Origin of the sequence: Mycolicibacterium agri (assembly GCF_002553505.1) — a bacterium.
GTDB lineage: Bacteria > Actinomycetota > Actinomycetes > Mycobacteriales > Mycobacteriaceae > Mycobacterium > Mycobacterium agri.
On sequence record NZ_PDCP01000018.1, the window covers coordinates 1 to 57671 of the forward strand.

Sequence of the window (57671 nt, forward strand, 5' to 3'; positions counted from 1 at the left end):
CATAATCCAGGGATAAGCCTTCAGATACACAACAACCTCCAACAAGGTGGCTGTTGCAATCACCCCCAGAAATCGCCTGGGCTTTTGCGGGCATTAGCGTCTGCTCGCGCAGGGAAAGGTGGCGCGGGAAAGGTGCCAAGGCGCGCAGAGAAGGTGTCCACAAACCAGGAGGTCATGCGTTGAGGACGGCGGCGGGCCGGTCCTCGGGGACGCTGATGACGGAATCTCTCGGGCGTAACCACTGCGGCAACCAGGCCGGCGGGCGGTCGGGGGCGCGGTCGAACAGCCCGCCCGACGGGTCGTCGAGCCTGCCTCTGTTGCGCACCAGGTCGAGCTCCGGCCGGTAGATCTGGCGAATCACCAACGCGCACAAAGTGATGACCGCGATATCGCGCAGCAGCACGGTTGTCGTGAACCACTGCTCGGGCAGGCCCTTGTTCTCCTCGCCGTACAAGAACAGCATCCGCGGAATCCACACCAGCGCATCGATTGTCATCCACGCCAACAGGATTCGTCGGTGCGGCAGCGCCAGCACCGCCAGCGGCACCAGCCACAGCGAGAACTGCGGGCTCCACACCTTGTTCGTCAACAGGAACAGCGCGACGACCAGAAACGCCACCTGCGCGAGCCGGGGCCGTCGCGGCGCCGTCAGCACAATGTAAGCCACTCCCGCACAACACAATACGAACAGCACCATCACGACGGTGTTCAGGATGGTTGGCGGCTCCCAAAGGCCGAGATTGGTGTCGAAACCCCGCCAGCCGGTATACGACTTCACCACGTTGTACAACGAGTCCATGTCGTCGCCGCGACGGGCGTTGAGCCGGAAGAACTCCGACCACCCGCGCGGGAACATCACCATGATCGGCAGGTTCACCACCAGCCACGCCACGAACGCCGCCAGGGCCGTCTTGCCGACCTCGCGCAGCCGTCCCGCGCGCAATCCGAGCAGCGCCAGCGGGATCAACAGCAGGATCGGATACAGCTTGGCCGCCACACCCAAGCCGATCAGCGCACCCGCTAGCACCGGTTTTCGCCGCGCCCACGCCAGAATCGCGCCGGTGGCCAAAGCCGTTGCCAGCGCGTCGAAATTGGTGAAGATCTGAAAGATCAGGATCGGCGAACCGGCCACCAGTGCGGCATCCCAGATGCGCCGGCCTGCGAGTTGCGACGTCGCCCACACGGTGGCCAACCACGCCAACGCCAGACCGAAGGCGGAGATGTTGAAGAACATCACGACTTCCGCGATCGACGGGATCGGCACCAGCTTGCTCAACGCCGAGTAGCTCTTCGCCAACGACATCGACAAGTACTGGTAGAGGCCGGTGATGACCGGATACTCCATGTACCGCACGGCGGGATTGCCGTCGAACTGCTTCTGCGGCCTGCCTTGGCTGTCGGTCTCGATCCAGCTCGACTTGTACGGGAACTTGCCGAGGTTCAAAAGCTCAGCGGTGTAGAGCGGAACGGTGTCGGAGTAGCAGAGCTCGTAGTAGGCCCGCTGGTTCTGCCAGTTGGCGACCTTCTGGTCCGCGGTGCCCGTCCCAGTGGTCACCAGACACGCGGCCTTGGATGAGTAGCCCAACGCGAGAAACACCACCGCGATCAAAAACATCGCGCGCAGCGGTGTGAAGAAGCGCGCGCGGCCGATCAACGCGTGCCTGCCGACGGGCCCGCCGATCACCTGCGACAGCGCGGCGCCCAAAGTGTCGGTGCGGCTGGGCAGGTCGCGGTCGTCGGCGCTGCGCAGATCCGCCGCCAACGGCTGCGGCGACACCACGGAGCGGCTCGCCTCGCGCGCCGCTCCGTGGGTGTGTTCGGTGTCGCCGCTATCGGTCACGGGGGTGGCGGTGGGAACGGCGGTTGCGGACCGGGTGCCGGAGCCGGCAGGCCCGGTGCCACGGGCTGCCCCGGCAGGCCGGGTTGTTCAGCAGGTACCTGTTGTTCCGGCCCGGCCGGCGACCCGAACGGTCCGGGCGATGCCGGCTGACCAGGCGGCCCGACGGGCACCGTCGTCGGCGGCCCGAACGGAATGGTGATACCGGGTGCGACCTCGATCGTCGGCTGGATCACCGTCTCCGACGGCGTGGTGGTCGTCGGGGGAGGCGGCGGCGCAGGCGGACCCGCATACCCGCCGATCTCGGCCGGCTTCGGGAACGATTCCTTCTCCGTGCCCTCAAGCGCGCCGTCCATCGTCTGCTTCCAGATGTCCGACGGCAGGCCCGACCCATAGATCGGCGACCCCCACTTGTTCTCCAGCGGCTTGGTGCCGTCGACGGTGCCGACCCAGACCGCCGTCGACAACGACGGGGTGAAGCCCACCATCCAGGCGTCGCGGTTGTCGCCGGTGTCGCCGAGCTGATTGGTGCCGGTCTTGGCCGCCGACGGACGTCCGCCCGCCAGCGCGTGGCCGTTCGAGTACGCGGCGATCGGCTGCATCGCGGCGGTGACATTGTCGGCGACGGCCTTGTCGATGCGCTGCTCGCCGGAGTTGTCCTCGTTGGCCGCGTCGAACAGCACCTGGCCGTCGGCGTTGACCACCTTCTGCACGAAGTGCGGCCTGCGGTAGACACCCGATGCGGCAAGCGTCGCGTACGCAGAGGCCATGTCGATCACCCGAGATTGATACTGGCCCAACACGATTCCGTTGTTCGGCGGACCGCCCTTACCGTCTTCAGACAGGGTGTGCTCGACACCGGGGAAGCTCTCGGCGATGCCGGCCTTGTGAGCCGCCTCGGCGACATCGGACGGCCCGTTCTTCAGCTTCAGCATCAGCCGGTAGTAGCTGGTGTTCAGTGACCGCTTCAACGCCTCGGCGATGTTGCACGTGCCGCAGCTGTTGCCCTCGACGTTGGTGATCTTGATGCCGTTGACTTCCAGCGGGGAGCTGTCGACCTGATAGCCCAGCCCGATGCCCTGCTCGAGCGCGGCCACCAACGCGAAGACCTTGAACGCCGAGCCCGTCGGCAACCCGGCCTGGGCGAAGTCGAAGCCCTGCGCGTCGCTGCCGCCGTAGTAGGCCTTCACGCCGCCGGTTTTCGGGTCGATCGACACCACCGCCGCGCGCATGTCGGGATCCTGGCCGTCGAGCGCCTCGTTGACGGCCTCCTCCGCGGCGGCTTGGGCCTTCGGGTCGATCGTCGTGGTCACCTGCAGGCCCTCGGTGTTCAGCGTCTGCTCGCTGATGTCGAACAGGTCGAGCAGTTCCTTCTGCACCTGACGTTCGATCAGCCCGTTCGGGCCCGTCGTCTGGTTCTGGTTTCTGGCCAGATCCGGCGGCACGGTCTGCGGGAACTGTTGCTTGGCGCGGTCTTCCGGCGACAACGCGCCGATCTCGACCATGCCGTCGAGCACCCAGTTCCACCGCGCCAACGCGCCGTCGGGGTTGACCGCGGGGTCCAACGCGGAGGGCTGCTGGATCAGCGCGGCCAGCAGCGCGCCGTCGGCAACGGTGAGATCCTCGACCGGCTTGTCGAAGTACGCCCTGGACGCGGCGGCCACGCCATAGGTGCCGCGCCCGAAGTAGATGATGTTCAGATACGACTGCAGTACTTGGTCTTTGGACCACTCGCCGGACATCTTCGTCGAGATGACCAGCTCCTTGGCCTTGCGGATCAGGCCACCCACACCGGACCGTTGCGAACCCACTAACGCGTTCTTGACGTACTGCTGGGTGATGGTCGAGCCGCCCTGCACGTCACCGCCGAAGATGTTGTTCTTGGCCGCGCGGGCGAACCCGGTGAACGAGAAGCCGGGGTTGGAATAGAAGTCGCGGTCTTCGGCGGCCATCACCGCGTCACGCACGTGCACCGGGATCTGGTCGATGTTGACGTCGACGCGGTTGCCTTCCGGCGGAACGATTTTCGCCAGTTCGCTGCCGTCGCTGGCCAGGATCGTCGACACCTGGTTGGTGCGGATATCGCCCGGTTTGGGCACGTCGACGATCATGTAGGCCATGCCGAAGGTGATCATCGGCAGCATGATCAGCACCGCCAGCGTCACGTAGAGCCCGCGGCGCACCCACTTCCAGTTGATCTGCTCCATCGCGGGCAGCCGGCGCGGCGGTTGGCCACCGCCACCGCCGCCACCGCCCGTGCGGCGCGGCGGCTTGGGCGGTCCCGGTGGTGATGGCGGCTTGGCCGTCGGCCTGCCGTCCAGCGCCGCCTTGACCGCCTCGATCGGGTCGCGCAGTGGCTCGGTGTCGTCGCGGACTGGCGGGATGACGGCCGTGCGGCGGTCGTCGAAGTGCGCGGGCCGACGGGACTGGGCAGGCCGGTTGGTCTGCCGAGGCGGGGGCGGAGGCGGGCCCGAACCATCAGCTCTCTGTCCTGGACGGACATCGTTGGCTGACCGGTTCTGGCGCCCTTCGCTATTCACTGGCCGTCCGCGCGCCGTTGCGCGCGGCCCGGGTCGTACGTGATCCGCGGGACGGGCCTGACGGCCGGACCGCGCCGAGCACGTACGACTTCACCAAGTGATTCCAGCTGCAGGTGCGGCATACCTCCACCACGTGTACGGAGAACTCGTCGTAACGGGACGCCAACATCACCAGCTCTTCGGCAGTCCGCGCTGAACCGGATACCGCGCCGAGGTGATCGCCAAACACCCACGACACCAAAGTCAGCTGTTCCTTGCGGCAGATCGGGCACATCACCGAACTCGGCTTGCCATGGAACTTCGCGGCGCGCAGCAGGTAGGGATTGGCGTCGCAGACCTCCGAGACGCCGGTGCGTCCCGAATACACCTCGGCCAGCAGGGACCGCCGCCGAAGCGCGTAATCCACCACCTGTCGCTGCAGTCGCACGTTGACCAGAGTACGTCGGCTACACGACCGCGGAGGCGTGACCGTGTCGGCGGGGCCGCCGTGGCGCGGTCTCGATGCAGCCTCGGCGGGGTCTCGATGCAGCCTCGGTGGTCCAGGACGGGCGCGTTGACATCGGTCGATGCGGGGTCGCTCATAGAATCACCGACATGGCTGACTCCCGGGCGGCCATCCACATCAACGGCGAGCGCGTCGCGATGACGGTGCTCTTGGAGCGCTGGGAGAGGCCAGGGGCGACGGGCTCCGACGCGGACTGGATCGCCGCCTTCGCCGAGCTCACCGCGGGAAACTTCAGCGGCCGACGTGCGGTCAGCCTGCGCCGCGACGAGCTGGTCGGCTTCCGTGATCGACTCGCCGACGTGCTCGCGTCGCTGTCCGGTGAGGCGACACTCGAGCACATCGAGGGCGCGCTCGGGGTGCGGGTCTTGTTGAACCAGGGCCGCGGCCAGCTGTCGCTGTATCTGCGCGAGGAACTCGGCCCCTGCCTTTCGGTCGACGACACGTGGACCGATCAGTCGTATCTGGCCGACACGCTGCGGGAGTTGGACGCGGCCTTGACCGAATTCGGCCCACGCGGCGCGTAGCAATCACGCACCACCGCATGCCCGCCCGCCTACGATCTCGTCGTGGCCACGCGGCAGGGACCCGGCACCCGGGCGAGAGATGCCGACCGCACCGCCGTCTGCCAGCTACTCGACAGCGCCTTTGCCGAGGGTCAGTTGTCGGTGGAAGAACATCGGCAACGGGTGAGCGCCGCCGTCAACGCGACAACGTTGCAGGAACTGCATGCGCTGGTCGAGGACCTGCAAACGGCCGGGCCGCAGCTCCGCGCGGCACCGCGTCAGCGGTTCAGCCCGCGCGTTGTCCCGCGCTGATCGGTGTGCTGGTGGTCTGCGTCGTCGTCGGCTGGCTGGCGGCACGCAACGACGACGATGACTCCGCGACCCCGTCGCCCGCGGCGGCTGAACCGTCGCACGCCATGGCCGCCGCCCCCACGGCGACGACCCCGATGCCCGAGGACCCCGCGCCGGTCGTGCTGGCCGCGCCGCCCGACCTGCGGTCCACCGACGGAATGGCGCGGGTGGTCGACGAGATCCGCACGAGGTTCGGCGACACGATGGGCTACGAGCTGGCCATCACGGCCGATCGAGCGATGCTCGCCCGGCCCGATCCCACCGACGAGCAATCCAAGCTGATCTACACCTACGAGCGGGGCTGGGGCGACCCGTCCACCCGATCACGCTCGGACACCGACGATCTCGTCGACATCGCCGCATTCGACGTGGCCGCCGCGGCCGCCGCGGTGCAGGCCGCGCCCGAGACGCTGCGAATCACGCCCGCCGATGTCGACGAGATCTACTTCGACGTCGACCACATCACCGAGGCGCCAGGGCCGGGCGCGCTCGAACTTCTGATTCGGGTCGGCACGACGGCCGGCACCGACGGCTGGCTCTACCTCGACAGCGCGGGCTCCGTTAAGCGCGTCGAATTTCCCAGCTGACAACTACGATCTTCGCGTGGCGACCCGGCAGACACCGAGCACCAGAGCCAAAGACAGCGACCGGGCCGACACCTGCCAGGTACTCGACAGCGCGTACGCCGAAGGCCAGCTGTCGATGGAGGAGCACCGGCAGCGGGTCAGCGCCGCCACCAGGGCCGCCACGCTGGGCGAGTTGCAGTCGCTGGTCGCCGATCTGCAAACCGCCAACGCACCGGTGAAGCTGCCCGACCTCAAGAGGCAGCGCCCGACGCTGCCGGCCGGCACCGGCGGCTGGGGCCTTCGCATCGCGACCGGCGTGGTGCTGGTGCTGTTCGGCATCGGTATCGGCTGGGGTCTTTACGGCAACACGAGTTCGCCCTTCAGCTTTCAGACCGATCCGGGTGCGAAGGCGGACAACATCCCCGCGAAGGTGCTGACGCCGCCGCGGCAACTGCAGTCGCTGGGCGGGCTCAACGGGCTCTTCGAGCAGATGCGCAACAAGTTCGGTGACACCACCGGATTCGAGATCACCATCAGGCCGGGCCGCGCGACGCTGTACCGCCCGGACCCCAACGATCCGCGGCGCAAGTTGATGTACGAGTACCGCTGCGGGTGGGGTGACCCGTACTCGTCCACCACCGTCGACAGCGAGGATCGCGTCGTCGATCTGGCGAAGTTCAACTTCGAGGAGACGGTCGCGGTGCTGCGCGGGGCGCCCGAAACGCTGAAAATGCAGCGCAGGGACATCTCCGACACCTGGGTCAGCATTGAGCCGTCGCGGGACCCGGCGACGCCGGAGGCGGTCAACGTCCGCATCTACCTCAGCAGCGACTTCGGCAGCGGCTCCATCGACCTGGCGCCCGACGGCGCGGTCAAGCAGATCAGCGAACCGAGCTAGCCCGTCGTCGTCCCCGCCACACGGTCTGTCGCAGGGGCTCGCAGCGGCTTGCGCGAGCGGCCGACGTAGCGCCTAATATATCGGCGCGATACTATTGTTCGAGGTGTCGAAACTTCGTAGCGACTGGCAAAGGAGGTGGTTCGATGCTGGAGCTTGCAGTGCTGGGTCTTCTGCTCGAGTCGCCCATGCACGGCTACGAGCTGCGGAAACGGTTGACGGGTCTGCTCGGTGCGTTTCGGGCGTTCTCCTACGGCTCGCTGTATCCCGCATTGCGGCGGATGCAGGCCGATGGGTTGATCGTCGAGGACGCAGCGCCGGACGGAACCCCCAAGGTGCGCCGCGCGCGTCGGGTCTACCAGCTCACCGAAAAGGGCAAGCAGCGCTTCGCCGAGTTGGTGGCCGACACCGGTCCGCAGAACTACACCGACGACGGATTCGGCGTTCATCTCGCCTTCTTCAACCGCACTCCGGCCGAGGCCAGGATGCGGATTCTGGAGGGCCGCCGTCGTCAGGTCGAGGAACGCCGGGAAGGTCTGCGCGAAGCGGTGGCGCGGGCCAGCAGCTCACTTGACCGCTATACCCGCCAGTTGCATCAGCTCGGGTTGGAGTCCAGCGAGCGAGAAGTGAAGTGGCTCAACGATTTGATTGCGGCCGAGCGCGTAGCTCAGGGTCGTGCCGAGCAGTCGTAGATCTTCTGTTTTTGCAATGACAGTTTCGAAGAGGGAGAACGTTGCCATGACTGAGACCACCGAGGTGCGAGTCGCGATTGTCGGTGTCGGCAACTGCGCATCGTCGCTCGTTCAGGGTGTGCAGTACTACCAAAACGCCGATGAGACCGCCACGGTGCCAGGCTTGATGCACGTCCGTCTCGGGCCCTACCACGTGCGCGACGTCAAGTTCGTCGCCGCCTTCGACGTCGACGCCAAGAAGGTGGGCTTCGATCTGTCAGAAGCGATCTTCGCCTCGGAGAACAACACCATCAAGATCGCCGACGTTCCCCCGACGGATGTTGTCGTTCAGCGCGGCCCGACCCTCGACGGCATCGGCAAGTACTACGCCGACACCATCGAGGTGTCCGACGCCGAACCCGTCGACGTGGTGAAGGTGTTGCGCGACAACAACGTTGACGTACTGGTGTCCTACCTGCCGGTGGGCTCGGAGGAGGCCGACAAGTTCTACGCGCAGTGCGCCATCGACGCCGGCGTGGCGTTCGTCAACGCGCTGCCGGTGTTCATCGCCTCGGATCCGGTGTGGGCCAAGAAATTCGAAGACGCCGGCGTGCCGATCGTCGGCGACGACATCAAGAGCCAGATCGGCGCCACCATCACCCACCGCGTGATGGCCAAGCTGTTCGAGGACCGCGGTGTGCAACTCGACCGCACGATGCAGCTGAACGTCGGCGGCAACATGGACTTCCTCAACATGCTCGAGCGTGAGCGGCTGGAGTCGAAGAAGATCTCCAAGACCCAGGCCGTCACGAGCAACCTGCAGCGCGAGTTCAAGACCAAGGACGTGCACATCGGCCCGTCCGATCACGTCGGCTGGCTCGACGACCGCAAGTGGGCCTACGTGCGGCTGGAGGGCCGCGCCTTCGGCGACGTGCCGTTGAACCTGGAGTACAAGCTCGAGGTGTGGGACTCGCCGAACTCCGCCGGCGTCATCATCGACGCGGTCCGCGCGGCCAAGATCGCCAAGGATCGCGGCATCGGCGGCCCGGTGGTGGCCGCGTCGGCCTACCTGATGAAGAGCCCGCCGCAGCAGCTGCCCGACGACATCGCGCGGGCGCAGCTCGAGAGCTTCATCGAGGGCTGACCCCCCTCTCGTCTGTGCATCTGGCGACGGTTTCCGATGGGATTCCGTCGCCAGATTCACAAATGGCGTCAAAATCCAGTCAAAACCCGGTCAAAATCCGTAGCCGAGCTGGGCCGCGACAGAGCTGGCGAACGCCGCGTCCAGCTGGGCGAGCAAACCGGCGTCGGCGCACCGCAGCCGGCCCGCCGCGGCGAACGCCGAGGCACGATGGCTGCCCATGTACAGGCTGCCGAGCACCGACAGATCCAAGTGCACGTCGGCGTCGTCGGTTGCGGGGACGCAGCGCGTCCGCCCGTCGCGCACTTCCAGCGCATACCTGCCGTCGCCGATGTCCAGCACCGCCGACACGTCCGCGGCGTAGGTGCGGGCCTGCAGCGCGGTGGGCACATCGAGCAGCCGCAGCCACAGCCCGTCGTCGACGCTGCGGGTGCGCACCAGCCGCGGGTCGGTCAGCAGATACGGCAGCGGGTCGTCCGGCGCCGTCCACGCGGTGACGGTGGTGATGAGGTCCATGCCGAGCAGCACCCGCCACAGCGCGATGTGCGCGTCGGCCGTCAGCGCCACCAGCTTGGTGACTTCGACGTTCTTCTCCTCGCCGTCGCCGCGCGTCCGGTACATCGCGTAGCCGTCGGGATGCAGCAGGCAGAAGTACGGGTTGCCGCCATGCCGTGCCGTCTCGCGGTCGGCGAGCACCTCGTCCCACAACTGCGGCGGGCTGTACAACCCGCCGGCGTGCTGGCGCCGCCACCGTTCGTAGATGTCTTCCAGGCGGTCGCGGCACTCGACGGGCCGGACGATGCGAACGCCGCCGGTGTCCGGGACGTCGGCGTGGAATTCGGCTTTGCGGCCCTCGACGGTTCGCTTGTGCACGACGGTCGCAGGCCCGTAGCCGAACCTGCCGTAGATGCCGCCTTCACTGGCTTCCAATCCGGCGATCGGATAACCGGCCATGCGCGAGTGCAACTCGGCGAGCATCGCGCGCAGGATGCCGCGGCGGCGGTGCGTCGGGGCCACCGCAACCTCCGTCACCCCCGCCATCGGAAGCCGCGCCCCGCCCGGCACCGTCAGTGTCAGGTCGAGATAGGCCGCCTGGCCGACGAGGTCGGAACCGTCGCACGCCACGACCATGCCGCCGTCGGGCATCATCGACCGCCACACCTCGGCCGTCTCCTCGGCCTGCCAACGCCCGAAGCACGTCGCCTCCAGCAGGGCCATCGCGGGCCGGTCGGCGTCTTCGGCGGTGCGGATCGTCAAGCCGGTCGGCGCATACGACGTGACAGCCATACAGCCGACGCTGGCACAACGGTGATCGGATCGCACCCGAATTTCCGCGGTGACTAGGGTCGGGCCATGGCCGAGATCTCTGACGACGACCTTCCGAATCTCGACGAGTTCGCGCTGCTGCCGGAGAACGCCGAGCAGATCGGCCACAGCGGCCCGCTGCCCGCGGTGGCGCGCATCCAATCCGGTGACATCAGCGCACTCAAGTGGGGTGACGGACGGCCGGAAGTCGTGTTCCTGCACGGCGGTGGGCAGAACGCCCACACCTGGGACACCGTCATCCTCGGCCTTGGCGTACCGGCGCTGGCGATCGATCTGCCGGGGCATGGCCGGTCGGCGTGGCGTGAGGACGGCGATTACGGTCCGCGGCGCAACGCCGAGACGCTGCGGCCGCTGCTGCGCCAGTGGGCGCCGAACCCGCGGCTTGTGGTGGGCATGTCGCTGGGTGGGTTGACGGCGCTGCGCATCGCCGCCGCGGAGCCTGCGCTCGTTCCGGAGTTGGTGCTCGTCGACGTCACACCGTCGGCCCCCGAGCGCCACGAGCAGATGACCAAGGCTCAGCTCGGGGCGGTGGCCCTGGTGCAGGGTGAGCGCAACTTCGGAAGCTTCGCCGCGATGCTCGACGTGACGATCGAGGCGGCACCGCATCGCGACCGGAAGTCCTTGCGGCGGGGCGTCTTTCACAACTCGAAGCGTCTGGACGACGGCACCTGGACGTGGCGCTACGACTCGTTCCGCAAGCGCGACGGGTTCGACAACCTGTGGGACGATGTTCCCGCGATCACGATGCCGACGACGCTGGTGCGCGGCGCGAAGTCGTTCTTCGTCAACGACGAGGACGCCGAGGCGTTCGCCAAGGGCGCCCCGGGTTTTCAGCGCACGCACGTCGTCGCCGACGCGGGCCACTCTGTGCAGGGCGATCAGCCCGCGGCGCTCGTCGAGATCCTGCGCGGCGTGTTAAACATCTCGCCCCGCCTTGATTGACCGCCCGCCGATGTGGGCATGACGGCTTGGTGGCTTCTTCTAACCGACCCATTCGCATCGGCGTGCAACTGCAGCCGCAACACTCACCTCAGTACAGCCATATCCGCGACGCGGTTCGGCGCTGTGAGGACATCGGAGTCGACATCGCCTTCAACTGGGACCACTTCTTCCCGCTATACGGCGATCCCGACGGTCCTCATTACGAATGCTGGACGATGCTCGGCGCGTGGGCCGAGCAGACGTCGCGAATCGAAATCGGCGCTCTTGTCACGTGCAACTCGTACCGGAATCCCGACCTGCTCGCCGACATGGCGCGCACCGTCGACCACATCAGCGAAGGACGGCTGATCCTCGGCATCGGGTCGGGCTGGAAGCAGAAGGACTACGACGAGTACGGCTACGAGTTCGGCACCGCGGGCAGCAGGCTCGACGACCTGGCGAGCGCGATGCCGCGCATCAAGTCGCGGTTGGCCAAGCTCAACCCGGCGCCGACCCGCGACATCCCCGTGCTGATCGGCGGCGGCGGCGAAAAGAAGACGCTGCGCCTGGTCGCCGAGTACGCCGACATCTGGCACTCGTTCAGCGACGTCGCCGAGTACGCCCGCAAAGCCGAAGTGCTGGCACGCCATTGCGGCGACGTCGGCCGCGACCCGGCGGTGATCGATCGCAGCGCCGGTGTGGCGGGCAAGGACCGCGACTCCCTGCTGGCCGCGGCCGAGCAACTCGTCGACGCCGGAGTCTCGCTGTTGACCGTCGGCGTCAACGGGCCCGACTACGACCTGAGCGAGGCAGAAGCGTTGTGCCGCTGGCGCGATCAGCGCGGCTGAGCCCTTGCTGGAATAGGGCAGCCTAGGCTGCCGGAATTCACCGGCGCCGTTGTCTGCCGTTCACCAGAGGCACAGCCGGCACAAAAAGAATTCCCATTCGGTTCAATCTGCGCCCCGCGGTCAATGCGCGTGATTAACTGTCGCCGCTATGCCAAAGAGGTATGGGGTCAAGGAAAAGGATCAGGTTGTCGCCCACATCATCAACCTGGTCCTGACTGGCAAGCTGCGCTCCGGCGACCGGGTCGACCGTAACGAGATCGCCCACCAGCTCGGGCTCAGCCGCGTGCCGATCCAAGAGGCCGTGGTGCAACTCGAGCACGACGGCATTCTCTCCACGCGTTACCACCGCGGCGCGTTCGTCGAGCGCTTCGACGAGTCCGTGGTGCTGGAACACCACGAGCTGCACGGCATCCTGCTGGGAATCGCGTCCGCGCGGGCCGCGATGGATTCGCGCCCGCACGTGCTGGCCCAACTCGATTCGCTGACCGACTTCATGCGCGCCAACCGCGACTCGCGCGCATTCCAGGACGCGGCCTGGCAGTACCGGTCGACGATCAACGACGAGTACGCCGGTCCGCGACTGCACGCCGAGATCCGTGCGTCGCAGAGCTTCATACCGCGCGCGTTCTGGGTGGCGTACATGAACAGCCACGACGAGCTGCTCCCCTTCTACGAGGCCGAGACCGCGGCGATCCACATGCGCGACCCCGACGGCGCCCGCGAGGCGTGTACCGGACGCGCGGCCGCGATGGGCCGGATCATGGTCGCGGAGTTGGTGCGCCGCGGTGTGTTGAGCCCGTCGGCGCTGGTCCGCGAGCCCTCGATTGCGTTCTGAATGAGTTGAACCGAGCGCCCATGCCCGGGCTGCGGCTAATTTGGCTGGAATGACCCCCTCCACGGGCAGACTAGGTAAAGCACTCGTTCTCGCGCTGGTCGGCTTGCTGGTGTTCAGCCTGCCGTCGGCCGTGCCGGCCGCCGCCGACGTCGACCAGTGCGCGCCGCCGGGCATGGAAAGCGCCAGCGCGGTCCCGACGAACCTCGCGTCGGCCGCGCAGGGTCCCGGAGAGGACAAGTACACGACGCCCTCCGTGCAGCCGCTCGACAGCATCGACGTCAACACTTTGGGCCTCGGCACGCCGGGGGTGCTCACCGTCGGCACCCTGTCGGATGCGCCGCCCAGCATCTGCATCAACTCGGCGGGCGAGTTCACCGGGTTCGACAACGAGTTGCTGCGGGCGATCGCCGAAAAGCTGGGTCTGCGAATCAATTTCGTCGGCACCGAATTCTCGGGTCTGCTGGCGCAGGTGGCGTCGCGCCGGTTCGACGTCGGCTCGTCGTCGATCACCACCACCGAGGCCCGGCGCCGCACCGTCGGGTTCACCAACGGCTACGACTTCGGATACTTCTCGCTGGTCGTGCCGACCGGATCGGACATCACCGGATTCGACAAGCTCGCCGCGGGCCAACGCATCGGCGTCGTGCAGGGCACCGTGCAGGAGGCCTACGTCGTCGACACCCTGCAGCTCGACCCGGTCAAGTTCCCCGACTACAACACCGTCTACGCCAGCCTGAAGAGCAGGCAGATCGACGCATGGGTGGCGCCGTCGCAGCAGGCGCAGGGCACCGTGCAGCCCGGCGATCCCGCCGAGATCATCGAAAACACCTTCAGCTTGGACAATTTCGTCGCCTACGCGGTCGCCAAGGAGAACAAGCCGCTGATCGACGCGCTGAACTCCGGCCTGGACGCGGTGATCGCCGACGGCACCTGGGCGCGGTTGTACGCCGAATGGGTGCCTCGCGAGCTGCCACCCGGCTGGAAGCCGGGCTCGAAGGCGGCGCCGCTGCCGCAGCTGCCCGACTTCGCCGCGATCGCAGCGGCCAACCAGGAGGCAGATGCGGGATCGCCTGGAGCGCAACCGAAGTCGGTGCTGTCACAGCTGCGGGACGCCTTCCTCAACTGGGACCTGTACAAGCAGGCGTTCCCCGACCTGTTCAAGACCGGCCTGCCCAACACACTGATTCTGACCATCAGCGCCAGCGTGATCGGGCTGCTGTTGGGCATGGCGCTTGCGGTGATGGGGATATCAGGGTCGCGCTGGCTGCGCTGGCCTGCGCGCGTTTACACCGACATCTTCCGCGGGCTGCCGGAAGTGGTGATCATCCTGCTGATCGGGCTCGGCGTCGGCCCGGTGGTGGGCGGGCTGACGGGCAACAACCCGTATCCGCTCGGCATCGCGGCGCTGGGGCTGATGGCCGCCGCCTACGTCGGCGAGATCTTCCGCTCCGGCATCCAGAGCGTGGAGGCGGGCCAGCTGGAGGCGTCGCGTGCGCTGGGGTTCAGCTATCCGGCCTCGATGCGGCTGGTGGTGGTGCCGCAAGGGGTGCGACGGGTATTGCCTGCGTTGATGAACCAGTTCATCTCGTTGTTGAAGGCCAGCTCGCTGGTGTACTTCCTGGGGCTGGTGGCCAACCAGCGCGAGCTCTTCCAGGTCGGCCGCGATCTCAACGCCCAGACCGGCAACCTGTCGCCGCTGGTCGCCGCGGGCCTGCTCTATCTGATGCTCACCATCCCGCTGACCCACCTGGTCAACTACATCGACAACCGGCTGCGCCGCGGCAGGCCCGCTTCGGCGGAGGATCCGCTCGACCCGGTGCACCCCGCCGCATCCCAGGAGATGATCTGATGGCGACGCAGATTGAGCCGGTTTCGTTGACGGGCACGGACCTTCACCTGTCCTTCGGGCCCAACGCGGTGCTGCGCGGGGTCGACATCGACGTTCCCGCGGGCACCACCGCCGCGGTGATCGGGCCGTCGGGGTCGGGCAAGTCGACACTGCTGCGGACGCTGAACCGCCTCTACGAGCCCGACAAGGGTGACATCCTGCTCGACGGCCGCTCGGTGCTCGGCGACAATCCCGACCGGCTGCGACAACGAATCGGCATGGTGTTCCAGCACTTCAACCTGTTCCCGCACCGCACCGTGCTGGACAACGTGACGCTGGCGCCGCGCAAGCTCAAGAAGCTCAGCGCGGAGCAGGGCCGCGAGCTCGGCCTCGAGCAACTCGAGCGGGTCGGGCTGCGGCACAAGGCCGATGTCCGGCCGGGCACGCTGTCGGGCGGTCAGCAGCAGCGCGTCGCTATCGCCCGTGCGCTGGCCATGGCGCCACAGGTGATGTTCTTCGACGAGGCCACCTCGGCGCTGGACCCCGAACTGGTGAAAGGCATCCTGGAGCTGATCGCCGACCTCGCCACCGAGGGCATGACGATGGTCGTCGTCACCCACGAGATGGGCTTCGCCAGATCCACCGCAGACGCCGTCGTCTTCATGGATCACGGTCAGGTGGTCGAGTCCGGGCCGCCCGAGCGAATTTTTGACGCCGCGGAAACCGAGCGATTACAGCGATTTCTTTCGCAGGTTCTCTGACCGCAAAGATTGCGTGATTGGATACCGTCAGCCTCAGACAGGTTAGACTAGCGAACTATGGTGGAGACGGAAGCGCAGGTCGAGGAGCTCGCCGCCGAGCTGCAGCGGGTCCTGTCCAAGCTGTTCTCCGTCTTGCGGCGCGGCGACGTCAAGGGCAACGCCGCGGGCGGCGAGTTGACGCTGGCCCAGCTGTCCATCCTGCTGACGCTGCTGGAGAAGGGCCCCATCCGGATGACGGACCTGGCCGCCCACGAACGTGTGCGCACGCCGACCACCACCGTTGCGATCCGCCGGCTGGAGAAACTCGGGCTGGTGAAGCGCTCGCGTGACCCGTCGGACCTGCGAGCCGTGCTGGTCGAAGTCACTCCGCGCGGCCTCATTCAGCATCGCGAAGCGCTGGCCGCGCGCCGGGCGGCGCTGGCAGGAATGCTGAGCAAGCTGTCCGAAGACGACATCGAGACGCTGACGAAGGCGCTCGGCCCGATGGAGCGGCTGGCCGACCAGGAAGTCGGCCAGGACGAGGGCTAGCCGGTTAGCCCAGCCAGTCCAGTACGGCCGCCGCGGTCCACGACTGCTGCATGCTGCCGAGCGGCTCCCCGGTGAACGGCTCGTAGTACTCGGCGAACGTGCCGTCGCTGGCCTGCCGCAGGCCTTCTCGTCGCAGCATCGCCGAGCGCTCCGCCCAGCCGCGGCGGGCGAACGCCCAGGAGAACAGCCACGTCATCACGGGCCACACCGGTCCGCGCCAATACTCGCGCGGCCGGAAGTCCCGCGACACCGGTGACGTCGACGGGATCAGCGCGAACTTCAGGTCCGGATGTCCGCAGAACCGCGGCCCCTCCAACCGCTGCAGCAGCGCGCGCTCCTTGTTGTGGGGCAGGCCGCCGCACAGCAGCGGGGCGAACTGCGCGACGGTTTCGGTCGCGATCGGCTTGTCGGCGCGCAGATCGTAATCCCTTGCCGCGCCGGTCCTTTCGTCGGTTGTTTCGATGACGCCTGCGCGGAACCGGTCCGCCCACGCGTACAGGTCCCTGACGTCGGTGTGCGGCCGCTTGTAGTCCTCGCCGATCTCGGCCAGCACCGTGCACGCCACCGACAGGATGGCCGAGGCGAACACGTCCTCGACGGCGAAGCTCATCACCTTCGGCAGCAGCTCGTCGTCGTAGCGCGCCGACTTCATCTCCTCGACCAGCCACAGGTAGCGGTCGTACTCCAGGTCCGACGGCCGCTGGCTGGGGTCGGTGATGATGGTGTTGTCCTCGCGATGGTATTCGGGCACGTTGCCGGGAATCACGTTGGCGTAGGCGCTATCCCAGCGCGGCGAGTTGTCCATGCCGGACTCCCAGCCGTGATAGAGCGTGACGCGGCCGTGCTCCTTCGGGTCGCGCGCCTCAGCCAGCCAGCGGTGCCAGCGCACCAGGTCGTCCCAGCGGCGGTCGAGAAACGCCTCGGCGACCGCGCGGGTCGAGCGGCCGCGATACCGGGCGCGGTCGAGGATGCGCTGCACCGCGATCGCGTGCACCGGCGGCTGCGTGATGCCCGAGGTGTGCCGGTTGCGCTGGGCGTTGGCGGCCAGCGCCGAGCACGCCCACCGGGCCGGGCCGGGGAAATAGCCGTCGACGCCGTTGGCGAAGACGATGTGCGGGATCATCCCGTTGGACCACTGCGCCGACAGCAGCGTGTCGAGTTCGACGACGGCACGCTCCACGCTCAACGGGGCCAGGCCGATGGCCACGAATGCGGCGTCCCAGCTCCACATATGCGGATATAGCAGCGGGGCCGCGGTCGTCATAACGCCCAGGTCATTGCCGCGAAGCAGGTACGCAGCGCGCGCGGCGAGCTGCGTCGGAGCGAAGCTGGGATCCGGGGCCATCGCCTCAATGATCTCAGTCGGTAGGGTGACCGGCATGCCGACCGCCTTCATCACCGGACCTGCGGGTGGGCTCGGCTCGGCGATCGCCGATGCGCTTGCACCCACTCACACGCTGTTTCTCGGCGGCCGACCGTCGGCCCGACTCGACGAGCTGGCCGCCCGCCTGGGGGCGACGACGTGGCCGCTGGATCTGGCCGACACCGACTCGATTCCCACCGTGGTGGAGCCGATCGACGAGCTCGACGTGCTCATCCACAATGCGGGCGCCTCTTTCCCCGGCCGCGTCGCGGAATCCACCGTCGACGAGTGGCGCACCACGATGGAAGTCAATGTCATTGGCGCAGTGGCGCTTACGCTGGCGCTGCTGCCGGCGCTGCGCGCCGCCCGCGGGCACGTGGTGTTCATCAACTCCGGCGCGGGGCTTCGAGCGTCGCCGGGTCTGGCGTCGTACACGGCGAGCAAGTTCGCGCTGCGCGGCTTCGCCGACTCGCTGCGCGACGACGAACCGGCGCTGCGGGTCACGTCGATTCACCCCGGCCGCATCGCGACGCCGATGCAGGAGGAACTGGTCGCCTACGAGGGCGGCCAATACGACCCGTCGCGGCTCCTGAGCCCCGAGACCGTCGCCAAGTTTGTCGCCGGCGCCGTCAACGCGCCGCCCGACGCCCACGTCCGCGAAATCATCATCCGCCCCCGCCGCTGATTTGCGATTTCGGCGCGCAAACGTGCGCTCAGCGCCGTTTAGCGCGCCAAAATCACGGCCCGACGCGAAATTCACCGCCCAGACCGACGCGCTGGCCGATATCGGCAGCCTCGAGGCGTACACCGAATGGATGAAGAACCTGTTGACGCCGCTGCCCGACGGGACCGCCGAGGTGCGGTCGTTCGCCGTCGACGAAGACCGCCACAACGTCGCGGTGCACGGCGTCTTCCGCGGCACCCACACCGGTGAAGGCGGACCCGTGCCGCCGACGGGTAGATCCGCGGCCGCCGACTACGTCTACGTGATGGACTTCGACGGCGACAAAATCGCGCACATGACGACGATCTGGAACGACACCTTCACCCTGTGCCAGCTCGGCTGGACGTGATTTCGGCGCGCAAACGTGCGCGTAGCGCCGTTTAGCGCGCCGAAATCGCTAAACGACCAGGTTCACCAGGCGACCGGCGACGACGATCACCTTCTTCGGCTTGGCGCCGTTGATGAAGGCCTGCACCTTCTCGTCGGCCAGCGCGGCGGCCTCCAGCATGTCGGCGTCGGCGTCGACGGGAACGGTGATGTGACCGCGCACCTTGCCGTTGACCTGCACCGGGTACTCGACGGTGTCGACGGTCAGGTACTTCTCGTCGGCGACGGGGAACGGGCCGTGCGCCAGCGACTTGTCGTGGCCCAACCGCTTCCACAGCTCCTCGGCCAGATGCGGCGCCAGCGGCGCGACCATCAGCACCAGCGGCTCGACCGCGGCGCGCGGCACTCCCCCGCCGTAATGCTTCGTCAGGTGGTTGGTGTATTCGATCAGCTTGGCCGCGGCGGTGTTATTGCGAAGCGACGCATAGTCTTCCGACACCCCCGCGATGGTGCGGTGCAGTGCGCGCAGCGTCTCCTCGTCCGGCTCGTCGTCGCTGACCCGCAGCCCGCCGGTCTGCTCGTCGACGACAAGCCGCCACACCCGCTGCAGGAACCGGTACGCGCCGACGACGTCCTTCGTGGCCCACGGCCGCGACGCCTCCAGCGGGCCCATCGACATCTCGTAGACCCGCAAGGTGTCCGCGCCGTAGTTGTCGCAGATCTCGTCCGGCGACACCGAGTTCTTCAGGCTCTTGCCGATCTTGCCGAACTCCTGCTTGACCTCGATCTCGCCGTCGGGACCCGGCCAGTAGAACCTGCCGTCGCGCTCAATGACTTCCGCGGCGGGCACATACGAGCCGCGCGGATCGGTGTAGGCGTGCGCCTGGATGTAGCCCTGATTCACCAACCGCCGGTACGGCTCCCGCGACGACACATGCCCCAGGTCGTAGAGCACCTTGTGCCAGAACCGCGAGTAGAGCAGGTGCAGCACCGCATGCTCGACGCCGCCGACGTAGAGGTCGACGCCGCCCGGATCGTCCGGGCCGTGAATCTCTGGCCGCGGCCCCATCCAGTAGGCCTCGTTCTCCTTGTCGCACATCGCTTCCGAGTTGTGCGGATCGGTGTAGCGCAGCTCGTACCACGAGCTGCCTGCCCACTGCGGCATGACGTTGGTGTCGCGGGTGTAGGTCTTCAACCCGTCGCCGAGATCGAGTTGCACCTTCACCCAGTCGGTCGCCTTGTTCAGCGGCGGCGACGGCTCGCTGTCGGCGTCGTCAGGATCGAACAGCACCGGCGAGTAGTCCGGCATGTCCGGAAGTTCAACCGGCAGTTCCGATTCGGGTAGCGGATGCGGACGGCCGTCCTCGTCGTAGACGATGGGGAACGGCTCTCCCCAGTACCGCTGCCTGGCGAACAGCCAGTCCCGCAGCTTGTATTCGACGCGCGCCTGCCCGACGCCGTCGGCCTCCAGTCGCGCAGTGATGGCCTCCTTGGCCGACTCCACGCTCAGGCCGTTGAGGTAGTCGGAGTTCACCAGTTCCCCGTCGCCTGTGAACGCGGACTGTGAGATGTCGCCTCCGGCAATCACTTCGACGATCGGCAGGCCGAAGGCGTGCGCGAACTCCCAGTCGCGTTGGTCGTGCGCGGGCACCGCCATGATGGCGCCGGTGCCGTAACCGGACAGCACGTAGTCGGCGATGAACACCGGAACCTTCTGCCCGTTGGCCGGATTGGTGGCGTAGGAGCCCAGGAACACCCCGGTCTTGCTCTTCGCCTCCTGCCGTTCCAGGTCGGACTTGGCCGCGATCGAGCGCCGGTAGGCGGTGACCGCCTCGGCGGGCGTGTCCGCGCCGAACGTCCAGCGCGGGTCGACGCCTTCCGGCCACTGCGCCGCGGTGAGCTTCTTTACGAGCGGATGCTCCGGCGCGAGCACCATGTACGTCGCACCGAACAGCGTGTCCGGGCGGGTGGTGAACACCTCGATGTCACCGGCGTCGGTGCCGAACAGCACACTGGCGCCGGTGGACCGGCCGATCCAGTTGCGCTGCATGGTCTTGACCTTCTCCGGCCAGTCCAGCACGTCGAGGTCCTCGAGCAACCGGTCGGAGTATGCCGTGATGCGCATCATCCACTGCCGCAGCCTCTTTCGGAACACCGGGAAGTTGCCGCGGTCGCTGCGCCCGTCGGAGGTGACCTCTTCGTTGGCCAGCACGGTGCCCAACCCGGGACACCAGTTGACCATCGAGTCGGCCTGATACACCAAGCGGTAGGAGTCGATGACGTCAGCGCGCTCGCCGGCCGACATCTCCGACCACTGCCTGCCGTCGTCGAGTTGACGCTTGCCGGAGTCGAATTCGGCGATCAACTCGTCGATGTGGCGGGCCTTGTTCTGATCCTTGTCGAACCAGGCGTTGTAGATCTGCAGGAAGATCCACTGCGTCCACTTGTAGAAGTCGACGTCGGTGGTGGAGAAGCTGCGTCGGGCGTCGTGGCCAAGCCCCAACCGGCCCAGCTGGCGACGGAAGTTGACGATGTTGGCCTCGGTGCGGATCCGCGGGTGCGTGCCGGTCTGGATCGCGTACTGCTCGGCGGGCAGGCCGAATGCGTCAAAGCCCAACGCGTGCAACACGTTGCGGCCCAACATTCGGAAGTAGCGGGCGTAGACGTCGGTCGCGATGTAGCCCAGCGGGTGCCCGACATGCAGCCCCTCACCCGACGGGTAGGGGAACATGTCCTGGACGAACATCTTGTCGGCAGGCACAGGCGTGCCGTCCGGCGGCGCCAGCGAACCCACCGGGTTGGGCACGTTGAAGGTGCCCTGCTCCGCCCACGTCTGCTGCCAAGCGCGCTCGATCTCCCCGGCCAGCTTCGCGGTGTAGCGGTATGGCGGGGTGTCGGCTCCGGCGTCCTGCGCCTCGGCGGCGTGGGTGACCGACTCATTGCTCACGTGAACAGGGTAAAGGCTGCCGCGTTGCGGTCCGTCGGCCACGGTGAGGTATCGGTTGCATTGCGGAGCGGTCAGAGGTTCATTCCAGGTCGATTCCAGCTCTGGTGGTGCGCTCCGAGCAGGGGTTACGGTCGGCGCCTGACCACGGGCATGCCGTTGCCCCAGGCAGTCGGAAAGGATTTTGGGGAGGAATCGGGCGATGATCGAAAATGCCCGCCGCTGGCGGATTCTGGCAGGCGGTTTCGCCGCGGGCATGGCCGGCGTGCTGAGTGTGACCGGCGCCACGGCGGCCGCCGACCCGCTGTACCCGATGCCGCCGCAGCCCGGACCCGTCGTCGCGCAGGGCGTGCCCGCCGTCCAACCCGGCGCCACCGCCCTCATGCCCGGCGCCGCGGCCGCGGCCCAGTCCCAGCGCCAACTCGCCCTCGCCCCCGCGGCGCCGCCTCTCCACCCCGCACAGGCCGGCCCTGCCCTTCAGCCCCTGCAGGTCGGGCCCGCTGGTCAGCCCGGGCAGACCGCGCAGGTGACCGGACAGCCCGCGCAGTCGGTGCCCGGGGCCGGGATGCTGCCTGTGGCCGCGGCCGCGCCGGAGCCGGTGCCCGCGACCTCACAGACGCTCGTCGACTTCCTCAAGGAAAAGGGCGTCAAGCTCGAGCCGCAGGTGGCCCGTGACTTCAAGGCGCTCAACATCGTGCTGCCCATGCCGCCCGGCTGGTCGCACGTACCGGACCCGAACGTGCCCGACGCGTTCGCGGTGATCGCCGACCGCGCGGGCGTCGACCCGCTCTACACCTCGAACGCGGCACTGGTCGTCTACAAGCTCGTCGGCGGCGACTTCGACCCGAAGGAGGCCATCACCCACGGATTCATCGATTCCCAGCAGCTGACGGCATGGCGCACCACGAACGCGTCGCTGGCCGACTTCGGCGGCATGCCGTCAGCTCGAATCGAGGGCACCTACCGCGAGAACAACATGACGCTGAACACCTGGCGTCGGCACACAATTGCGACCGCGGGCCCCGACAAATACCTGGTGACGCTTGCGGTGACGACGAGCGCCAGTGAGGCCGTCGCGGCGGCCGACGACACCGACGCCATCACAAACGGGTTCAGGATCAACCCCGTCGGCGCACCGGCTGCCGCACCGCGCGCCGCACCCGTCGCGGCGCCGGCACCGCCCCGGTAGCGCGTCGCCGGCGGCGCCTCGTAAGGTAGCCGCATGCTTTTCGCCGCGGTGGGTTGCCTCTGCGCCGCCGCAGCGACCGCCGCACTCGGCGGGCGGACGCTGTTGCGGCCGCGCTCCAACGATCTTGTCCAGCAGGTACTTCGCGCCGTCGCGCCGACTCAGTTCGCCGCCGCCGCGATGTTGACGGTGGCGGGCGTGGTGGCGCTGGCCGCACCCCGGCCAACGGGTGTGGTCGTGCTCATCGTCTGCGTCGTCGGCGCCGCCGCCACGATCGGCGCCGGATGCTGGCAAAGCGCCAAGTTCGTCGCGCGGACACAGGCGGCGTCGGCGTGCGGCACCGCGTCGGACGGTTGTGGGGGCGGCGCATGCGCCACCTGCACGCTGTCGCGGACCTGACCGAGTCCTGACTAGTTCCTGCTGATGTCGATCGGGTGGGTCGCCAGCAGCGACAGCGGCAGCGGTTGACGGCGAAGCACCCTGCCCCAGAGGTCCACCCGCGGCTCGGCCAGCACGTCGGACGGCAAAGCGGACAACACGATCCAGTCGTCGCGCTCGATCTCGCCTTCCAACTGGCCGATGGTCCAGCCCGAATAGCCGGCGAAGATGCGCACCCCCTCGACCAACGGCGCGATCGTTTCCGGATCGGCGTCCAGGTCGACCATCACCATCCGGCCCTGCACATGGCGGATGCCCGGCACTCCGGCCGGGTCGGTGCCCACCCGCAGCGTCCCCAGACACAGCGCGGCGTCACGCTTCACCGGGCCGCCGATGAACATCGTCTTCGGCTTGGTGGCCAGCTTCGCCCACTGCGGCAGCACGTTGTACACCGCGGTCTCGCTGGGTCGGTTCAGCACCACACCGAGCGTGCCGCCGTCGTTGTGCTCGACGATGTAGATGACACTGCGCCGGAACGTCGGCTCGAGCAGATCGGTGTTGGCAAGCAGCAGCGTTCCGGCCCGCACTCGGTGCGCGGTCGGGGCGACAAAGTCTTCCGGATCTTCTGACTGCGCCACTCCACCATCATGGCACCAGCGAACGGTCAAGGTGGCGAACAATCGCGGCCCGCCGAGATATTTGTACTGTGACTTCCTGTGGTTGATGCTCACGCACCGGTAGCGCTCTGGCGATCGGTGCGTGGGCTCCCCCAATTCTGGCGTCTGCTCAAACTGCGGACCGCGAGCCAATTCGGCGACGGGCTGTTTCAGGCCGGTCTGGCGGGCGGGCTGCTGTTCAACACCGAACGTGCCGCGGGCCCATGGCAAATCGCCGCGGCGTTCACCGTTCTCTACCTGCCGTACTCCGTCCTCGGCCCGTTCGCGGGGGCGTTACTCGACCGGTGGGACAGGCGCGTGGTGTTCATCGCCGCGAACTCCGCACGCCTTGTGCTGGTGCTGGCGATCGCCGCGCTGCTGGCGGCGGGCGCGAGCGACTTGACCATCCTGCTCGGGGCGCTGATCGTCAACGGCTTCACCCGGTTCGTCTCCTCCGGCCTTTCCGCCGCGCTGCCCGACGTGGTGCCCCGCGGCCGAGTGGTCACGATGAACTCCGTCGCGACGGCGACGGGCGGCGCCGCGGCGTTCCTCGGTGCGGCCTTCATGCTGGGGCCGCGCGAGATCTTCGGCGCGGACGACACCGGTGCTGCGGCAATCATTTCCATCGTCGTCATCCCGGTGGCGTTGGCGCTGCTGCTGTCGCTGCGCTTCCCGCCGGAGGTGCTCGGACCGCATGTCAGCAAGCGTGCCATCCACGGGTCGGTGGCCTACACGGTGGCGATGGGGTGGCTGCACGGTGCACGCACCGCGCTCGCGGTCCGCACGGTCACCGGCACGCTGGCCGGCTTGGCGTCCTATCGGATGGCGCTCGGTGTCAACACGATGCTGGTGCTAGTCATGGTGCGGCACACCGACACTCAGGGCGTCGGGGGCCTGGCCACGTCGGCGCTGTTTCTCTTCGCGGGCGGCGCGGGCTCCTTTCTGGCGAACATCATCACGCCGAGTGTGGTCGGCCGGTGGGGTCGATACCGCACCGCCAACACCGCACTGCTGGCCGCCGCGTTGATCCAGTTGGGCGCGGTCGGCCTGCACATGCCGGTGATGATGGTGTGCGGGTTCCTCATCGGCGTCGCGGGCCAGGTGGTCAAGCTGTGCGCCGACAACGCCATGCAGATCGACGTCGACGACGCCTTGCGCGGGCACGTGTTCGCCGTGCAGGACGCGCTGTTCTGGATGTCGTTTCTCGTCGCGATCACCGCCGCCGCGACCCTCATCCCCGCCGACGGGCGCTCACCCGGGCTGGTGCTCGCCGGCTCCGTCATCTTCCTGGCCGGCCTGGCGGTGCATGCTCGTCTCGCCCGCCCGGACCAGGCCCGCGGCTCCCACGGCTCTCACGGCTAAGGTTGCCGCCATGGCGACAGCGGCCCCCATCGTCGACGACCTCCGCGCCGAGAGCGACGAGCTCGACGCACTGGTCGCAGAGTTACCCGCCCAGCAGTGGGCCACCCCGACGCCCGCGCCGCGGTGGACGATCGCCCATCAGATCGCCCACCTGCTGTGGACCGACCGGGTCGCGCTGCTTTCGGTGAACGACGAAGCCGGCTTCACCGAGGTGCTCGGTGCTGCCGCTGCCGACCCTGCCGGCTTCGTCGACCGCGGCGCCGACGAACTGGCCGCCACCGCACCGGCGGAGTTGCTCGCCGACTGGCGTCGCACCCGACACGAACTGCACGACGCGCTGCTGAGGGTGCCCGACGACCGTAAGCTGCCGTGGTTCGGTCCGCCGATGAGCGCCGCGTCGATGGCCACCGCCCGATTGATGGAGACGTGGGCGCACGGGCTCGACGTCGCCGACGCGCTGGGTGTGCGGCGGCCTGCGACGGCCCGGCTGCGTTCGGTCGCGCATATCGGTGTGCGCACGCGCGACTACGCGTTCGCGATCAATGGCCTTGAACCGCCGAAGGATTCGTTCCGCGTCGAGTTGCGGGCACCCGACGGCTCGCTGTGGGCGTGGGGGCCCGATGACGCCCCGCAACGGGTGACCGGCTCGGCGGAGGATTTCTGCATGCTGGTGACCCAGCGCAGGCCGCGCGCCGAACTCGACGTCTCGGCCGTCGGCCAGGACGCGCAGCAATGGCTGGCCATCGCGCAGGCGTTCGCGGGCCCGCCGGGTCCGGGCCGCTGAACAACTTGATTGCCGCCGCTGAATCCCCGCGGGGAAGGCATCGAGCAAACTACACTCCTGGGGTGCGCGCCGGCTGGCCGCTTGTCGGGCGAGACGAAGAATTGCGGTTCGTCTCCAAGGCGATCGCGAACCCGGGCGGCACCGGAGGTCTGGTCCTTGCCGGCGCTGCGGGTGTCGGGAAGACCAGGCTCGCGCGTGAGGCGCTGTCAGTCGCTCAGCGTCAGGGCCGCCGCTGTCACTGGATCGCCGCAACGGCGTCGGCGCGCTCCGTGCCGCTCGGCGCGTTCGCGGAGTTCGCCACCGATTTCGGTCCCGATCCGCTGCGGCGCGTGCTGGAGGTCGTCGGCAAGCTCGTGGCCGACAGCGCTCCCATGACCGTCGTCGTCGGCATCGACGACGCCCATCTGCTCGACGAGCAATCCGCGTTCGTCGTTCAGCAGCTTGTCCAACGACGAGCCGCCACAGTCGTTCTCACCCACCGATCGGGCGAGGTTGCGCCGGACGCCATCAGCTCTTTGTGGAAAGACGAGCGGCTGCCACGCATGGACCTGCAACCGTTGTCGACAGAAGAGGTGGCCGAACTCCTGACCAGGGTTCTCGACGGCGAGGTCGAGGCGCTCAGCGCGGAACAGCTGTGGCGCTACACCAACGGCAACGTGCTCTACCTCCGCCAACTCACCACGGACGAGGCCGAAGCCGGACGGTTGGCAAACCGGTCGGGCGTGTGGGTGTGGGACGCAAACCCCGACATGTCACCAACCCTGCTCGAACTCATCGAATCGACCATCGGCCGTCAGTCGAAGCCGGTCATCGAAGTCCTCGACATCGTCAGTTTGGCCGAGCCGGTGGAACTGCCCGTCCTGCTCAGTGTGGCCAGCTCAGCGGCGGTCGACACCGCTGTCGAACGCGGGCTCATCCGTATCGACACCGATGCACAGGTGGCTCGGCTGGCACACCCGATGTTCGGCGACGCACGTCGTGTCCGCGCTGGCCCTCTGCATCTCCTCGATCTCCGGCGCGGATTGGTCGAATCCATCGGGCGGCTGTGCGAACCGTCCCCGCAACAGACGATCCGGCGCGCCGTGCTTGTCATGGACTCGGCCGAGCCTCGCGACCCGGCGTTGCTCCGGGACGGCGCCCGTGCCGCGCTTGCGTTGTTGGACACCCGGCTGGCGGTCCGCCTCGCTCACTGCGCCACGCAGTCAAGCGGCGGTCGTGAAGCGGACTTCGACTACGCCTCGGCCCTGGCGATCGCCGGTCATGGACGCGAATGCGAACGCGAATTCTCGCGCCTCGCCGCAAGCGCTCCTTCGGCGGCCGAAGAGGCGCAGCTGGCGGTGATGCGAGCGGCGAACCTGGGGTTCAACCTCTACGACCCGGCGTCGGCAGAGCACGTCCTCGACAATGCGCAGGCGGTGGCCGGCTCATGCGGTCTGGACAACGCTTTCGCTGCGATACGGTCGGCGCTCCGGGCCGCAAGCGGGCAGGCGGCCTCAGCCGTCGACCTGGCGACGCCGTTGTTGGTGTCAGCGGAAGTGGCGGGGATGTCGCGAATGATGGCGACGTGGGGCCTGGTCTGGGGTCTGGCCGACCTCGGCGAAGTGGCGCGGGCCTCAGCGGCGGCCGCCGAGGGCTATGCCTTGGCGCGAACGACTTTCGATGCGTCGCATCTGCGCTTCGGGTTGGGCATGGGTCACGTGACTGCTCTGCGCTTGGCCGGCGAGGTGAAGCAGGCTAGAGCGACTGCGGAACTCTTGTGGCGCGACGCCCAAGACGAGGGCTCCCACATGATGTCCGCACTGCTGATGTGCTTCGCCGAACTCGCGGCCGGGAATCTGGCCGAGGCACAGCGCTGGGCCCGCGCGTCGGTCGCCAGGGCGAAGGATTACTCGGACGAGTCGCCGTCGTCACGCGAGATATGCGCCGACTTCCTCGCAACCGCGTTGGCCATGGCGGGCGAACTCGACGCCGCGCGGCAAGCGCTGAGTGAGCGTCCACGCAGGATTCCCGACGGATATCGATACTGGCACCCCGACCGGACTCTTGCCGAAGCGTGGATCGACGCGGCGGCCGGGGCCCCAAGCAAGGCGGCTCGCGCGGCGCTGACGGCCGCCGACGAGGCGCGATCCCTGGGCCGACCCGCACGGGAAGTCGTGTGCCTGCAGGCGGCCGCGCAGTTCGGTAACCCGTCTGGCGCCGAGAGACTTGCGCAACTGACTTCCGTTGTGGAGGGGCCGCGCGTGACAGCGGCCGCCGCGCACGCGCATGCTCTTGCTGAGCACGACGACGGCGGGCTTGTCGAGGCCTCGCGGCGGTACGAGGAATTCGGCGACCGGGTGGCCGCCGGCGATGCGGCCGCCCAGGCCGCGGCGATCTCGCGTAAGGGCGGCCACCGGGGTAGCGGGCTGACCGCCGCCGCGATCGCCGAGCGGTTGGCCCGCAAGTCCGGCGCCGACACTCCCGCGTTGCGCGCCTGTCGCGTGGAATCACCGTTGACCGATCGGCAGCGCGAAATCATCTCCCTGGCTGCGCAGGGATTGTCCAACCATGAGATCGCCGAACAACTGGTGCTCTCGGTCCGCACGGTCGAGGGACACATCTTCCAGGCGTCGCAGAAGGCCGGTGTCAACACCCGCGAAGAACTCATCGCACTGATGAACGGTCAGCCGCGCGGATTCGAGTAAGCCGCTACCTGTGCTGCGAGTTGCGCGGTGCCACATCGTGACCGTGTGGCCACCCAAGACGAACGCAACGCCGCGATGGATCGTCTTCCTCTGCCCTACTCGATCGCACTGCGGCTACGGACGGCCGGAATTCCGGACAACGTGATCGCCGAGTGTCTCGGCGTCGCGCCCGAAGCAGTAGGCACCCTGCTGCAGCTCGCCGAGGCCAAGTTGGCCGCGCAGGTCCACCGCGACGACGGTCGCTGACCGCACACGTGTTCGGACCGTCGAAAACGTCGCGTAGCCGACTACGTGATCCGTCGGGTCCCGCCGAACCTACGTTTCCGCACATCGCCGATGCGGCCCACGCCGGACGTGAGTGCGGCCGTCACGAGGAGATGGACTATGGCCGAGGATATTTCCGTCACGACGAGGCGCGGCGGCAACAGGCGTCTGACGCCGCCCACTGGGCTCGTCCGCTGGTTTGCCGCTGCCGTCGCGACTCTTGCCTTGGCGCTCTCAGGTGCTGGGAGCGCGGCCGCAGACGAGGAGTTCGAGCCGCCGAGCGAGATCCAAAACACCGGCCTGACGCCCGGGTGCCTCGTTGTGACATGGCGCCACTCGTCATCGGGTGTCTTCAAATTCACGGTGCAAGTAGACGATAGGCCGCCGATACCGGTTGATCCTGAACGGTTCGACAAGGAGATCTGTTCCTTGGAACCCGGAACCACCTATCACGTCGAGGTGTGCGCGCTGTTCGCCACCGAGAACGAAGACAGGGCGTGCACACAGGCGTCGCTGAGAACGGTCGACCGCGGGGTCGGCGAGATGCAGCCGAGCGGACCGCTGCCGATTCCGACGATCGACCAGCCAATTCCGCCGAGCATCAAGAACTTCGGGGTGGGATGGCGCGGCACATACGTCTACGACTACTTCATTGTGAACTACCGGCCGGAAGGCGGTCCAGTTGACCACAGAAAGCATGACGAAGACGGCTCCTGGGGCTGGCAGCCGTTCGACTGGCTGACCCCGGGCACCAAGTACTACTTCTCGGTGCGCGGGTGCAACTCTGGGATATTTGGCGATCCATGCTCGGGATGGTCGCCCGAAGCAAGTGTCGTCATCGAGCCCCTCTACGGGCCCGACACGTGCAAAGACGGCTTCGTGTGGCGCGATGCAGTCCCCGGCGACCACATTTGCGTCACCCCCGAACGGCGTCAGAAGGTGGCCGACGACTTCCACACCGCCAAATCCCGTGCAGCAGCACAGTCGCCGGCAGCGCACCTGGGTGACCCCAGATGCATCGCGAACCGGACACTGCCCGGCTGCTCCTCCATGGCCGCGCCCTCCTGCCTCGAAGGGTTCGTTCCGAGGGCTGTGCCTGGGGAGGACGTCCTAGTCTGCGTGACGCCACAGGAACGCGACCTCATCGCGCAGGAGAACGCCAACCCCAAGCAGAACCGCGTGCTGCAGTAGTAGCCGCGCACATCCGCCAGCCGCCGACCGGAAATCAGGAACCTCATGGCAATCTCGTTTATCACCCGACGATTTCGTTCTAGCGCCCCGACCGGCGTCGCCCTCGTCAGCCTGATCCTTATGGGCTGCTTATCATCTGAGCCGTCTGCGGCCGCCGAAGGGTGGCTCCCGACGGCACGCATGGACAACCTCCGGTTGGAGGGAAATACCGCGTACGTAACGTTCACAGACTATGCCGAGACCGAAAATGGCTATTACATAACACTGTTCGAACGCGACAACCGGGATCGCGTTGTCTTCCACGACTTCGACTCCGCTGGCGCTGTTCCCGGGACAAGACGCCAAGCCACGCGCACAGTCCCTGGTATCCCGGAAGGAGTTGCCCTCTGCGCGACGGTGCGCGCGTACCGGTGGACGGGTATCGAGGCTCCTTCACCGATCGTCGGGTTCGACTCGGCCGCTCGTTCGAGTGATATGTGTGCAGATCCTGCTTCCCCGCCATCGGACGTGGCGCTCGAGACCATCCGGGGTAACGCGACCCCGCGTCCTGGTTCTGCAGCCTATGTCCTGTCGCTGCGCAATTCTGGCGGCACCAACTCGATAGGGATCTCCGTCAGCGTCTCGACGTCTGGCGCTGCAACCCTGGGGGATCAGGCCCCGGTGGTAGGAAGCTGGAGCGCCAACGGCTTCAGTTGCGCGACCAGACCCCCATCTGGTTCAGAGACGTCGGCCATGACCTGCAGCGGCGGCCAACTCAAGCTGGGCGAACAGATCAATCCCGGGGTGATCGTGCAGTTGACACCGGGCCAAGGCGCCATTCACGCACAGGTCAGCAGCCGAACGACCGATACCAACTCCGGTAACAACGGTACGGCTCTGACGCTGAACGTCGGTTAGCAAGGAAAGAGTCCCTCTTATGTACATTCGCGAAATTGCCGACAGCGCAGTGTCATTCACTGCATCCCGCAGGAAGGCGATCCTGTCGATCGCGGTCGCCTCGTCGGCGATCGGCGCTCTATCGCTGCTCGCGCCGCCGCCAGCGCAGGCGCTGCCCCGCTGTAACCAATTCGGTTTTCCGGGCGATGTGCTGCTCAGACAGACGAACGGGTGGAGCGTGGCCTTCAGTTCCACCGGGACAACCGCAAGCGGGCCGGCTCATGCCACCGGTGATTCCGGCGCGACGATGGACGGCACCGTCAGCGGGAGCATCTTCAAGAATCGCAGGGTCAACCTGGTCATCAAATGGAACGGTGGCCCGACGGGTGAGTACACGGGTCAAGTCGGCGACGACTACCACATCAGTGGCGACACCGCCGGCGGGGGCACGCAGTCCAAATTCCGTTCGGTCTTTCCGATTTCGTGCCTGATACCCGCGGCGGCGGAGCCACCTCTCGAGGGGCCGCTACCAGCCGAACCCGCCCCGGCGCCGCCTCCTCCTCCGCGGGCGCCGCTACCGCCGGACTCCATGTCGAAGAGCGTCGTGGTGAACCAAGACACCGATGTCTACAACATCCCCGACGGGGACAACGGCACAGTGATAGGCGTGCTCGACGGCGGCGAAGGTCAGCGCGTCGGACTATACGGATGTGACGAGAACGGTTGGTGCCGAATCTCTTTCAAAGACGGGCCCAACGGTAAAGGATTTGTCTGGGGTGAGCATCTCGAGCGGCCCGGCCAGTAGAGCCCGTTGGCGGCGTCGACCCTGCCGTCCTTGAACGCTGTCGGTGATCCGCAGATCCCATGTGCCCTCGCCATCGTTGTCAGAAACAGCGTGGCGGGCACCGTGTTGCCGATACCGCTTCGCGGAAAAGCTGCGGTTCGGCGATATCGATCGTCACATTGGCGGACGATTGTCATGGCGATGGCGCAGGCAGGCTCCCGGGGAGGGGCAGCCATGGACTTCTACGCGGTGCTCGACGGAACCATCGAGCTGCTCAGACGGCACGGTCGCGTGTCCTACCGGGCGCTCAGGGAACAGTTCGGGCTCGATGATGCCCGGTTGGAGGCACTGCGCGCCGAGCTGCGCTACGCGTACACCGAGCGGATCAACGACGACGGGCACGGGCTCGTCTGGACTCCGGACCCTTCGCATCCATCCGAGGCCGAGCGACGCCAACTCACGGTGCTGTTCTGCGACCTCGTGGACTCGACGCCGTTGTTCGGGGAGCTCGACCCCGAAGATCTACGCGAGGTCATGCGCGACTACTACGACACATGCGGCAAGGTGATCACCCGTTTCGACGGCTACATCGCGCAATACCTCGGCGACGGGCTGCTCGTGTTCTTCGGCTATCCCCAGGCGCACGAGGATGACGCACAACGCGCGGTGCGCGCGGGTCTGGAGACCGTCAAGGCGGTCGCCCAGCTCAACACCGGCCTGAAACGTCGCTACGACGTGGAACTGTCGGTGCGTCTCGGCTGTCACACCGGGTTTGTCGTGGTCGGCGAGGTCGTCGGTGAGGAACGCCACGAACTGATGGCCATGGGCGACACGCCGAACATTGCGGCGCGCCTGCAGAGCGTCGCGCCACCCAACACGCTGGTGATCGGTGAACCGACGCATCACCTTCTCGGCGGCTACTTCAACGTCCGCTCTCTCGGCACACCACCGCTCAAAGGGGTCGCGACGCCACTCGAAGTGTTCGAAGTCCGTGGCGAAGGCGTCGCCCACACGCGCTTGGACGCGGCCGCCGGCCCGACTGGTCTTACGCCGCTGGTGGGACGCGCGGCCGAGCTGCAGTTGCTGCGAGACCGCTGGAACCACGTGCTCGACGGACGCGGCCAGGTGGTCCTCATCAGCGGAGAGGCCGGGATCGGCAAGTCGAGATTGGTTCATGCGCTCACCGAGCATGTAGCCGAACGCCAAGCGTGGCTGACCGCATGCCAAGGGTCGCCGTATCACCAGGGCACAGCGTTTTATCCGTTCATCGATCTGTTCGAAAGAGTGATCCTTCAATTCCGGCGGGCCCGCTCAGCCAACGAGACACTCGACAAGCTGCAGAGTTTCTTCCTCCGGAGCGGGGTGACGCTCGACGCCGAGTTGCCGGGCCTGTGTTCCTTGCTCTCGATTCCCACCGGCGTGACGGAGGCGTTCCAACAGTTGCCGTCGGACCAGCAGAAGAAGCAGTCGATGGAGGCGCTGCTGAGCATCGTTCGTCGCAGAGCAGAGCAACGTCCGGTGGTGTTTGTGGTCGAAGACCTCCACTGGGTGGATCCGACAACCATCGAGTTCCTCGGGCTTCTCGTCGACAACATTCGCTGACAAGCGCATACTCGCGGTCTTTACTTGCCGCCCGGAACTCCCTAACCCGTGGCCTGCACATCAGGCGTTGACCGAGCTGAGCCTCGCCCGGCTTCAAACCGAGGAGGCCGCCGAGTTGATCCGGCGGGTAGCGCAGGGCAACGTTCTGCCGGACGAGATCGTCGCCGACGTATTGACCAAAACCGATGGCGTGCCCCTGTTTATCGAGGAACTCACGAAAACCCTGCTCGAGTCGGGGCTTCTCGAACAGCGAGACGATCGCTATCAACTCGCGGGTCCACTGCCGCCGCTGGCCATCCCCGACACACTGCATGACTCCTTGATGGCACGTCTGGACCGGTTGTCGGCGACCAAGGCATTGGCACAGCTTGGCGCTGTGATCGGGCGCGAGTTCTCGTACCCGTTGTTGAAGGCGGTCTCGCCGTGGAATGAAGATCTCCTGCAGCAGGGGCTCGCTCAACTTGTCGGCGCGGAACTTCTGTATCAGCAAGGCGCGTTACCGCATGCGACCTACCGCTTCAAGCATGCGCTGATTCGCGACGCCGCGTATCAGTCGTTGCTGAAGAGAACGCGTCAGCAACACCACCAAAGGATCGCGGCTGCAATAGAATCGGCGGCACCCGAAGCCGTCGAGACGCAACCCGAACTGCTCGCGCATCACTACACGGAAGCTGGTCTCACAGAACGCGCCGTAACCTACTGGTACGCCGCCGCTACGCACGCACTTGGCCGGCACGCTAGTCAGGAGGCGATCAACCACGCCACTCGTGGCTTGGAATTGCTTGCTTCTCAGCCGGATACACGGGAACGTGGCGTACTTGAGCTCAAGCTCCAACAGGTGCTCGGCCCGTCTCTGAGCGTTCTAGCCGGGCCACTTGCACCAGAACGCGTTCACGCTCGGGCGTATGCGCTCGCGCGCGAGGTCGGGGATTTCGCAGCGCAATTCCCCGCTCTGTCCGGCCTCATCTATGCCAAGATTCTGCACGGCCAGATGCCGCAGGCGCGAGCTCTCGCTCGGGAGTACCTGGAACTCGCTGATTCTGAACATGACCCGCTGATATTCGCTGCGGGCCATTGGATGGCCGCCTACACCGCTTGGTGGCAGGGCGACGTAGTTTCTGCGCGTTATCACAGTCGCAAAGGCCTCGAGTTCTACGATCCCGATCAACGTCTCACGGGTATCGCTGTTTACAACCAGAACCCGGGAATCGTATGCGGATATGTCGGCGCGCTTGCCGAATGGGTACTCGGCCATCCAGCCGAGGCCGCCAAGGCCATGGCTCGAGTTGTTCGACACGCCATCGCCTTGGAGCACCCCTACAGCGTGGCAATCACCCGCCTCTTTTCGGCTCAGCTAGCCCAACTCCGGCGGGAGCCCGAAGCTGCGCGGATACAGGCCGAGGAGGCGTACAACAAGGGCGTCGAGATCGGTGCCCCAGCGCTGTCCCTTTGGTGTCTGCTACCGCGCGGCTGGGCTCTTGCCCAACAGGGCGACGTCACTGCGGGCATCGCCGACATCAAAGAAGCGATGGACCGCCGCCGGGCCTTCGGGATGCGGGCCGTCTGGCCGTGGTATCTGACGCTGTTGGCCGAGGCGTTCGGGCTTGCCGGAGAGGTGCACAAGGGCTTCGATGCAGTCGACGAGGCGCTGGAGTGGGTGCGACGCAACGATGAGCGGCTCTATGAGTCCGAGGCACACCGAATCAGGGGAGAACTCCTGCTTCGAAGCGAGGTATCAGATCCAGCGCAGGCGGAAGAGTGTTTCGAGCAAGCACTCCACGTTGCACGGGCTCAGCAGGCGAAATCCTGGGAGCTGCGGGCATCAACGAGTATGGCGCGCTTATGGTTCCGGCAGGGCAGACGGCACGACGCGCGCGATCTACTCACTTCCATCTATGGCTGGTTCACCGAAGGCTTCGACACTGCAGACCTCCAGGATGCCAAGGATCTCCTCGGGCAGCTGTCATGAAAGTCCGTTGGCGGCGTCGGCCCTGCCGTCCTTGTCGCTGTCGGTGAGCCGCAGATCCCACGTGCCGTCCCCGTCGGTGTCGGCGTAGGCGACGCCGTCGCCGAGCGCGCGATCGGCCAGCCCGTCGCTGTCGATGTCGACCAACCGCTCACCGGCCTGCCCGTCGCCGTCCAGGTCGACCATGGGTCCGCCGAACTGCTCGACACCGTCGAGCCCGAACCACCGCAGTTGCCCGCCGCGGTCCACGCTCACCGCCCAAGTGCCCGTCCCGTCGTCGGTGAAATAGCTCGTACCGTCGAGCACCGCATGATCGGCCATGCCGTCGCCATCGAAATCGGCCAGCGCGTCGTCGACGCTGCCGTCGCCATCCACATCCAGGCCGACGCCGTCGAGTGTGCCGTCGCCGTCGACGTCGATGTCCAGCGGCGCGGTCCACATCGTCGCCGACCCGTCACCGTCGGCAAGGCAGTAGTCCATGAACCATTCGACGCCGCCGGGCTGCGAGCGGTTCCATCGGCCGCGAGTGTGCGCGAACGCCGGTTTTTCCACGGCGTGTCGCCCGCAGACACGCCCGCTCGCCGGAAGAAGGGGGACCGCTCGCCAGAAGGGGGGCCCCGCCGAAACGGGACCGCTCGCCAGAAGTTACTGCTTAGAGCTCCACCACTTCTTCAACTCGGCGACGGCCTCGTCGTGCTCCAGCGGTCCGCGGTCCAGCCGCAGCTCCTTCAAATAGCGCCACGCCTCGCCGACCAACGGGCCCGGCGGAATGCCGAGGATCTCCATGATCTCGTTGCCGTCGAGGTCCGGGCGCACCTTCTTCAGGTCTTCCTTGGCGGCCAGTTCGGCGATCCGCTTCTCCAGGTCGTCGTAGCTGGCCTGCAGCCGCGCGGCGCGGCGCTTGTTGCGGGTGGTGCAGTCCGCGCGCACCAACTTGTGCAGCCGCGGGAGCAGGTGTCCGGCGTCGGTGACGTAGCGCCGCACGGCGGAGTCGGTCCACTTGCCGTCGCCGTACCCGTGGAACCGCAGGTGCAGATACACCAGCTGAGACACGTCGTCGATCATCTGCTTGGAGTACTTCAACGCCCGCATCCGCTTGCGGGCCATCTTGGCGCCGACCACCTCGTGGTGGTGAAAGCTCACCCCGCCGTTGGGCTCGTGCCGACGCGTAGCGGGCTTGCCGATGTCATGCAGCAGCGCCGCCCACCGCAGCACCAGATCGGGACTGTCCTCCAACTCGATGGCCTGCCGCAGCACCGTCAGCGAATGCTGATAGACGTCCTTGTGCTGATGGTGTTCGTCGATGGCCATCCGCATCGCGCCGATCTCCGGCAACACCACATCGCCCAAACCGGTCTGCACCATCAAGTCGATGCCGGCCGCCGGATCCGACCCGAGCAGCAGCTTGTCCAATTCGGCGGCGACGCGTTCGGCGGTGATGCGTTCGAGCTGACCCGCCATCGCGACCATCGCCTCACGCACCCGCGGGGCGACCGTGAAGCCGAGCTGCGACACGAACCGCGCCGCCCGCAGCATCCGCAGCGGGTCGTCACCGAACGACACCTCCGGAGCGGCAGGGGTGTCGAGCACCCGCGCCCGCAGGGCGTCCAAACCCCTTAGGGGATCATGGAATTCGGCCGGCCCGTCGGCGGTGACGCGGATCGCCATCGCGTTGACGGTGAAGTCGCGGCGCACCAGATCGTCGTCGAGGTTGTCGCCGTAACGCACCTGCGGGTGGCGCGACACCTGGTCGTAGGAGTCGGCGCGGAACGTGGTGATCTCCAAGCGATCCTCACCCTTGCCGACGCCGAGCGTGCCGTATTCGATGCCGGTGTCCCACAGCGCGTCGGCCCACGGCCGCAGGAATTTCTGCATCTGATCGGGCCGGGCGTCGGTGGTGAAGTCCAGATCGCCACCGAGGCGGCCCAGCAACGCGTCACGCACGCTGCCGCCCACGAGATACACCTCATGGCCCGCGTCAGCGAACAAGCGGCCGAGCTCGCGCAGCACATCCCGGTGGCGGTTCAACGCGCGTTGCGCAGCCGCCAGCAGTTCGACGTCAGCAGCTGAATCGGGCACGTCCGATGAGCCTAGTGGTCACGACCGGGTCACCGTCCGGCGAGTGCACAGGGAGCGAATTCTGGTGGCAGCTACTATCGCTTGGGTGTCGGACGGCGAACAAGCCAAACCACGTCGGCGCCGCAGGCGGCGTCGTGGACGGCGCGCGGCCGGTCCCCCCGACGCCTCGGCCGCCCAGCACAACAGCAGCGCCGTCGCGGCAGGCGAGGCCGGCGCCGCAACCGTCCCAGCTGCACCGAACGCCGAGAAGACCGCCGGCACGAATGCCGACACGGCCGCGGGAAAAGATAGCGCCCCCATCCCCGGCGCGCACCCCAGGCCGCGCAAGCCCAGGTCCCGGCGCGGCGCCGAACGGCTGCGCACCGTGCACGAGACTTCGGCGGGCGGCCTGGTCGTCGACGGCATCGACGGACCCAAGGAACGTCAGGTCGCGGCGCTCATCGGCCGCATCGACCGGCGCGGCCGGATGCTGTGGTCGCTGCCGAAAGGCCACATCGAGCTCGGTGAGACCGCCGAACAGACCGCGATCCGTGAAGTGGCCGAGGAGACCGGCATCCAGGGCAGCGTGCTGGCGGCGCTCGGCAGCATCGACTACTGGTTCGTCACCGAGGGCAGGCGCGTGCACAAGACCGTGCACCACTATCTCATGCGGTTTCTCGGCGGCGAGCTGTCCGACGAGGACGTCGAGGTCACCGAGGTGGCTTGGGTGCCGCTGAAGGAGTTACCCTCGCGGCTGGCTTACGCCGATGAACGCAAACTCGCCGAAGTCGCCGACGAACTGATCGACAAGCTGCGCACCGATGGGCCTGCCGCACTGCCGCCGCTGCCGCATTCCTCGCCGCGCCGGCGAGCCCAGACGCATTCGCACACCCGCAACCGTCGTCGCGACGAGGCCAGCCCACCCAAGCCGCGGACGAACGGCTGCGGACAAGGGCCGTGACCGGCCGCCGGGGTAACGGGACGGTGCTGCCTCGACTGCTCGCCGTGCTGGCACTGCTCGCCCTCATCGCCGCACCCGCGGTGTCACCGCATGCGGCCGCTGGCGAGCCGGGCGCGATGCCGTTTCTTCAGGTGCACATCGACGAGGTGACCCCCGAGGTGGTGACGACCACCAGCGAGCCCGTCGTCACCGTCGCAGGCACCGTGCGCAACGTGGGCGACCGCGAGGTCCGCGACGTCATGGTCCGCCTCGAACGCGCCCCCGCGGTGGCATCGTCGGCGGGCCTGCGCACCAACCTCGGCGGCGAGAACAGCCAATTCGAACCGGTCGCCGAGTTCACCACGGTGTCGACGGATCTTCAACGGGGACAAGATGTTGCGTTCCGCCTGACCGTTCCGCTGCGCTCGCAGCAGGTGCCGTCCCTCGGTATCGACCAGCCCGGGGTCTACCCGCTGCTGGTGAACGCGAACGGCACACCCGACTACGGCGCCCCGGCCCGGTTGGACGACGCCCGCTTCCTGCTGCCGATCATCGGCGTGCCGCCGGAGGGGTCGGAGTCGGCGGCCGACGCGCTGGCCGACGTCGTCGCCCCCGACACCTCGAAACCGGTCGGGCTCACGGTGCTGTGGCCGCTCGGCGACCAGCCGCGGCTTGCGCCCGGCGTACCGGGCGGCACCACCCCGGTGCGGCTTGTCGATGACGGCCTCGCCGCCGAGCTGGCGCCGGGCGGACGGCTCGACGTGCTGCTGTCGTCGGTCGACTTCGCCACCAACCCGACCGTCGACCCCGGCGGGCAGGTCCGCGGTGCGCTGTGCCTGGCCGTCGATCCCGCCCTGCTGGTTACCGTCAACGCGATGACCGCGGGGTACGTCGTCAACGACGGGCCCGATATCGGACCCGCCACCCCGACGCGCCCTGGCACCGGGCAGGAAGCGGCGGTGAACTGGCTCAACCGGCTCAAGGCGCTCGCGCAGCGGATGTGTGTGGCGCCGACGAACTACGCGCAGGCCGACCTCGACGCGCTGGCCCGGGTCAACGATCCCGGGCTGAGTGCCATCGCCACCAACGGCGCGGGCGACATCGTCGACCAGATCCTCGGCATCACCTCCACCCGCGGCGCCACGCTCATCGCCGACGGCCCGTTGACCGGCCCCGCGATCGGGCTGCTCGGCGCGCAGGGCCCGACCGTGGCGATCGCCGCCGCTGACCTTCCCGCCGAGAATTCGACCGACGGCGAACCGGCGATGGCCGATGTCGCCCCGGTGCGCTACACACCCGAAGTGGCCGCAGCGCCGTTCGATCCCACGGTCGGCGCGGCGCTGGCCGGGCTCGGCGCCGACCCGTGGACACCGTCGTATCTGGATCCCGCGTTCGACGTGCCGCTGCAGCACGACTCGCCGGTGGCGCGCCGCCAGGACGCGGTGGCCGCCCTGCTGTGGCGCGGCCTGCAGCCCGACGCCGAGCCACGCACCCAGATCCTGATGCCGCCGGTGGATTGGCGTGTCGACGCCGCCGACGCCGAAGCCGTGTTGTCCGCGGTGGCCACCTCGATCCGGGCAGAACTGGCCACCCCGCGGCCGCTCACCGCGGTCATCGCTGCGGGACGCGCTGTCCCGCAACAGGATTCGCGTCCGCTGCCGGAGCAGGTCACCGGCAACCCGAACGCCCGCTTCGACGACGGCGTGGTGTCAGGGATCGCGCGCACCACCGGGCGGCTGTGGGGGTTGACCGCGGCGCTGACTACCGACGAGCGCACCGGGCTGACCGGCATCCAGTACACCGCGCCGCTGCGGGAGGACATGCTGCGCGCGCTGAGCCAGTCGGTTCCGCCGGATGCCCGCAACGGGCTGGCGTCGATGCGGCTGAATGCGACCAGCGCGATGGTCGACGACATGTTCAACGCGGTGACGATCGTCAACCCCGGCGGCGCGTACACCCTGGCCACCGAACGCAGCCCGCTACCGCTGGCGCTGCGCAACGACCTACCGGTGCCGATCCGGGTGCGGCTTCAGGTGGACGCCCCACCGGGTATGTCCGTCACCGACATGGGCGTGATCGAGCTGCCGCCGGGGTTCCTGCCGCTGCAGGTGCCCGTCGAGGTGCACTTCACCCAGCGGGTGGCGGTCGACGTCGCGCTGCGCACGGCCGACGGGTTGCCGCTCGGCGAGCCGGTGCGGCTGTCGGTGCACTCCAACGCCTACGGCAAGGTGCTGTTCTTCATCACGCTGTCGGTGGGCGCGGTGCTGGTCCTGCTCGCCGGTCGCCGGCTGTGGCACCGGTTCCGCGGCCAGCCCGACCGGGCCGACCTCGACCGGCCTGACCCGCTGGACGTCGCGCTGGCCCATACCGACGAGGCGCCCGACAAGCCCGCGCCCATTCACTCGGGCGAAGAGCGGGAGTCATGAACACCGCCGGTCGGCACGCCGGACCAGCGCAGCCACCGTTCGACCGGAGCGGGGCCCCGCTGGGTCCCCCGCCCATGCCTCCGCCGCGCATGCCACAAGGGCCGCCCGGTCCCCCTGGGTCGAGGGGTTATCCGCCGCCGCTGCGGCGGATGCCGCCGTCTCCCCCGCTGCAGCGGATACCACGGGGGCCCGCACCGCGGCGGCGGGCCGGCCGTCCCGAACTGAGCGACGCCGCCGTCGTATCGCGGTCATGGGGCATGGCCGTCGCCACACTGGTCAGCCGCATCACCGGCTTCATCCGCATCGTCCTGTTGGCAGCGATTCTCGGCGCGGCGCTGTCAAGCGCCTTCTCGGTGGCCAACCAGCTGCCGAACCTCGTCGCCGCGCTGGTGCTGGAGGCCACGTTCACCGCGATCTTCGTGCCCGTGCTGGCGCGCGCCGAACGCGACGACCCCGACGGCGGCACCGCGTTCGTCCGCAGGCTGGTCACGCTGGCCACCGCGCTGCTGTTGGTCGCGACGCTGGTGTCGGTGGCGGCGGCGCCGCTGCTGGTGCGGCTGATGCTGGGCGACGACCCACAGGTCAACCGCGCGCTCACCACCGCGTTCGCCTACCTGCTGCTGCCGCAGGTGATCTTCTACGGGTTGTCGTCGGTGTTCATGGCGATCCTGAACACCCGCAACGTGTTCGGCCCACCTGCCTGGGCGCCGGTGATCAACAACGTGGTCGCCATCGCCACCCTCGGGCTCTATCTCATTGTGCCGGGTGAGCTTTCGGTCGACCCCGTCCAGATGGGCAACGCGAAACTGCTGGTACTGGGCATCGGCACCACGCTTGGGGTGTTCGCCCAGACGGCCGTGCTGCTCGTCGCGATCCGCAAGGAACGGATCAGCCTGCGCCCGCTGTGGGGTCTCGACGACCGGCTGCGCCGGTTCGGCGGCATGGCCGCGGCGATGGTGCTTTACGTGCTGATCAGCCAGATCGGGCTGGTGGTCGGCAACCAGATAGCCAGCGCGGCGGCGGCCAGCGGCCCAGCCATCTACAACTACACGTGGCTGGTGCTGATGCTGCCGTTCGGCATGATCGGTGTGACCGTGCTGACTGTCGTCATGCCGCGGCTGAGCCGCAACGCCGCCGCCGAGAACATCCCCGCGGTGCTGGCCGATCTCTCGCTGGCCACCCGGCTGACCATGGTCACGCTGATTCCGATCGTGGCGTTCATGACTGTCGCGGGCCCAGCGATCGGCAGCGCGCTGTTCGCGTACGGCAACTTCGGCGAGGTCGACGCCGGATATCTGGGCATGGCGATCTCGCTGTCGGCGTTCACGCTGCTGCCCTACGCGCTGGTGCTGCTGCAACTGCGGGTGTTCTACGCCCGCGAGCAGCCGTGGACGCCGATCCTCGTGATCGTCGTCATCACCACCGTCAAGATCGCGGCGTCGCTGGCCGCGCCACACCTCACCGACGACCGCGAACTCGTCGCGGGCTTCCTCGGCCTCGCCAACGGAATCGGTTTCCTGGCCGGTGCGATCGTCGGCCATATCCTGTTGCGCGCCAACCTGAATCCGCCCAAGCGCCGCCTCGTCGACCTGGAAGTCGTGCGCACCGTGCTGGTCACCACCGCCGCGTCGATGATCGCCGGGCTGGTGGCCCACGTCGTCGATCAGCTGCTGGGCCTGGAGACGCTGACCGCCCGCGGCGGCGGCGCAGGCTCGATGCTGCGGCTGCTGATCCTGGGGGTGATCATGCTGCCGATCATCGCCGCGGTCATGCTGTCCGCCCGCGTGCCCGACGCGCACGCCGCTCTGGCGGCCGTCCAACGCCGCCTCGGCAGGGCGCCGAGAGTAGCCGGACCTCCGTCCGCGCCGCCCGTCCCAACCCGCCATCGCGCGCCTCTCACGTACCCTGATCAGAGAAATTCGCTCGCGCCGCGGGGGCGCCACAGCCCGGCGACCGCCTGGCGCGGGCCTCCGGCACCGGTTGCCGGAGCGGGTATGCGGAAAGGACCAGCGGTGACCAACGACCCCGCAGGCGACTCCGCACCGAAGCCTGACAACGGCGCGACGACCCGGATGCCGCGGCCGAGCGCCGACGACTTCCAACCGGATGTGCCTGCCGACCGTCCCGGGCCCGGCGGTGAGGCCGAGCGCGGCGACACCGGGACCAAGCCGGTCAGCACCGTGCCGCCGCCGACGTCGGGCAGGCCGCCCGCCGACTACGGCGGTGACCCCACCCGCGAGGGTCTGCCGTTTGACTTCCCCCGCGAACCGCCGATCGAGGCGGCCACCTCCGACGAGGACGTGCACCTCATTCCTGGCGCCACCATCGGCGGCGGCCGCTACCGGCTGCTGGTGTTCCACGGCGGGCCGCCGAACCTGCAGTTCTGGCAGGCGCTCGACACCGCGCTGGACCGCCAGGTCGCGCTGACCTTCGTCGATCCCGAGGCCGCGCTGCCCGACGAGGAGCTGCAGGAGATCCTTGACCGCACGCTGCGGCTGAGCCGTATCGAGGCGCCCGGCATCGCCCGCATCCTCGACGTGGCGAACACCGGCTCGGGCGGGCTGATCGTCAGCGAATGGATCCGCGGCGGCTCCCTTCAGGAGGTGGCCGCGACCTCTCCGTCGCCGATCGGCGGGGCCCGCGCCATGCAGACACTGGCCGCCGCGGCCGAGCAGGCGCACCGGGCCGGCGTGGCGATGTCGATCGATCATCCGAGCCGGGTCCGCGTCAGCATCGAGGGCGACGTGGTGTTGGCGTTCCCGGCCACCATGCCCGACGCCACCCCCGAAGACGACATCCGCGGCATCGGCGCCGCCCTGTACGCGCTGCTGATCAACCGGTGGCCGCTGCCCGAGCACGGCGTGCGCAGCGGGCTGGAACCCGCCGACGTGGACGCCGCGGGCGAACCACTCGAGCCGCGGGCCGTCGACCGCGACATCCCGTTCCAGATTTCGGCTGCGGCCGCGCGGTCCGTTCAGGCCAGCGGCGGCATCCGCAGCGCCCCCACCCTGCTGAACCTGCTGCAACAGGCGACCGCCATCGCCGACCGCACCGAGCTGATCAACCCCGTCGACGAACCCGAGCCGACGGAGCGGCCCGAGCGGGTCCGCGACGCCGATCCGGAGGTGGCGGCCCGCAGACGCAAGGGGCTGATCATCGGGCTCGCCGTGGGCGCGGCGATCATCGCCGTCGCGTTGATCGTGCTGGCGTCGGTGCTGAGCCGGATCTTCGGCGACGTCGGCGGCTTCTCGTCCGACGACCTCGGCCTCAACGCGCCGACGGAATCGGCGGAGGAGGGCGGCAACAACGGCGCCAGCACCGCCACCGGCGCCATCGTGAAACCCGTTCGGGCGACGGTCTTTTCGCCCGAGGGCGAACCCGACGCACCGGGTCAGGCTCCGCTGGCCATCGACGGTGACCAGTCCACGGTGTGGCCGATCGACACGTACAGCGACGCGGTTCCGTTCCCGAACTTCAAGAACGGGGTCGGTCTGATCCTGCAGCTGCCGGAGCCGACGAAGGTCGGTGAGGTCACCATCAACCTCAACAGCACCGGCACTGCGGTGGAGATCCGCTCGGCGCAGACGCCGACGCCGTCGTCGCTGGACGACACCACCGTGCTGACCCCGGCGACGCAGCTCAAGCCGGGCAACAACACCATCAAGGTGGACAACCCGCAGTCGACGTCCAATCTGCTGGTGTGGGTGTCCACGCTGGGCCAGGTCGACGGCAAAAGCCGCTCCGACATTGCCGAGATCACAGTGCGGGCGGCGTCTTAACCGGGTGCTGACCGGTTATCCCAAGGCCGCGCGCCGTGAACCGCCAAGTCAACGGCCATCGGCGAAAACTGGTGCGAGAGCGGGTGTCCTGCTGTGCTTAGGGTTCGGCTGTGGACAGCAGCGGGGGCATCGTCGAACGCAGGGACTGTGCGCCGGAGCGCAGCGACGCGGAGTTGCTCGCCGCGCACGCCGCAGGCGATAGGTACGCCTTCGAGGAGCTGTTCTACCGCCATCACCGCCAGCTGTACCGGTTGGCGATGCTCACGAGCCGCGATCCCGACGACGCCGCCGACGCGCTGCAGGACGCGATGCTCTCGGCGCATCGCAACGCCGCATCGTTTCGCCATGACGCGGCGGTCAGCAGCTGGCTGTATCGCATCGTGGTGAACGCGTGCCTTGATCGCTTGCGCCGCAACAAGATCCACCCCACAACCGAGCTGAAGGACGACAGCTCCCCCGTCGGCGATCACACGCCGGTGGTCGACACCGCGATCATGGTGGAGCGCGCGCTGATGCGTCTGCCGATCGAGCAGCGTGCCGCCGTCGTCGCCGTCGACATGCAGGGCTACTCGATCGCCGAGGCCGCCCGGCTGCTGGGCATCGCGGAGGGCACGGTGAAGAGCCGCTGCGCGCGGGCCCGCGCCAAGCTGGCGACGGTGCTCGGCTACGTCGACACGACCGACGCGCTGCCCGGGGCCCGCGGCGCCATGCAGTGAGTCACTATTGATGCATGCACGGCGGCGAGGCGCAGCCACCCGAGGAGAGGGTGCGACGCGCCCTGGCGCAGCTGGCCGCCGACCCCGCCTCCGCGACTGATGTGCCCGTCGCCGTGACCGCACGCATCGGTGCCGCGCTGCGGGCCGCGTCGCCTCCCGCTGCGCACGCCGCCCGTCCGCCTGTGTTCGTCATGACCCGGCCGCGGCTGGTCGCATTGATCGTGGGTATCGCTGCCGCGGCGATCGGGCTGGCCATCGCCGTGGCGGCGCTGCTGCACGACCCCGCCGGCCCGCGCTTCCCCCAGGGACCGACCGCCGAGCGCATCACGGTCACGGCGCCGCCGCCGGCCCGCGACACGCCCGGCGCGGTCACACGCCGGTAGCGCAGCCCACCCGACGAGCGGGAACACCCCGGCTTACCCTGGTGTTTGTATCGGTGCCGCTGTGATACCGGCGCGACCGATGTCACGCAGGCAGAAAGGATCACATGACTTCTCAAGCTGGATCCGACAAGGACACGACCGTCCACGATCTGATCATCATCGGCTCCGGGCCGGCTGGATACACCGCAGCGATCTACGCCGCGCGGGCGCAGCTCAAACCGCTCGTTTTCGAGGGTGTCCAGTTCGGTGGTGCGCTGATGACGACCACCGAGGTGGAGAACTACCCCGGTTTCCGCGACGGCATCACCGGGCCTGAGCTGATGGACCAGATGCGCGAGCAGGCGCTGCGGTTCGGCGCCGACCTGCGCATGGAGGACGTCGACGAGGTGTCGCTGACCGGGCCGATCAAGACGGTCAAGGTCGGCGACGAGGAATACCGCGCCCGCGCCGTCATCCTGGCGATGGGCGCGGCGGCGCGCCATCTCGGGGTGCCCGGCGAGGACCGGCTGCTCGGCATGGGCGTCAGCACCTGCGCGACCTGCGACGGGTTCTTCTTCCGTGACCAGGACATCGCCGTCATCGGTGGCGGCGACTCCGCCATGGAGGAAGCGACGTTCTTGACCCGGTTCGCCCGCAGCGTGACGCTGATCCACCGCCGCGAGGAGTTCCGCGCCTCGAAGATCATGCTGCAACGCGCGAAGGACAACGACAAGATCACCTTCCTGACCAACACCGAGGTCGTCGAGGTCGAGGGCGACAATCGCGTCAGCGGCGTGCGGGTGCGCAACAACATAACCGGGGAGGAATCCACCTTGGAGGTGACCGGCGTATTCGTCGCGATCGGGCACGACCCGCGCTCGGAGCTTGTGCGCGGCCAGGTTGACCTTGATCCGGATGGGTACGTGCAGGTGCGTGGCCGCACAACGAGTACCTCGATCGACGGGGTCTTCGCGGCCGGCGATCTGGTCGACCGCACTTACCGGCAGGCGATCACCGCAGCAGGCACTGGCTGTTCGGCCTCCATCGACGCCGAGCGCTGGCTTGCCGAAACCGCCTCGGCGACAACGGCTTCCACAGACGACACTGATTTGATTGGAGCACAGCAATGACTGGCACCGAGAAGACCCACGCGACGGTGAACGTCACCGACGCCTCGTTCTCAAAGGATGTGCTGTCCAGCAGCACCCCTGTACTGGTGGACTTCTGGGCGACGTGGTGCGGACCGTGCAAGATGGTCGCCCCGGTTCTCGAGGAGATCGCCGGTGAGAAGGCGGGCTCGCTGACGGTCGCCAAGCTCGATGTGGACGCCAACCCGGAGACCGCCCGCGACTTTGGCGTGGTGTCGATCCCGACCATGATCTTGTTCAAGGACGGGCAGCCGGTGAAGCGGATCGTGGGCGCGAAAGGGAAGGCCGCGCTGCTGCGCGAACTGGCCGACGTCGTATAGAGCGGAGCCGACCCCGCCTGGCGTTTTCTGGAATCGGGCCTGCTTCTGAGATAATTTGCCTGAGCCTGTCCGGCCGTCAGCGTTGGACCATGGTGCAGTTCGTTATCGAAAGGCCCAGTTATGTCGAGTCTGCGTCGCGGTGACCGTGGTGCTGCGGTCGCCGAGATACGGGCTGCGCTGGCGGCGCTGGGGTGGATCAAGAACCCCGACGAGGACTTGAGCACCGGAAAGCATGTTGCCGCCGACTATTTCGATCTTGAACTCGACGAGGCCGTGCGCGCGTTTCAACAACACCGCGGCCTGCTCGTCGATGGCATCGTCGGCGAGGCGACCTACCGCGCGCTGAAGGAGGCCTCCTACCGACTGGGCGCGCGCGTCCTCAGCCACCAGTTCGGGGCGCCGATGTACGGCGACGACGTGGCCACGCTGCAGGCGCGGCTGCAGGATCTCGGCTTCTACACCGGACTGGTCGACGGTCATTTCGGCCTGCAGACCCACAACGCGCTGATGTCCTATCAGCGTGAGTACGGCCTGACCCCCGACGGCATCTGCGGCCCAGAGACGTTGCGCTCCTTGTATTTTCTCGGCTCCCGCGTCACCGGCGGCTCGCTGCACGCCATCCGGGAGGAAGAGATGGTGCGCCGGTCGGGCCCGCGACTGTCCGGTAAGCGCATCATCATCGATCCGGGCCGTGGCGGCTCTGACCACGGGTTGATCACCCAGACCGCGGAGGGTCCGATCAGTGAAGCGGACATCCTGTGGGACTTGGCAAGTCGTCTCGAAGGCCGCATGACCGCGATCGGGATGGAGACGTTTCTGTCCCGGCCGCCCAACCGCAGCCCGTCGGACGCCGAACGGGCCATGACAGCCAACACCGTTGGCGCCGACCTGATGATCAGCCTGCGCTGCGCGGCCCAGCCGACACCTGCTGCCAACGGGGTGGCGTCGTTCCATTTCGGCAACTCGCACGGTTCGGTGTCGACGATCGGTCGTAATCTCGCCGACTTCATTCAGCGAGAAGTGGTGGCGCGCACTGGATTACGTGACTGCCGTGTGCATGGTCGCACGTGGGACCTGCTGCGGTTGACCCGCATGCCCACTGTGCAGGTCGACGTTGGCTACATCACCAACCCGCACGACCGCGAGATGTTGGTGTCCAGCCAGACACGTGACTCGATCGCCGAAGGCATCCTGGCCGCGGTGAAGCGGCTGTACCTGCTCGGCAAGAACGACCGGCCCACTGGAACTTTCACGTTCGCCGAGCTGCTCGCCCATGAGCTGTCGGTGGAACAAGCGGGCCGGTAACGGCTTCCGGTAGTTCAGCAGATCCTCGCAAGTTTCAGCAGATTGTGCCCGCGCCGACGGGTTGCTTGAGCTTCTCGCTTTCCAGCAGGCGCTCCAACGCTGCCTCGACGCTGGCCTTCCAGCCGAGCCCGCTTTCCAACTCCAGACGCAGCCGCGGGAAGTAGCGGTGCTTGGCGACCTCGACGAAGCCCACCTGTTCAAGAAGATCGGCGGCCAGCATGCATTGGTCCACCGAACAGTCGCCCAGCACCTCGACGACCGCACGGAGGTCCGGCGGCACGGCCCGCGGGTCCGCCAACTCGGCGACGGCCTCGGTGCGACCGAACGCCTCCAGCGCGCGCACACCGCGGCGCATCAGGTCCCCTACCGCTGACACGATCAAATCGTGCGCTAAGTCATCGCCGGCCTGGTCGCCCTCCACACCAAGGGAGGTCAACAAGATCGCGTCAGCGCTGACCGGTCCGCTGGGAAAGACGCGGGCCCGCGGCACCATGCCCGGCGGCGCGTAGAACGCATATCCGAGGCACGCGCCCTCTGCGCAGTCACCCAGCAGATCGTCCGTGTCGGTGCCGCCGTCGGGTGGGAGGCTGGAGGCGATCTGGCCACACGACCCCCACTCCAGCATGACCATCGACAGCCACGCTTCTTTCTCGAACTCCGGGTCGGTGAGGTGGTCGCGGATGTTGGCGGGATCGACCTCCCAGAACACGCAGCGCCGCGCGTGCTTCGGCAGCTGCTCGAAGGCTTCAAGCCGCAGAGGCGTTATTCGCGCTGACACTAGACTTCCCCGCTTGCAAGCGATGCCGATGAGAATGATCGCCATTCCAGGATAGAAGTATGTGCGGCGCGCGGTCCGCTTTCGCCGATCCGGTACGCGCGCGCTCCCCCCGCGCAGGCCTGCCGGATCATCCGCGGTGGCGACTTCTGCCAAACACGTTGCAGCCCATGGCGATTCCTCCTGAAGGTCACGACGGGCCGCCCCGTCGTGATCGACGTGTCACAGTGACGTAATTTACGCGTGTCCTTGGTCAGGCCTTCGCAGCGTTCATGAGGTCCACTATCCGCTGCAGATCCTCCACCGACCCGAATTCGACAACGATCTTGCCCTTGCGTTTGCCAAGGCTCACTGTGACGCGCGTGTCGAACGCGGCCGACAGCCGTTCGGCAACGTCTTGCAGGCCCGGCATCTGGATCGGTTTGCGGCGCGGCGCCGACGGTGTCGACGAGTCTCCGCGGTTGGCGAGCGTGACCGCCTCCTCCGTCGCCCGCACCGAGAGGCCCTCGGCGACGATTCGCGCCGCGAGCTCCTCTTGCGCCTCAGGGCCGCCCTCGAGCGACAGCAGGGCACGGGCGTGTCCGGCCGACAGCACGCCGGCGGCGACCCGGCGCTGCACGGCGATCGGCAGCCGCAGCAGCCGGATCATGTTGGTGATCAACGGGCGGGATCGACCGAGGCGCGCGGCCAGTTCGTCGTGGGTTACCCCGAACTCGTCGAGCAGCTGTTGGTAGGCCGCCGCCTCTTCGAGCGGGTTCAACTGCACGCGGTGGATGTTCTCCAACAATGCGTCGCGCAGCATGCTGTCGTCGGCGGTCTCGCGCACGATCGCTGGGATCGTCTCCAGCCCGGCCTCCTGGGCGGCGCGCCACCGGCGCTCCCCCATCACCAACTGATAGCGGCCGGGTTGGTCGGGCAGCGCGCGTACAACGATCGGCTGCATCAGACCGAACTCGCGGATGGAGTGCACCAGTTCGGCGAGTGCCTCTTCGTCGAACACCTGGCGGGGCTGCCGCGGGTTGCGCTCGATCGCCGACGGTGCGATCTCGCGGTAGACCGCTCCGACCGGGGTGGCGTCCGGCCCACCGCCGAGGACGACGTCGGCGGCGGCGTCACCCATCCGTGTCCCCATCGTGTCCGTATCGGAATCGGCGGGACCCGTCGGAATCAGAGAAGCAAGTCCGCGGCCGAGGCCACTGCGCTTACGCGGCTGGGTCATTGATCCTGTCCTCTCTGCTGCGCGCCCTGTACGGCGATCTCGCGGCTGGCGTCCATATAGCTCAGGGCGCCGCGCGAACCGGGGTCATAGTTCAGAATCGTCATCCCGTAGCCGGGCGCTTCGGACACCTTCACGCTGCGCGGGATGACGGTCCGCAGCACGGTGTCGCCGAAGTGCGCCCGCACGTCTGCCGCCACTTGATCGGCGAGCCGGGTGCGACCGTCGTACATCGTCAGCACGACGGTGGTGACGGTCAGCTTGGGGTTGAGGTGGGCGCGGACCATCTCGATCGTGCGCAGCAGCTGCCCCACCCCCTCCAGCGCGTAGTACTCGCACTGGATCGGGATCAGCACCTCGGGTGCGGCGACGAGTGCGTTGATGGTCAGCAGGCCGAGCGACGGCGGGCAGTCGATGAAGACGTAGTCGAAGTCGGACAGCTCCCCGTTGCGGAGTTCTTCGAGCGCGGTGCGCAGCCGTCCCTCGCGCGCCACCATGCTGACCAATTCGATCTCGGCTCCGGCGAGTTCGATGGTGGCCGGTACGCAGAAGAGGCGTTCGTTGTGCGGGCTCTGCTGGAGCGTGTCGCGCAGCGGGACCTCGCCGATGAGGACTTCGTAGGACGACGGTGTGCCGGGGCGGTGCTCGATGCCGAGTGCGGTACTCGCGTTGCCCTGCGGATCGAGATCGATCACAAGCACCTTCAACCCCTGCAACGCGAGCGCGGCCGCGACGTTGACCGCAGTGGTGGTCTTGCCGACGCCGCCCTTCTGGTTGGCGATCGTGAACACGCGCTGCTGGGCCGGGCGTGGCAACTGGCCGCGCGCGTGCAGCAGACGCACCGCGCGCTCCGCCTCGGCGCCGATCGGGGTATCGACCGCCTCGTCGGCGACCCAGCTCTCGGCTTGGCCTTCCGTCCAGGTTTCACGTGAAACATCGGTTCCGGCCGCCGTGGTTTCACGTGAAACATCGGGACTCGCCGTTGCTCCCGTCGGCGATGTGCTGCTGCTCTCCGGCACCGGATTCATCCGCTTCTCCTGCCCGTTCGTCTCGACCGATGATGCGCCGGCCGCGCCGACCCGCGCCGCGCGACGACCACGGTTGCGGGCGGTCTCAAGTAGTGCCCTCCACACGTGACCACCCTGGCATCCGCGGCGCCGAGCGACGCCATCACACGCCGATGTGTTTCGAGTTCGCTTGCCGCGCGTTCCCCTTTGAGCGCCATCATCGATCCCCCCGGGCGCAGCAGCGGCAGGCTCCACCGCGTCAGCTTGTCCAACGACGCCACCGCGCGTAACACGACCGCATCCAACTCCCCCACTCGTTGCCGCACCGACGGATCTTCGGCCCGGCCCCGGATCACGGTCACGTCCACGTCGAGATTGTCGACGACCTCGAAGAGGAAATCGCTGCGCCGCAGGAGCGGCTCGATGAGGATCACCCGCAGCCCGGGCCGAGCCAACGCCAACGGTATCCCGGGAAGGCCCGCGCCACTGCCGATGTCGGCGATCTGTTCATCGCCTGTGAGCAACTCGGCCACTGCGGCACTGTTGAGGAGATGGCGGTCCCAGACACGGTCGGTCTCCCGCGGCCCGATGAGCCCCCGCTCGACTCCGTCGCCCGCCAGAATCTCGGCGTAGCGGCGCGCTTGATCCAGGCGGTCTCCGAAGACGGACTCGGCCGCCGGAGGCGGTGCGGAGACCTCCGCACGTTTCACGTGAAACATCCTCCGGATCTCGGCGCCGGTCCGCGCCCAGTCTGCGCGGACGAACTACATCTATGTAACTAGCTCTGGGCGTCAGTCCAACAACACGACGACGCGGCGCGACGGTTCGACGCCCTCGCTCTCGCTGCGCACACCTTCGATCGCGGCCACAGCGTCGTGGACGATCTTGCGCTCGAAGGGAGTCATCGGCGATAGCTGCTCGCGCTCGCCGGTCTCCAACACCCGCCGCGCCACCTTCTCGCCCAGGGCCGCCAGCTCGTCGCGGCGCTTGCGCCGCCACCGTGCGATGTCCAACATCAGCCGGCTACGCTCCCCGGTCTTCTGGTGCACAGCCAGCCGCGTCAACTCCTGCAGCGCGTCAAGCACCTCACCCTTGCGACCGACGAGCTTCGTCAGGTCCGCACCGCCGTCGATGCTGACAACCGCGCGGTCGCCTTCGACATCGAGGTCGATGTCGCCGTCGAAATCCAGGATGTCCAACAACTCTTCGAGGTAATCGCCGGCGATCTCCCCTTCGGCCACGAGCCGCTCCTCGAGATCGTCACCGAGGTCGTCGGCGGGCTCCTCCCCGCCCTCGCTGGCGGCCGTCACCGTTTCGTCGCCGTCCTGTGACGTATCCGATGCCGTCTCGGGCGCGGCGGACTCGTTAGACAAGTCTTCGTCGCCCTCCGTGGTCACCGCGTCGTCGAAATCTGCAGTCATGCCTCGTCTCTCCTCATTCGCCCGGTGGGATCCGGTCAACGCTTTCGCTTCTTCGGCCGCGCCCCCGGCCGCGGCGTCCGGTTCGGTGTGCTGCCCGCGTTCGGCTTGCTCGCCTTCGGCTTCGAACTCGGCGCAGGGGTCGACGGTGCTTCCTCGTCGGCGCCGTCGGCGCTGCCCGTCGTCTCGTCCGAGAACTCCGCCGAGGAGTCCGGACCGACGCCCGCCTCTCCCCTGCGATTGCGCTTCGGTTTGGCTCCCGGTGCCGGCGCGTTCGCCGCACGCCGTTCGAGCGCCTCCTGCTTCTTGGCCTCTTCTTCCTTCTCGATCTTGCCGAACACGTAGTGCTGCTGACCGAAGGTCCAGATGTTGTTCGAGAACCAGTACAGGATGATCGCCAGCGGGAGGAACGGACCACCCACCACCACGCCGAGGGGGAAGACGTAGAGCGCGAGCTTGTTCATCATCGCCGTCTGCGGGTTGGCAGCCGCCTCGGGGCTCTGCCGCGCGACCGACGCCCGGCTGTTAAAGTACGTCGCGATTCCGGCCATGATCATGATCGGCACACCCACTGCGATCACGGCCGCGCGGTTGAATTCGGTGAACGCCTCCAGGCCGTGCTGCTGGATCATCGTCGCGCCCAGCGGAGCGCCGAACAGGTTGGCGTCCAGGAAGTGCCCGACATCCTGCGCGCTGAACACATAGTTGCCGAGGCTGCGGTTCTCCTCCACCGACAGTCCCAGGCGGCCGATGCCGGTCTGGGTTCGGTTGAACGACATCAGCACGTGGTACAGGCCGAGGAACACCGGGATCTGCGCGAGCATCGGCAGGCAGCCCAGGATCGGGTTGAACCCGTGCTCCCGCTGCAGCTTCTGCATCTCGAGCGCCATCCGCTGGCGGTCCTTGCCGTACTTCTTCTGCAGCGCCTTGATCTGCGGCTGCAACTCCTGCATCTGCCGCGTGGTGCGGATCTGCTTGACGAACGGCTTGTAGAGGATCGCGCGGAGCGTGAACACCAGGAACATCACCGACAGCGCCCAGGCGAAGAAGTTCGACGGCCCCAGCACAAAGGCGAACAGCTTGTACCAGACCCACATGATCGCCGACACCGGGTAGTAGATGATGTCCAGGCTGAAGAAGTTAAACAACCGGCTTGCTCCTCAAGTCGTCGACGGCCTCACCCCGCGTGCCGGGCGGGCGACGTTCGGGTATCGGGTCCCATCCTCCCCGATGCCACGGACCACATTTCGCCAGCCGCACCAACGCCAGCCATCCGCCGCGGATCAATCCGTATTCGGACAGCGCATCCACCGCGTACTGACTACACGTCGGCATAAACCGACAGGTTGGTAATCGCAAGGGCGACACCATGTTCCGGTACAGCTGGATCACGAAAATCACTGCGCGGGCCATCATCGCCGCGCCTCGTCGGCGCGCCGCACCCGCTTCAATGCGACACGCAGTTGTTGTTCGAGTCGCGCCGAGACCGCGTCGCGACTGCTGGGCAGCGCCCGTATCACCACTCGGTCGCCCGGATCCAGTTCTGTCAGAAGGCCGCGGGCCACATGCCGAAGCCGGCGCGCCACCCGATGCCGCTGCACCGCGTTACCGACCGCCTTGGACACCACCAGGCCCACTTTCGGGCCGTCGGCGTCGTCGCCTCGGCGTGCGTGCACGACGATATCGGGCTGCACCGCCCGCACCCCTTGGTTGACTGTGGCACCGAACTCCGCCGACCGCGTTATCCGGTGCCGCGCCGGAAGCACCGCGCCAGGCCCTGCGCCGAATTACGCAGAGAGTGCTCGACGGCCCTTGCGACGCCGGTTCGACACGATCGCCCGGCCTGCCCGGGTCCGCATCCGCAGCCGAAACCCGTGCACCCGCGCGCGGCGCCGGTTGTTGGGCTGAAAGGTCCGCTTGCCCTTGGCCACGGCTGTCACTCCTTGTCGTGTGGCAACCCCATCCGACGCACAGGTCTGGACGCGATCGCCGTTGGTAAGCTGTTCGGTCTCGCTCGTAACCGGCGCGGTCTCGGAATGAAATTCCGATCGCAGCCGTGTCGCCACTTTCGGGCGACTGTTCGAGGGTACTGACGAGATTTCCCTAGGTCAAACCGCTGCAAAGCGGGACACCACCATGGATACCTGTAACAACTGCCACCCCCCGGCGGGTGGGCAAAAACATCCCTCGCCAATGTTGCAGAACGGTTGGCACCCGGGAAGAAAACTGTTAGCTTCTGGCAATGCCGATCCCATAACGGGACGGCGCCCAGACAAACGAAACGAGGATGTCCGCCGAGTCGCGAGCCCACAGCGTCGAAGCGGTGTGACGAGCCCAGGCTCCGCGGCATTCTCGCAGGTAGAGACAACACAGAGCGGCGGCGACTGTCCTTGTCCACAGGCTGTGGATAACTATGTGGACAGTTCGTCACCGTCTTCTATCGTCTCTACAGATCGGCCTTAAAGGGGGTACGCGTCATTGACAGCTGACCCCGACCCACCGTTTGTCGCGGTCTGGAATACCGTCGTTGCTGAGCTCAACGGTGAGATCCCCGCAGGGGCGCCCGTCAATGGCGATTCCGCCCGATACAACTTGACCCCCCAGCAAAGGGCTTGGCTGAAGCTTGTCAAGCCGCTGGTCATCACTGAGGGGTTTGCTCTGCTCTCGGTTCCGACCAGTTTCGTGCAGACCGAGATCGAACGTCATCTGCGCGAGCCGATCATCAACGCGTTGAGCCGCCAGCTCGGCCAGCGCGTCGAGCTCGGGGTGCGCATCTCCGGACCGACTCCCGAGGAACCCGATGACGGCCTGGCCGTCGTCCCCGACTCCTACGGCGACTCGGAGCCCGACGAGGTCGACGAAGTCAGCGAGGCGCTCGCGAGCGCCGAGGAAAGTTGGCCGACCTACTTCTCCAACGGCCCCCGGACGGCGCCGGCCAGCGACGCCAACGCCGTCAGCCTCAACCGGCGCTACACCTTCGACACCTTCGTCATCGGCGCCTCCAATCGGTTCGCCCATGCCGCCACACTCGCCATCGCCGAGGCACCCGCCCGGGCCTACAACCCGCTGTTCATCTGGGGCGAGTCCGGGCTGGGCAAGACGCATCTGCTGCACGCCGCGGGTAATTACGCCCAGCGGCTCTTCCCCGGTATGCGGGTCAAGTACGTCTCGACCGAGGAATTCACCAACGACTTCATCAACTCGCTGCGTGACGACCGCAAGGCCTCGTTCAAGCGCAGCTACCGCGACATCGACGTGCTGCTCGTCGACGACATCCAGTTCATCGAAGGCAAGGAAGGCATCCAAGAGGAGTTCTTCCACACCTTCAACACGCTGCACAACGCCAACAAGCAGATCGTCATCTCCTCGGACCGGCCGCCGAAACAGCTGGCCACCCTGGAAGATCGCCTCCGCACCCGCTTCGAGTGGGGGTTGATCACCGATGTGCAGCCGCCGGAACTGGAGACGCGCATCGCGATTCTGCGCAAGAAGGCGCAGATGGACCGGCTCGACGTGCCCGATGACGTCCTGGAACTCATCGCCAGCAGCATCGAGCGCAACATCCGCGAACTCGAGGGTGCGCTGATCCGTGTCACGGCCTTCGCGTCGCTGAACAAGACGCCCATCGACCGGGCGCTCGCCGAGATCGTGCTGCGCGACCTCATCGCCGACGCGAACAACATCCAGATCGGCACCGCAGGGATTATGGCCGCCACCGCCGAATACTTCGAGACCACCGTCGAAGAGCTCCGCGGACCCGGCAAGACCAGAGCGTTGGCGCAGTCTCGCCAGATTGCCATGTATCTCTGCCGCGAGCTCACCGACCTCTCCTTGCCCAAGATCGGCCAGGCGTTCGGCCGCGACCACACCACGGTCATGTACGCCGAGAAGAAGATTCGAGCCGAGATGGCCGAGCGCCGTGAAGTCTTCGATCAGGTCAAGGAACTGACCACTCGCATCCGTCAGCGCGCCAAGCGCTGATTTTTCCTGATTTCTTCGCGCCCCTTTCTGCAAAAAACTTTCGTCACCGACGTAACAGCGGTCACACCAACACCCTGTGGATGGCTGTGTGGAATCTTGCTGAAGATCGTTTGGGCAAAGCCGCGTCTAGTCCACAGTCGTCAGGAAACTCCCCAGCAATCCCGACCTCGGCCCCGAGTTCTCCACAGACGATTCACATGCCGATGACACGGTCGTGCAGGAAGGACATGGATTCATCCACAGATTCCACAGGACCTAATACTGTTGCTTCTATATCTCCTAAAGGTTTCCTCTAGAAGACACGCCTTGGGGAGATCGCGTCACGGACCATCGAACGGGCTTCGCTGACTGTCGTTGTCACCCCGATCGATTAGCTTTCAAGATGCGGGTGAAAGCTTTACGGTGGTTTCTCGACAGCCGTTCACGGTCGTCGCAGCGACATTGGGGGACCGATGCGTCAGCATCCCGAAACCGCTGGTTGGGCATTGGTTGTGAGTTGATCGAAGGGACACTATGGAAGTGGCGACAACGACGGTTGGTCTCTCCGATTTGAAATTCCGCCTGGTGCGCGAAGACTTCGCCGACGCGGTGGCCTGGGTGGCGCGTAACCTGCCGACCCGGCCCACCGTCCCGGTGCTCGCCGGCGTGTTGCTCACCGGCTCCGAAGACGGCCTGACAATCTCCGGATTCGACTATGAAGTGTCGGCCGAAGTTCAGGTTGCGGCTGAGATCGCCTCTCCGGGAACCGTTCTGGTCTCCGGGCGGCTGCTCTCGGACATCACCAGGGCACTTCCGGCCAAGCCGGTCGACGTCACCGTCGAAGGCACGCGGGTGTTGCTGACCTGCGGTAGCGCCAAGTTCTCCCTGCCGACCATGGCAGTCGAGGATTACCCGGCGCTCCCCACGCTGCCCGAAGAGACTGGTGTCATTTCCGCGGACCTGTTCGCCGAGGCGATCGGACAGGTCGCCGTCGCCGCCGGCCGCGATGACACGCTGCCGATGTTGACCGGCATCCGCGTCGAGATTTCCGGCGAGACAGTGGTTTTGGCCGCAACAGACCGTTTCCGGCTGGC

At 67.4% G+C, this 57671-nt stretch carries 53 protein-coding genes (1 of these 53 running past the window's edge); 35 read left to right on the top strand and 18 right to left on the bottom strand.

What is annotated here, in order from left to right; genetic code table 11:
- Window positions 1-172 precede the first annotated feature (172 nt).
- From CQY20_RS12090 to CQY20_RS12100, 3 genes are read right to left on the bottom strand one after another with little or no spacing between them, the layout of a single operon-like run.
- Complete coding sequence (locus tag CQY20_RS12090; RefSeq protein WP_097940406.1) at window positions 173-1777, bottom strand: glycosyltransferase family 87 protein; 1605 nt, start codon at window positions 1775-1777, stop codon at window positions 173-175.
- Window positions 1778-1836: 59 nt separating this feature from the next.
- Window positions 1837-4377, bottom strand: coding sequence for a transglycosylase domain-containing protein (locus CQY20_RS12095; RefSeq protein ID WP_163701057.1), 2541 nt, complete (start codon window positions 4375-4377; stop codon window positions 1837-1839).
- Window positions 4370-4804: a DUF5318 domain-containing protein gene (locus CQY20_RS12100; RefSeq protein ID WP_097940332.1), complete on the bottom strand. Its 435-nt coding sequence runs from the start codon at window positions 4802-4804 to the stop codon at window positions 4370-4372. The genes CQY20_RS12095 and CQY20_RS12100 overlap by 8 nt, the downstream gene beginning before the upstream one ends.
- 167 nt (window positions 4805-4971) lie before the next feature.
- Here CQY20_RS12100 and CQY20_RS12105 point away from each other — a divergent pair, with 167 nt between their 5' ends.
- The 6 genes from CQY20_RS12105 to CQY20_RS12130 all read left to right on the top strand — a co-directional run bounded on the left by CQY20_RS12105 (window position 4972) and on the right by CQY20_RS12130 (window position 9012).
- Window positions 4972-5406 (top strand): WapI family immunity protein, encoded by a 435-nt coding sequence (locus CQY20_RS12105; RefSeq protein WP_097940333.1) that lies wholly within the window; start codon window positions 4972-4974, stop codon window positions 5404-5406.
- Between the two features lie 42 nt (window positions 5407-5448).
- Window positions 5449-5697: a DUF1707 SHOCT-like domain-containing protein gene (locus CQY20_RS12110; protein WP_097940334.1), complete on the top strand. Its 249-nt coding sequence runs from the start codon at window positions 5449-5451 to the stop codon at window positions 5695-5697.
- Between the two features lie 11 nt (window positions 5698-5708).
- Window positions 5709-6323: a hypothetical protein gene (locus CQY20_RS34815; protein WP_163701054.1), complete on the top strand. Its 615-nt coding sequence runs from the start codon at window positions 5709-5711 to the stop codon at window positions 6321-6323.
- A gap of 16 nt (window positions 6324-6339) precedes the next feature.
- The gene (locus CQY20_RS12120) at window positions 6340-7200 is read left to right on the top strand and encodes a DUF1707 domain-containing protein (RefSeq protein WP_097940336.1); all 861 of its coding nucleotides are present in this window, start codon (window positions 6340-6342) and stop codon (window positions 7198-7200) included.
- Between the two features lie 143 nt (window positions 7201-7343).
- Window positions 7344-7889: a PadR family transcriptional regulator gene (locus tag CQY20_RS12125; protein ID WP_097940337.1), complete on the top strand. Its 546-nt coding sequence runs from the start codon at window positions 7344-7346 to the stop codon at window positions 7887-7889.
- A 46-nt stretch (window positions 7890-7935) separates the two neighbouring features.
- On the top strand, window positions 7936-9012 hold the full coding sequence (locus CQY20_RS12130; protein ID WP_097940338.1) for an inositol-3-phosphate synthase: 1077 nt from the start codon (window positions 7936-7938) through the stop codon (window positions 9010-9012).
- A gap of 90 nt (window positions 9013-9102) precedes the next feature.
- On the opposite strand, the gene CQY20_RS12135 is transcribed toward CQY20_RS12130, so the two are convergent.
- Window positions 9103-10296: a GNAT family N-acetyltransferase gene (locus CQY20_RS12135; protein ID WP_097940339.1), complete on the bottom strand. Its 1194-nt coding sequence runs from the start codon at window positions 10294-10296 to the stop codon at window positions 9103-9105.
- A 66-nt stretch (window positions 10297-10362) separates the two neighbouring features.
- Between CQY20_RS12135 and CQY20_RS12140 the strand changes: the two genes are divergently transcribed.
- The 6 genes from CQY20_RS12140 to CQY20_RS12165 all read left to right on the top strand — a co-directional run bounded on the left by CQY20_RS12140 (window position 10363) and on the right by CQY20_RS12165 (window position 16056).
- A complete protein-coding gene (locus CQY20_RS12140) occupies window positions 10363-11277 on the top strand; it encodes an Rv0045c family esterase (protein ID WP_097940340.1) in 915 nt (304 codons plus the stop codon).
- 29 nt (window positions 11278-11306) lie between these two features.
- Window positions 11307-12104 carry an LLM class F420-dependent oxidoreductase gene (locus CQY20_RS12145; RefSeq protein ID WP_371871043.1) on the top strand — a complete coding sequence of 266 codons (798 nt, stop codon included), beginning with the start codon at window positions 11307-11309 and terminating at the stop codon, window positions 12102-12104.
- Window positions 12105-12252: 148 nt separating this feature from the next.
- Entirely contained in the window at window positions 12253-12939 is a 687-nt protein-coding gene (locus tag CQY20_RS12150; RefSeq protein WP_097940342.1) for a GntR family transcriptional regulator, read from the top strand.
- Window positions 12940-12988: 49 nt separating this feature from the next.
- Window positions 12989-14788, top strand: a complete 1800-nt coding sequence (locus CQY20_RS12155) for an ABC transporter substrate-binding protein/permease (RefSeq protein WP_097940343.1) — start codon at window positions 12989-12991, stop codon at window positions 14786-14788.
- The gene (locus tag CQY20_RS12160) at window positions 14788-15528 is read left to right on the top strand and encodes an amino acid ABC transporter ATP-binding protein (protein ID WP_097940344.1); all 741 of its coding nucleotides are present in this window, start codon (window positions 14788-14790) and stop codon (window positions 15526-15528) included. Before CQY20_RS12155 ends, CQY20_RS12160 begins: the two co-directional genes overlap by 1 nt.
- 57 nt (window positions 15529-15585) lie before the next feature.
- Entirely contained in the window at window positions 15586-16056 is a 471-nt protein-coding gene (locus tag CQY20_RS12165) for a MarR family winged helix-turn-helix transcriptional regulator (protein ID WP_097940345.1), read from the top strand.
- Between the two features lie 4 nt (window positions 16057-16060).
- Here CQY20_RS12165 and ggh read toward each other — a convergent pair whose 3' ends face one another.
- Window positions 16061-17401 (bottom strand): glucosylglycerate hydrolase, encoded by a 1341-nt coding sequence (ggh, locus tag CQY20_RS12170; protein WP_097940408.1) that lies wholly within the window; start codon window positions 17399-17401, stop codon window positions 16061-16063.
- Between the two features lie 34 nt (window positions 17402-17435).
- On the opposite strand from ggh, the gene CQY20_RS12175 reads away from it, so the two are divergent.
- Complete coding sequence (locus tag CQY20_RS12175) at window positions 17436-18104, top strand: SDR family oxidoreductase (protein WP_097940346.1); 669 nt, start codon at window positions 17436-17438, stop codon at window positions 18102-18104.
- Window positions 18105-18126: 22 nt separating this feature from the next.
- A complete protein-coding gene (locus CQY20_RS12180; RefSeq protein ID WP_234816215.1) occupies window positions 18127-18492 on the top strand; it encodes an ester cyclase in 366 nt (121 codons plus the stop codon).
- Between the two features lie 48 nt (window positions 18493-18540).
- Here the strand turns inward: CQY20_RS12180 and leuS are convergent, their stop codons facing one another.
- Window positions 18541-21417 (bottom strand): leucine--tRNA ligase, encoded by a 2877-nt coding sequence (gene leuS / locus CQY20_RS12185; protein WP_097940348.1) that lies wholly within the window; start codon window positions 21415-21417, stop codon window positions 18541-18543.
- A gap of 199 nt (window positions 21418-21616) precedes the next feature.
- On the opposite strand from leuS, the gene CQY20_RS12190 reads away from it, so the two are divergent.
- Together CQY20_RS12190 and CQY20_RS12195 are read left to right on the top strand one after the other, a co-directional pair.
- On the top strand, window positions 21617-22603 hold the full coding sequence (locus tag CQY20_RS12190; protein WP_097940349.1) for an LpqN/LpqT family lipoprotein: 987 nt from the start codon (window positions 21617-21619) through the stop codon (window positions 22601-22603).
- A 33-nt stretch (window positions 22604-22636) separates the two neighbouring features.
- The gene (locus CQY20_RS12195) at window positions 22637-22999 is read left to right on the top strand and encodes a hypothetical protein (protein WP_097940350.1); all 363 of its coding nucleotides are present in this window, start codon (window positions 22637-22639) and stop codon (window positions 22997-22999) included.
- 11 nt (window positions 23000-23010) lie between these two features.
- Here the strand turns inward: CQY20_RS12195 and CQY20_RS12200 are convergent, their stop codons facing one another.
- Window positions 23011-23616, bottom strand: a complete 606-nt coding sequence (locus tag CQY20_RS12200) for a YqgE/AlgH family protein (protein WP_097940351.1) — start codon at window positions 23614-23616, stop codon at window positions 23011-23013.
- A gap of 78 nt (window positions 23617-23694) precedes the next feature.
- On the opposite strand from CQY20_RS12200, the gene CQY20_RS12205 reads away from it, so the two are divergent.
- The 9 genes from CQY20_RS12205 (at window position 23695) to CQY20_RS12240 (ending at window position 35150) form a co-directional block, all read left to right on the top strand.
- Entirely contained in the window at window positions 23695-24996 is a 1302-nt protein-coding gene (locus CQY20_RS12205; RefSeq protein ID WP_097940352.1) for an MFS transporter, read from the top strand.
- Window positions 24997-25006: 10 nt separating this feature from the next.
- On the top strand, window positions 25007-25780 hold the full coding sequence (locus tag CQY20_RS12210; RefSeq protein WP_097940353.1) for a TIGR03084 family metal-binding protein: 774 nt from the start codon (window positions 25007-25009) through the stop codon (window positions 25778-25780).
- Window positions 25781-25842: 62 nt separating this feature from the next.
- Entirely contained in the window at window positions 25843-28464 is a 2622-nt protein-coding gene (locus tag CQY20_RS12215) for a LuxR C-terminal-related transcriptional regulator (protein ID WP_163701051.1), read from the top strand.
- A 45-nt stretch (window positions 28465-28509) separates the two neighbouring features.
- The gene (locus CQY20_RS12220) at window positions 28510-28710 is read left to right on the top strand and encodes a hypothetical protein (RefSeq protein ID WP_133119063.1); all 201 of its coding nucleotides are present in this window, start codon (window positions 28510-28512) and stop codon (window positions 28708-28710) included.
- Between the two features lie 447 nt (window positions 28711-29157).
- Window positions 29158-29919, top strand: a complete 762-nt coding sequence (locus CQY20_RS12225) for a hypothetical protein (RefSeq protein ID WP_133119064.1) — start codon at window positions 29158-29160, stop codon at window positions 29917-29919.
- 45 nt (window positions 29920-29964) lie between these two features.
- Window positions 29965-30816 (top strand): hypothetical protein, encoded by an 852-nt coding sequence (locus CQY20_RS34480; RefSeq protein WP_133119065.1) that lies wholly within the window; start codon window positions 29965-29967, stop codon window positions 30814-30816.
- 19 nt (window positions 30817-30835) lie between these two features.
- Window positions 30836-31600, top strand: a complete 765-nt coding sequence (locus tag CQY20_RS12230; RefSeq protein WP_097940357.1) for an SH3 domain-containing protein — start codon at window positions 30836-30838, stop codon at window positions 31598-31600.
- A 213-nt stretch (window positions 31601-31813) separates the two neighbouring features.
- The gene (locus CQY20_RS12235) at window positions 31814-33181 is read left to right on the top strand and encodes an adenylate/guanylate cyclase domain-containing protein (RefSeq protein WP_163701047.1); all 1368 of its coding nucleotides are present in this window, start codon (window positions 31814-31816) and stop codon (window positions 33179-33181) included.
- A 67-nt stretch (window positions 33182-33248) separates the two neighbouring features.
- On the top strand, window positions 33249-35150 hold the full coding sequence (locus CQY20_RS12240; protein WP_097940359.1) for an ATP-binding protein: 1902 nt from the start codon (window positions 33249-33251) through the stop codon (window positions 35148-35150).
- On the opposite strand, the gene CQY20_RS12245 is transcribed toward CQY20_RS12240, so the two are convergent.
- Entirely contained in the window at window positions 35145-35627 is a 483-nt protein-coding gene (locus tag CQY20_RS12245; protein WP_097940409.1) for a pullulanase, read from the bottom strand. The genes CQY20_RS12240 and CQY20_RS12245 overlap by 6 nt on opposite strands.
- A 165-nt stretch (window positions 35628-35792) precedes the next feature.
- The gene (locus CQY20_RS12250; protein ID WP_097940360.1) at window positions 35793-37226 is read right to left on the bottom strand and encodes a CCA tRNA nucleotidyltransferase; all 1434 of its coding nucleotides are present in this window, start codon (window positions 37224-37226) and stop codon (window positions 35793-35795) included.
- A gap of 85 nt (window positions 37227-37311) precedes the next feature.
- On the opposite strand from CQY20_RS12250, the gene CQY20_RS12255 reads away from it, so the two are divergent.
- From CQY20_RS12255 to CQY20_RS12290, 8 genes are all read left to right on the top strand, one after another.
- Window positions 37312-38166: an NUDIX hydrolase gene (locus CQY20_RS12255; protein WP_097940361.1), complete on the top strand. Its 855-nt coding sequence runs from the start codon at window positions 37312-37314 to the stop codon at window positions 38164-38166.
- A complete protein-coding gene (locus tag CQY20_RS12260; protein WP_097940362.1) occupies window positions 38163-40571 on the top strand; it encodes a DUF6049 family protein in 2409 nt (802 codons plus the stop codon). Before CQY20_RS12255 ends, CQY20_RS12260 begins: the two co-directional genes overlap by 4 nt.
- A gap of 149 nt (window positions 40572-40720) precedes the next feature.
- The gene (gene murJ, locus CQY20_RS12265; RefSeq protein ID WP_097940363.1) at window positions 40721-44350 is read left to right on the top strand and encodes a murein biosynthesis integral membrane protein MurJ; all 3630 of its coding nucleotides are present in this window, start codon (window positions 40721-40723) and stop codon (window positions 44348-44350) included.
- A gap of 110 nt (window positions 44351-44460) precedes the next feature.
- On the top strand, window positions 44461-45066 hold the full coding sequence (gene sigM / locus CQY20_RS12270) for an RNA polymerase sigma factor SigM (RefSeq protein ID WP_174814705.1): 606 nt from the start codon (window positions 44461-44463) through the stop codon (window positions 45064-45066).
- 14 nt (window positions 45067-45080) lie between these two features.
- Window positions 45081-45449: a hypothetical protein gene (locus CQY20_RS12275; protein ID WP_097940364.1), complete on the top strand. Its 369-nt coding sequence runs from the start codon at window positions 45081-45083 to the stop codon at window positions 45447-45449.
- A 104-nt stretch (window positions 45450-45553) separates the two neighbouring features.
- The gene (gene trxB / locus CQY20_RS12280) at window positions 45554-46558 is read left to right on the top strand and encodes a thioredoxin-disulfide reductase (RefSeq protein WP_097940365.1); all 1005 of its coding nucleotides are present in this window, start codon (window positions 45554-45556) and stop codon (window positions 46556-46558) included.
- Window positions 46555-46896: a thioredoxin gene (gene trxA, locus CQY20_RS12285; protein ID WP_097940366.1), complete on the top strand. Its 342-nt coding sequence runs from the start codon at window positions 46555-46557 to the stop codon at window positions 46894-46896. Before trxB ends, trxA begins: the two co-directional genes overlap by 4 nt.
- Window positions 46897-47016: 120 nt before the next feature.
- Complete coding sequence (locus tag CQY20_RS12290; RefSeq protein ID WP_097940367.1) at window positions 47017-48201, top strand: N-acetylmuramoyl-L-alanine amidase; 1185 nt, start codon at window positions 47017-47019, stop codon at window positions 48199-48201.
- A gap of 34 nt (window positions 48202-48235) precedes the next feature.
- On the opposite strand, the gene CQY20_RS12295 is transcribed toward CQY20_RS12290, so the two are convergent.
- The 9 genes from CQY20_RS12295 to rpmH all read right to left on the bottom strand — a co-directional run bounded on the left by CQY20_RS12295 (window position 48236) and on the right by rpmH (window position 54548).
- On the bottom strand, window positions 48236-48979 hold the full coding sequence (locus CQY20_RS12295) for an acetyltransferase (protein WP_097940368.1): 744 nt from the start codon (window positions 48977-48979) through the stop codon (window positions 48236-48238).
- A gap of 250 nt (window positions 48980-49229) precedes the next feature.
- Entirely contained in the window at window positions 49230-50195 is a 966-nt protein-coding gene (locus CQY20_RS12300) for a ParB/RepB/Spo0J family partition protein (protein WP_097940369.1), read from the bottom strand.
- The gene (locus CQY20_RS12305) at window positions 50192-51220 is read right to left on the bottom strand and encodes a ParA family protein (protein WP_097940370.1); all 1029 of its coding nucleotides are present in this window, start codon (window positions 51218-51220) and stop codon (window positions 50192-50194) included. Before CQY20_RS12305 ends, CQY20_RS12300 begins: the two co-directional genes overlap by 4 nt.
- Window positions 51217-51918, bottom strand: coding sequence for a 16S rRNA (guanine(527)-N(7))-methyltransferase RsmG (gene rsmG, locus CQY20_RS12310; RefSeq protein WP_097940371.1), 702 nt, complete (start codon window positions 51916-51918; stop codon window positions 51217-51219). Before rsmG ends, CQY20_RS12305 begins: the two co-directional genes overlap by 4 nt.
- A gap of 72 nt (window positions 51919-51990) precedes the next feature.
- Entirely contained in the window at window positions 51991-52620 is a 630-nt protein-coding gene (locus tag CQY20_RS12315; protein ID WP_234816216.1) for a Jag family protein, read from the bottom strand.
- A 35-nt stretch (window positions 52621-52655) separates the two neighbouring features.
- A complete protein-coding gene (yidC, locus tag CQY20_RS12320) occupies window positions 52656-53765 on the bottom strand; it encodes a membrane protein insertase YidC (protein WP_097940372.1) in 1110 nt (369 codons plus the stop codon).
- On the bottom strand, window positions 53758-54033 hold the full coding sequence (gene yidD / locus CQY20_RS12325) for a membrane protein insertion efficiency factor YidD (RefSeq protein ID WP_097940373.1): 276 nt from the start codon (window positions 54031-54033) through the stop codon (window positions 53758-53760). The genes yidC and yidD overlap by 8 nt, the downstream gene beginning before the upstream one ends.
- Window positions 54030-54383, bottom strand: coding sequence for a ribonuclease P protein component (rnpA, locus tag CQY20_RS12330; RefSeq protein WP_097940374.1), 354 nt, complete (start codon window positions 54381-54383; stop codon window positions 54030-54032). Before rnpA ends, yidD begins: the two co-directional genes overlap by 4 nt.
- 21 nt (window positions 54384-54404) lie before the next feature.
- On the bottom strand, window positions 54405-54548 hold the full coding sequence (gene rpmH, locus CQY20_RS12335) for a 50S ribosomal protein L34 (protein ID WP_082933415.1): 144 nt from the start codon (window positions 54546-54548) through the stop codon (window positions 54405-54407).
- A 547-nt stretch (window positions 54549-55095) separates the two neighbouring features.
- Between rpmH and dnaA the strand changes: the two genes are divergently transcribed.
- A complete protein-coding gene (gene dnaA / locus CQY20_RS12340; protein ID WP_097940375.1) occupies window positions 55096-56598 on the top strand; it encodes a chromosomal replication initiator protein DnaA in 1503 nt (500 codons plus the stop codon).
- Window positions 56599-57117: 519 nt separating this feature from the next.
- Window positions 57118-57671: the beginning of a DNA polymerase III subunit beta gene (gene dnaN, locus CQY20_RS12345; RefSeq protein ID WP_174814704.1), read on the top strand. Its footprint extends 640 nt past the window's final position; the window shows 554 of its 1194 coding nt (coding positions 1-554); the start codon lies at window positions 57118-57120; its stop codon lies beyond the right edge, outside the window.

Bases quoted from the DNA above. Each gene is read 5' to 3' on its own strand.
- CQY20_RS12105 (WP_097940333.1), top strand. From the start codon at position 4,972: ATGGCTGACTCCCGGGCGGCCATCCACATCAACGGCGAGCGCGTCGCG.
- CQY20_RS12125 (WP_097940337.1), top strand. From the start codon at position 7,344: ATGCTGGAGCTTGCAGTGCTGGGTCTTCTGCTCGAGTCGCCCATGCAC.
- CQY20_RS12130 (WP_097940338.1), top strand. From the start codon at position 7,936: ATGACTGAGACCACCGAGGTGCGAGTCGCGATTGTCGGTGTCGGCAAC.
- CQY20_RS12135 (WP_097940339.1), bottom strand. From the start codon at position 10,296: ATGGCTGTCACGTCGTATGCGCCGACCGGCTTGACGATCCGCACCGCC.
- CQY20_RS12140 (WP_097940340.1), top strand. From the start codon at position 10,363: ATGGCCGAGATCTCTGACGACGACCTTCCGAATCTCGACGAGTTCGCG.
- CQY20_RS12150 (WP_097940342.1), top strand. From the start codon at position 12,253: ATGCCAAAGAGGTATGGGGTCAAGGAAAAGGATCAGGTTGTCGCCCAC.
- CQY20_RS12155 (WP_097940343.1), top strand. From the start codon at position 12,989: ATGACCCCCTCCACGGGCAGACTAGGTAAAGCACTCGTTCTCGCGCTG.
- CQY20_RS12160 (WP_097940344.1), top strand. From the start codon at position 14,788: ATGGCGACGCAGATTGAGCCGGTTTCGTTGACGGGCACGGACCTTCAC.
- CQY20_RS12165 (WP_097940345.1), top strand. From the start codon at position 15,586: ATGGTGGAGACGGAAGCGCAGGTCGAGGAGCTCGCCGCCGAGCTGCAG.
- ggh (WP_097940408.1), bottom strand. From the start codon at position 17,401: ATGGCCCCGGATCCCAGCTTCGCTCCGACGCAGCTCGCCGCGCGCGCT.
- CQY20_RS12175 (WP_097940346.1), top strand. From the start codon at position 17,436: ATGCCGACCGCCTTCATCACCGGACCTGCGGGTGGGCTCGGCTCGGCG.
- CQY20_RS12190 (WP_097940349.1), top strand. From the start codon at position 21,617: ATGATCGAAAATGCCCGCCGCTGGCGGATTCTGGCAGGCGGTTTCGCC.
- CQY20_RS12195 (WP_097940350.1), top strand. From the start codon at position 22,637: ATGCTTTTCGCCGCGGTGGGTTGCCTCTGCGCCGCCGCAGCGACCGCC.
- CQY20_RS12210 (WP_097940353.1), top strand. From the start codon at position 25,007: ATGGCGACAGCGGCCCCCATCGTCGACGACCTCCGCGCCGAGAGCGAC.
- CQY20_RS34480 (WP_133119065.1), top strand. From the start codon at position 29,965: ATGGCAATCTCGTTTATCACCCGACGATTTCGTTCTAGCGCCCCGACC.
- CQY20_RS12230 (WP_097940357.1), top strand. From the start codon at position 30,836: ATGTACATTCGCGAAATTGCCGACAGCGCAGTGTCATTCACTGCATCC.
- CQY20_RS12235 (WP_163701047.1), top strand. From the start codon at position 31,814: ATGGACTTCTACGCGGTGCTCGACGGAACCATCGAGCTGCTCAGACGG.
- CQY20_RS12245 (WP_097940409.1), bottom strand. From the start codon at position 35,627: ATGGACTACTGCCTTGCCGACGGTGACGGGTCGGCGACGATGTGGACC.
- murJ (WP_097940363.1), top strand. From the start codon at position 40,721: ATGCCGCCGTCTCCCCCGCTGCAGCGGATACCACGGGGGCCCGCACCG.
- CQY20_RS12275 (WP_097940364.1), top strand. From the start codon at position 45,081: ATGCACGGCGGCGAGGCGCAGCCACCCGAGGAGAGGGTGCGACGCGCC.
- trxB (WP_097940365.1), top strand. From the start codon at position 45,554: ATGACTTCTCAAGCTGGATCCGACAAGGACACGACCGTCCACGATCTG.
- trxA (WP_097940366.1), top strand. From the start codon at position 46,555: ATGACTGGCACCGAGAAGACCCACGCGACGGTGAACGTCACCGACGCC.
- CQY20_RS12290 (WP_097940367.1), top strand. From the start codon at position 47,017: ATGTCGAGTCTGCGTCGCGGTGACCGTGGTGCTGCGGTCGCCGAGATA.
- CQY20_RS12300 (WP_097940369.1), bottom strand. From the start codon at position 50,195: ATGACCCAGCCGCGTAAGCGCAGTGGCCTCGGCCGCGGACTTGCTTCT.
- CQY20_RS12305 (WP_097940370.1), bottom strand. From the start codon at position 51,220: ATGAATCCGGTGCCGGAGAGCAGCAGCACATCGCCGACGGGAGCAACG.
- rsmG (WP_097940371.1), bottom strand. From the start codon at position 51,918: ATGTTTCACGTGAAACGTGCGGAGGTCTCCGCACCGCCTCCGGCGGCC.
- CQY20_RS12315 (WP_234816216.1), bottom strand. From the start codon at position 52,620: ATGACTGCAGATTTCGACGACGCGGTGACCACGGAGGGCGACGAAGAC.
- yidD (WP_097940373.1), bottom strand. From the start codon at position 54,033: ATGATGGCCCGCGCAGTGATTTTCGTGATCCAGCTGTACCGGAACATG.